This window comes from Cellulosimicrobium sp. So1_17 (assembly GCF_055181235.1).
On sequence record NZ_CM143702.1, the window covers coordinates 115,344 to 172,258 of the forward strand.

General features: G+C 73.1%; 52 protein-coding genes (2 of these 52 cut by a window edge). 27 read left to right on the forward strand and 25 right to left on the reverse strand.

Going from position 1 to position 56,915, the window contains the following annotated elements; genetic code table 11:
* Positions 1-445: the end of a dihydrolipoyl dehydrogenase gene (gene lpdA, locus ACZCLJ_RS00475; protein WP_251151730.1), read on the forward strand. The gene continues 962 nt to the left of window position 1, outside the view; the window shows 445 of its 1,407 coding nt (coding positions 963-1,407); the start codon falls outside the window, past its left edge; its stop codon occupies positions 443-445.
* Between the two features lie 115 nt (positions 446-560).
* Here lpdA and ACZCLJ_RS00480 read toward each other — a convergent pair whose 3' ends face one another.
* Genes ACZCLJ_RS00480 through ACZCLJ_RS00490 form a run of 3 tightly spaced genes read right to left on the reverse strand, consistent with a single transcriptional unit; the run spans position 561 to position 4,863 of the window.
* Positions 561-1,493: an NAD(P)-dependent oxidoreductase gene (locus tag ACZCLJ_RS00480; protein WP_463105094.1), complete on the reverse strand. Its 933-nt coding sequence runs from the start codon at positions 1,491-1,493 to the stop codon at positions 561-563.
* Positions 1,490-3,805: an alpha-xylosidase gene (yicI, locus tag ACZCLJ_RS00485; RefSeq protein ID WP_463105095.1), complete on the reverse strand. Its 2,316-nt coding sequence runs from the start codon at positions 3,803-3,805 to the stop codon at positions 1,490-1,492. The genes ACZCLJ_RS00480 and yicI overlap by 4 nt, the downstream gene beginning before the upstream one ends.
* A 56-nt stretch (positions 3,806-3,861) precedes the next feature.
* On the reverse strand, positions 3,862-4,863 hold the full coding sequence (locus ACZCLJ_RS00490; RefSeq protein WP_463106331.1) for a LacI family DNA-binding transcriptional regulator: 1,002 nt from the start codon (positions 4,861-4,863) through the stop codon (positions 3,862-3,864).
* Positions 4,864-5,010: 147 nt separating this feature from the next.
* Between ACZCLJ_RS00490 and ACZCLJ_RS00495 the strand changes: the two genes are divergently transcribed.
* The 3 genes from ACZCLJ_RS00495 (at position 5,011) to ACZCLJ_RS00505 (ending at position 8,049) form a co-directional block, all read left to right on the forward strand.
* Positions 5,011-6,216, forward strand: coding sequence for a sugar ABC transporter substrate-binding protein (locus tag ACZCLJ_RS00495; protein ID WP_463105096.1), 1,206 nt, complete (start codon positions 5,011-5,013; stop codon positions 6,214-6,216).
* Positions 6,217-6,262: 46 nt separating this feature from the next.
* Positions 6,263-7,222, forward strand: coding sequence for a carbohydrate ABC transporter permease (locus ACZCLJ_RS00500; protein WP_463105097.1), 960 nt, complete (start codon positions 6,263-6,265; stop codon positions 7,220-7,222).
* 74 nt (positions 7,223-7,296) lie between these two features.
* Entirely contained in the window at positions 7,297-8,049 is a 753-nt protein-coding gene (locus tag ACZCLJ_RS00505; protein WP_463106332.1) for a carbohydrate ABC transporter permease, read from the forward strand.
* Between the two features lie 168 nt (positions 8,050-8,217).
* On the opposite strand, the gene ACZCLJ_RS00510 is transcribed toward ACZCLJ_RS00505, so the two are convergent.
* From ACZCLJ_RS00510 to ACZCLJ_RS00520, 3 genes are all read right to left on the reverse strand, one after another.
* The gene (locus tag ACZCLJ_RS00510; RefSeq protein ID WP_463105098.1) at positions 8,218-9,258 is read right to left on the reverse strand and encodes an NAD(P)-dependent alcohol dehydrogenase; all 1,041 of its coding nucleotides are present in this window, start codon (positions 9,256-9,258) and stop codon (positions 8,218-8,220) included.
* Between the two features lie 100 nt (positions 9,259-9,358).
* A complete protein-coding gene (locus ACZCLJ_RS00515; RefSeq protein WP_463105099.1) occupies positions 9,359-10,009 on the reverse strand; it encodes an NUDIX domain-containing protein in 651 nt (216 codons plus the stop codon).
* The gene (locus ACZCLJ_RS00520; protein WP_463105100.1) at positions 10,006-10,383 is read right to left on the reverse strand and encodes a DUF4406 domain-containing protein; all 378 of its coding nucleotides are present in this window, start codon (positions 10,381-10,383) and stop codon (positions 10,006-10,008) included. Before ACZCLJ_RS00520 ends, ACZCLJ_RS00515 begins: the two co-directional genes overlap by 4 nt.
* A 51-nt stretch (positions 10,384-10,434) precedes the next feature.
* Between ACZCLJ_RS00520 and ACZCLJ_RS00525 the strand changes: the two genes are divergently transcribed.
* Positions 10,435-11,193 (forward strand): DeoR/GlpR family DNA-binding transcription regulator, encoded by a 759-nt coding sequence (locus ACZCLJ_RS00525; protein ID WP_251151726.1) that lies wholly within the window; start codon positions 10,435-10,437, stop codon positions 11,191-11,193.
* A 119-nt stretch (positions 11,194-11,312) separates the two neighbouring features.
* On the opposite strand, the gene ACZCLJ_RS00530 is transcribed toward ACZCLJ_RS00525, so the two are convergent.
* Positions 11,313-12,674 (reverse strand): lytic polysaccharide monooxygenase, encoded by a 1,362-nt coding sequence (locus tag ACZCLJ_RS00530; protein ID WP_251151725.1) that lies wholly within the window; start codon positions 12,672-12,674, stop codon positions 11,313-11,315.
* 233 nt (positions 12,675-12,907) lie between these two features.
* Between ACZCLJ_RS00530 and ACZCLJ_RS00535 the strand changes: the two genes are divergently transcribed.
* Positions 12,908-13,948 carry an adenosine deaminase gene (locus ACZCLJ_RS00535; protein WP_463105101.1) on the forward strand — a complete coding sequence of 347 codons (1,041 nt, stop codon included), beginning with the start codon at positions 12,908-12,910 and terminating at the stop codon, positions 13,946-13,948.
* 111 nt (positions 13,949-14,059) lie between these two features.
* Here the strand turns inward: ACZCLJ_RS00535 and ACZCLJ_RS00540 are convergent, their stop codons facing one another.
* Positions 14,060-15,409: an MFS transporter gene (locus tag ACZCLJ_RS00540; RefSeq protein ID WP_463105102.1), complete on the reverse strand. Its 1,350-nt coding sequence runs from the start codon at positions 15,407-15,409 to the stop codon at positions 14,060-14,062.
* A 347-nt stretch (positions 15,410-15,756) separates the two neighbouring features.
* On the opposite strand from ACZCLJ_RS00540, the gene murA reads away from it, so the two are divergent.
* The 5 genes from murA to ACZCLJ_RS00565 all read left to right on the forward strand — a co-directional run bounded on the left by murA (position 15,757) and on the right by ACZCLJ_RS00565 (position 20,947).
* Positions 15,757-17,073, forward strand: coding sequence for a UDP-N-acetylglucosamine 1-carboxyvinyltransferase (gene murA, locus ACZCLJ_RS00545; protein ID WP_251151722.1), 1,317 nt, complete (start codon positions 15,757-15,759; stop codon positions 17,071-17,073).
* A 115-nt stretch (positions 17,074-17,188) separates the two neighbouring features.
* Positions 17,189-18,484, forward strand: coding sequence for a sensor histidine kinase (locus ACZCLJ_RS00550; protein ID WP_463105103.1), 1,296 nt, complete (start codon positions 17,189-17,191; stop codon positions 18,482-18,484).
* Positions 18,481-19,086, forward strand: coding sequence for a response regulator (locus ACZCLJ_RS00555; protein ID WP_463105104.1), 606 nt, complete (start codon positions 18,481-18,483; stop codon positions 19,084-19,086). The genes ACZCLJ_RS00550 and ACZCLJ_RS00555 overlap by 4 nt, the downstream gene beginning before the upstream one ends.
* Before the next feature lie 89 nt (positions 19,087-19,175).
* A complete protein-coding gene (locus ACZCLJ_RS00560) occupies positions 19,176-19,901 on the forward strand; it encodes a lysophospholipid acyltransferase family protein (RefSeq protein ID WP_251151719.1) in 726 nt (241 codons plus the stop codon).
* Entirely contained in the window at positions 19,898-20,947 is a 1,050-nt protein-coding gene (locus ACZCLJ_RS00565; protein WP_251151718.1) for an NAD(P)H-dependent glycerol-3-phosphate dehydrogenase, read from the forward strand. Before ACZCLJ_RS00560 ends, ACZCLJ_RS00565 begins: the two co-directional genes overlap by 4 nt.
* 11 nt (positions 20,948-20,958) lie before the next feature.
* On the opposite strand, the gene ACZCLJ_RS00570 is transcribed toward ACZCLJ_RS00565, so the two are convergent.
* Entirely contained in the window at positions 20,959-21,645 is a 687-nt protein-coding gene (locus ACZCLJ_RS00570) for an AMIN-like domain-containing (lipo)protein (protein WP_463105105.1), read from the reverse strand.
* A gap of 96 nt (positions 21,646-21,741) precedes the next feature.
* Between ACZCLJ_RS00570 and ACZCLJ_RS00575 the strand changes: the two genes are divergently transcribed.
* The gene (locus ACZCLJ_RS00575; RefSeq protein WP_463105106.1) at positions 21,742-21,951 is read left to right on the forward strand and encodes a hypothetical protein; all 210 of its coding nucleotides are present in this window, start codon (positions 21,742-21,744) and stop codon (positions 21,949-21,951) included.
* Here the strand turns inward: ACZCLJ_RS00575 and ACZCLJ_RS00580 are convergent.
* From ACZCLJ_RS00580 to ACZCLJ_RS00610, 7 genes are all read right to left on the reverse strand, one after another.
* Positions 21,937-23,115 (reverse strand): trans-sulfuration enzyme family protein, encoded by a 1,179-nt coding sequence (locus ACZCLJ_RS00580; RefSeq protein ID WP_463105107.1) that lies wholly within the window; start codon positions 23,113-23,115, stop codon positions 21,937-21,939. The two genes, ACZCLJ_RS00575 and ACZCLJ_RS00580, sit on opposite strands and share 15 nt — an antisense overlap.
* 104 nt (positions 23,116-23,219) lie before the next feature.
* Positions 23,220-24,395 carry an acyl-CoA dehydrogenase family protein gene (locus ACZCLJ_RS00585; RefSeq protein WP_463105108.1) on the reverse strand — a complete coding sequence of 392 codons (1,176 nt, stop codon included), beginning with the start codon at positions 24,393-24,395 and terminating at the stop codon, positions 23,220-23,222.
* 93 nt (positions 24,396-24,488) lie between these two features.
* Positions 24,489-25,271: an ABC transporter ATP-binding protein gene (locus ACZCLJ_RS00590; RefSeq protein WP_251151713.1), complete on the reverse strand. Its 783-nt coding sequence runs from the start codon at positions 25,269-25,271 to the stop codon at positions 24,489-24,491.
* Positions 25,264-26,022 carry an ABC transporter ATP-binding protein gene (locus ACZCLJ_RS00595; protein ID WP_251151712.1) on the reverse strand — a complete coding sequence of 253 codons (759 nt, stop codon included), beginning with the start codon at positions 26,020-26,022 and terminating at the stop codon, positions 25,264-25,266. The genes ACZCLJ_RS00590 and ACZCLJ_RS00595 overlap by 8 nt, the downstream gene beginning before the upstream one ends.
* On the reverse strand, positions 26,019-27,392 hold the full coding sequence (locus ACZCLJ_RS00600; protein ID WP_463105109.1) for a branched-chain amino acid ABC transporter permease: 1,374 nt from the start codon (positions 27,390-27,392) through the stop codon (positions 26,019-26,021). Before ACZCLJ_RS00600 ends, ACZCLJ_RS00595 begins: the two co-directional genes overlap by 4 nt.
* Complete coding sequence (locus ACZCLJ_RS00605; RefSeq protein ID WP_251151710.1) at positions 27,376-28,260, reverse strand: branched-chain amino acid ABC transporter permease; 885 nt, start codon at positions 28,258-28,260, stop codon at positions 27,376-27,378. Before ACZCLJ_RS00605 ends, ACZCLJ_RS00600 begins: the two co-directional genes overlap by 17 nt.
* Positions 28,261-28,267: 7 nt before the next feature.
* On the reverse strand, positions 28,268-29,518 hold the full coding sequence (locus ACZCLJ_RS00610) for an amino acid ABC transporter substrate-binding protein (RefSeq protein ID WP_463105110.1): 1,251 nt from the start codon (positions 29,516-29,518) through the stop codon (positions 28,268-28,270).
* 170 nt (positions 29,519-29,688) lie between these two features.
* Between ACZCLJ_RS00610 and ACZCLJ_RS00615 the strand changes: the two genes are divergently transcribed.
* Positions 29,689-30,750: a LacI family DNA-binding transcriptional regulator gene (locus tag ACZCLJ_RS00615; protein WP_463105111.1), complete on the forward strand. Its 1,062-nt coding sequence runs from the start codon at positions 29,689-29,691 to the stop codon at positions 30,748-30,750.
* A 98-nt stretch (positions 30,751-30,848) separates the two neighbouring features.
* Here the strand turns inward: ACZCLJ_RS00615 and ACZCLJ_RS00620 are convergent, their stop codons facing one another.
* The 3 genes from ACZCLJ_RS00620 to ACZCLJ_RS00630 form a co-directional block, all read right to left on the reverse strand.
* Entirely contained in the window at positions 30,849-34,748 is a 3,900-nt protein-coding gene (locus ACZCLJ_RS00620) for a PQQ-dependent sugar dehydrogenase (RefSeq protein ID WP_463105112.1), read from the reverse strand.
* A 251-nt stretch (positions 34,749-34,999) separates the two neighbouring features.
* Entirely contained in the window at positions 35,000-36,028 is a 1,029-nt protein-coding gene (locus tag ACZCLJ_RS00625) for a CNNM domain-containing protein (RefSeq protein WP_251151699.1), read from the reverse strand.
* Positions 36,025-37,440: a hemolysin family protein gene (locus ACZCLJ_RS00630; protein ID WP_463105113.1), complete on the reverse strand. Its 1,416-nt coding sequence runs from the start codon at positions 37,438-37,440 to the stop codon at positions 36,025-36,027. The genes ACZCLJ_RS00625 and ACZCLJ_RS00630 overlap by 4 nt, the downstream gene beginning before the upstream one ends.
* A gap of 233 nt (positions 37,441-37,673) precedes the next feature.
* On the opposite strand from ACZCLJ_RS00630, the gene ACZCLJ_RS00635 reads away from it, so the two are divergent.
* Entirely contained in the window at positions 37,674-38,852 is a 1,179-nt protein-coding gene (locus ACZCLJ_RS00635; protein WP_463105114.1) for a D-alanine--D-alanine ligase family protein, read from the forward strand.
* A 63-nt stretch (positions 38,853-38,915) separates the two neighbouring features.
* Here ACZCLJ_RS00635 and ACZCLJ_RS00640 read toward each other — a convergent pair whose 3' ends face one another.
* On the reverse strand, positions 38,916-39,461 hold the full coding sequence (locus ACZCLJ_RS00640; protein WP_353050445.1) for a DUF3515 family protein: 546 nt from the start codon (positions 39,459-39,461) through the stop codon (positions 38,916-38,918).
* Between the two features lie 114 nt (positions 39,462-39,575).
* Here ACZCLJ_RS00640 and ACZCLJ_RS00645 point away from each other — a divergent pair, with 114 nt between their 5' ends.
* A complete protein-coding gene (locus ACZCLJ_RS00645; protein ID WP_463105115.1) occupies positions 39,576-40,595 on the forward strand; it encodes a thiamine-phosphate kinase in 1,020 nt (339 codons plus the stop codon).
* A 63-nt stretch (positions 40,596-40,658) separates the two neighbouring features.
* Here ACZCLJ_RS00645 and ACZCLJ_RS00650 read toward each other — a convergent pair whose 3' ends face one another.
* Positions 40,659-41,174: a GNAT family N-acetyltransferase gene (locus ACZCLJ_RS00650; RefSeq protein WP_251151695.1), complete on the reverse strand. Its 516-nt coding sequence runs from the start codon at positions 41,172-41,174 to the stop codon at positions 40,659-40,661.
* Positions 41,175-41,338: 164 nt separating this feature from the next.
* Complete coding sequence (gene rpmB, locus ACZCLJ_RS00655) at positions 41,339-41,530, reverse strand: 50S ribosomal protein L28 (protein WP_251151694.1); 192 nt, start codon at positions 41,528-41,530, stop codon at positions 41,339-41,341.
* A 275-nt stretch (positions 41,531-41,805) separates the two neighbouring features.
* On the opposite strand from rpmB, the gene ACZCLJ_RS00660 reads away from it, so the two are divergent.
* Genes ACZCLJ_RS00660 through rsmD form a run of 3 tightly spaced genes read left to right on the forward strand, consistent with a single transcriptional unit; the run spans position 41,806 to position 46,718 of the window.
* Positions 41,806-43,809 carry a DAK2 domain-containing protein gene (locus tag ACZCLJ_RS00660; protein WP_463105116.1) on the forward strand — a complete coding sequence of 668 codons (2,004 nt, stop codon included), beginning with the start codon at positions 41,806-41,808 and terminating at the stop codon, positions 43,807-43,809.
* Complete coding sequence (locus ACZCLJ_RS00665) at positions 43,806-46,064, forward strand: ATP-dependent DNA helicase RecG (RefSeq protein WP_463105117.1); 2,259 nt, start codon at positions 43,806-43,808, stop codon at positions 46,062-46,064. Before ACZCLJ_RS00660 ends, ACZCLJ_RS00665 begins: the two co-directional genes overlap by 4 nt.
* A gap of 48 nt (positions 46,065-46,112) precedes the next feature.
* Positions 46,113-46,718, forward strand: a complete 606-nt coding sequence (gene rsmD, locus ACZCLJ_RS00670; RefSeq protein WP_463105118.1) for a 16S rRNA (guanine(966)-N(2))-methyltransferase RsmD — start codon at positions 46,113-46,115, stop codon at positions 46,716-46,718.
* A gap of 51 nt (positions 46,719-46,769) precedes the next feature.
* Here rsmD and ACZCLJ_RS00675 read toward each other — a convergent pair whose 3' ends face one another.
* The gene (locus ACZCLJ_RS00675) at positions 46,770-47,576 is read right to left on the reverse strand and encodes a GNAT family N-acetyltransferase (RefSeq protein WP_463105119.1); all 807 of its coding nucleotides are present in this window, start codon (positions 47,574-47,576) and stop codon (positions 46,770-46,772) included.
* 126 nt (positions 47,577-47,702) lie between these two features.
* Between ACZCLJ_RS00675 and coaD the strand changes: the two genes are divergently transcribed.
* From coaD to mutM, 6 genes are all read left to right on the forward strand, one after another.
* A complete protein-coding gene (gene coaD, locus ACZCLJ_RS00680) occupies positions 47,703-48,200 on the forward strand; it encodes a pantetheine-phosphate adenylyltransferase (protein ID WP_251151689.1) in 498 nt (165 codons plus the stop codon).
* Positions 48,201-48,223: 23 nt separating this feature from the next.
* The gene (locus ACZCLJ_RS00685; protein ID WP_463105120.1) at positions 48,224-48,829 is read left to right on the forward strand and encodes a hypothetical protein; all 606 of its coding nucleotides are present in this window, start codon (positions 48,224-48,226) and stop codon (positions 48,827-48,829) included.
* A gap of 238 nt (positions 48,830-49,067) precedes the next feature.
* On the forward strand, positions 49,068-49,634 hold the full coding sequence (locus tag ACZCLJ_RS00690; RefSeq protein ID WP_463105121.1) for a YceD family protein: 567 nt from the start codon (positions 49,068-49,070) through the stop codon (positions 49,632-49,634).
* Between the two features lie 2 nt (positions 49,635-49,636).
* Positions 49,637-49,831 (forward strand): 50S ribosomal protein L32, encoded by a 195-nt coding sequence (gene rpmF / locus ACZCLJ_RS00695; RefSeq protein WP_251151686.1) that lies wholly within the window; start codon positions 49,637-49,639, stop codon positions 49,829-49,831.
* A 5-nt stretch (positions 49,832-49,836) separates the two neighbouring features.
* Positions 49,837-50,592, forward strand: coding sequence for a ribonuclease III (gene rnc, locus ACZCLJ_RS00700; RefSeq protein ID WP_251151685.1), 756 nt, complete (start codon positions 49,837-49,839; stop codon positions 50,590-50,592).
* Entirely contained in the window at positions 50,585-51,550 is a 966-nt protein-coding gene (gene mutM / locus ACZCLJ_RS00705) for a bifunctional DNA-formamidopyrimidine glycosylase/DNA-(apurinic or apyrimidinic site) lyase (protein WP_463105122.1), read from the forward strand. The genes rnc and mutM overlap by 8 nt, the downstream gene beginning before the upstream one ends.
* Before the next feature lie 29 nt (positions 51,551-51,579).
* Here mutM and ACZCLJ_RS00710 read toward each other — a convergent pair whose 3' ends face one another.
* Complete coding sequence (locus ACZCLJ_RS00710) at positions 51,580-52,521, reverse strand: phosphoglycerate dehydrogenase (RefSeq protein ID WP_463105123.1); 942 nt, start codon at positions 52,519-52,521, stop codon at positions 51,580-51,582.
* A 240-nt stretch (positions 52,522-52,761) separates the two neighbouring features.
* On the opposite strand from ACZCLJ_RS00710, the gene ACZCLJ_RS00715 reads away from it, so the two are divergent.
* The 3 genes from ACZCLJ_RS00715 to ACZCLJ_RS00725 are packed head-to-tail and all read left to right on the forward strand — an operon-like array spanning position 52,762 to position 56,262.
* Positions 52,762-54,333, forward strand: a complete 1,572-nt coding sequence (locus ACZCLJ_RS00715) for an APC family permease (protein ID WP_463105124.1) — start codon at positions 52,762-52,764, stop codon at positions 54,331-54,333.
* A 1-nt stretch (position 54,334) separates the two neighbouring features.
* Complete coding sequence (locus ACZCLJ_RS00720; protein ID WP_251151681.1) at positions 54,335-54,856, forward strand: hypothetical protein; 522 nt, start codon at positions 54,335-54,337, stop codon at positions 54,854-54,856.
* On the forward strand, positions 54,853-56,262 hold the full coding sequence (locus ACZCLJ_RS00725) for a M20/M25/M40 family metallo-hydrolase (RefSeq protein ID WP_463105125.1): 1,410 nt from the start codon (positions 54,853-54,855) through the stop codon (positions 56,260-56,262). The genes ACZCLJ_RS00720 and ACZCLJ_RS00725 overlap by 4 nt, the downstream gene beginning before the upstream one ends.
* Before the next feature lie 16 nt (positions 56,263-56,278).
* On the opposite strand, the gene cydC is transcribed toward ACZCLJ_RS00725, so the two are convergent.
* A protein-coding gene (cydC, locus tag ACZCLJ_RS00730; RefSeq protein ID WP_463105126.1) for a thiol reductant ABC exporter subunit CydC crosses the window boundary here: on the reverse strand, positions 56,279-56,915 show its 3' end. 1,265 nt of this gene lie beyond the right edge of the window; only the last 637 of its 1,902 coding nucleotides appear in the window; its start codon lies off the right edge, out of view; it ends in the stop codon at positions 56,279-56,281.

Below are 56,915 nucleotides of genomic sequence, written 5' to 3' on the forward strand. Positions count from 1 at the left end.
GCACGTCGCGGAGGCGCAGGGCGTCGTCGCGTCCGAGACCATCGCCGGCGCGGAGACCCTCACGCTCGGCGACTACCGCATGATGCCGCGCGCGACGTTCTGCCAGCCGCAGGTCGCGAGCTTCGGCCTCACCGAGCAGCAGGCGCGCGACGAGGGGTACAAGGTCAAGGTCGCGACGTTCCCCTTCATGGCGAACGGCAAGGCCCACGGCCTCGGTGACCCGGTCGGCTTCGTCAAGCTCATCTCCGACGAGACCTACGGCGAGCTGCTCGGCGGGCACCTCATCGGCCCGGACGTCTCCGAGATGCTGCCCGAGCTCACGCTCGCGCAGAAGTGGGACCTCACGGTCAACGAGCTGTCGCGCAACGTGCACACGCACCCGACGCTGTCCGAGGCCGTCCAGGAGTCGATCCACGGTCTCGCGGGGCACATGATCAACTTCTAGTCACCGGACGTTGCGGCCAGACGTCGATCGCCTGGCCAGAGGCCCGGACCCGCGAGCTGTCGCAGGTCCGGGCCTCTTCTCCGTGCCGGGCAGGCGCGTGTCCGCACCGACCCCGTCAGTATCCCGCGATCGGGTCGACGACGCCCTCGAGCGGTTCGCCGGCGACGAACCGACGAAGGTTCTCCTCGACCCGCGCCCGGAGCAGCGGCTCGATCATCTCCCGGGTGTCGGCGGTGTGCGGGGTCACCAGCGCTGTCGGCAGGTCCCACAGGGGGTGCCCGTCGATCAGGGGCTCCGGGTCCGTGACGTCGAGCGCCGCGCCTCCCAGGTGGCCCGAGACGAGCGCCGCGACGAGGGCGTCGGTGTCGACGAGCCCGCCACGCGCGATGTTGACGAGCACTGCGCCGGGCTTCATGGTGGCCAGCTCCGCGGCGCCCAGCAGCGCTCGGGTCTGCGTCGTGAGTGCTGCGGCGACCACGACGACGTCTGCCAGGGCCAGCTCGGCGTGCAGGTGATCCGTGGTGACCGTCCGTTCCGCTCCCGGTACCGGTTCGGCGCGACGGCGCACCACGGTGTTGCGCGTACCGAACGGCGCGAGCAGGTCGAGGAAGGTCCGGGCGATGCCCCCGGCGCCGAGCACCAGCACGTCCGCGCCGAACAGCGACGTCCCGGCGGGCCTGCCCCACGACCGCGCACGGGCACGCTCCGGCAGGTGCCGGAGCGTGGCCAGCGTCAGGGCGAGCGCGTGCTCGGCCACCGGGCGGGAGAAGGCGCCCTTGGCCGACGTCCACGTGATGCCGGGCGTCTCGAGCAGTCCACCCTCGGCGTAGGCGTCGACTCCGGCCGACGGGAGCTGGACCCAGCGTGTGCGCGGTGCGGAGGCCAGGGCTGCCCGCAGGTCGGAGTGGTCGCCGCCGAACCAGAGCAGGGCTTCTGTCTCCGGACCTGGCGGGACCGCTCGAGCACCGACGGCAGCCACGGCGTCCGCAAGCCATGCGGGACCCGGCCGGACGACGCTCACCGCAGCGCCCGGTGCCGAGGCGCTCACGCGGGCACCCGGACGGCGCCGTCCGCAGCCTGCGCACGGGCTCCGCCCACGACCTCGAGCGACCAGCCCGCAGCGAGCGGCGACCCGGCGACGACGTCGTCCCCGTCGCGCCGGACGGTGAACGCGACCGCCGCACCGTCGGTGCTGCGCACCTCGACGGTTCGTGACCAGCCGTCGGCGCCGGGGTTCACGAGCAGCGTGAGGCCGTCCAGGTGGTCGACGTCGGGGCGCTCCTCGTGGACGCTCAGCGGGACGACCCCTCCGGGCCGCACGTAGACGGGCAGGGAGTCGAAGTCGTGGCTCTCCCGCACCCAGCGGCCGCCAGCGGCGCGCTCACCGGTGAGCAGGCCGGCCCACTCGCCCTCGGGCAGGTAGAGGTCGACGTCCCCCTCGGCGTTGAACACCGGCGCCACGAGCAGGTCGGGACCGAGCATGTACTGGCGGTCCAGGTGCGGCACCGCCGGGTCGTGCGGGAACTCCAGCAGCATGGGCCGCATCATCGGCGTGCCCGACCGGTGTGCCTCGTGCCCGGTAGCGACCAGGTAGGGCGCGAGCCGGTTCTTGAACCGGGCGAACTTGCGGGTCACCGCGACGGCGCTCGTCGGGTCGGACTCGTCCTCGCCGAACATCCACGGAACGCGGTAGGACCCGCTGCCGTGCATGCGGCTGTGGCTGGAGAACAGGCCGAACGCCGTCCAGCGCTTGAACACGCCGGCGTCGGGCGTCATCTCGAAGCCGCCGATGTCGTGGCTCCAGTAGCCGAACCCGCTGTACGCGAGCGACAGGCCACCGCGCAGCGACTCGGCCATCGACACGTACGACGCGGTGGAGTCGCCGCCCCAGTGCACCGGGAACTGCTGGCCGCCGGCGGTGGCCGACCGCGCGAAGAGGACTGCCTCGCCGACGCCGCGCTCCTCGGCGAGCACCTCGTGGACCGCCTTGTTGTAAAGATGCGTGTAGTAGTTGTGCATGCGTTCCGGGTCGGAGCCGTCGAAGTACTCGACGTCCACCGGGATGCGCTCGCCGAAGTCCGTCTTGAACGCGTCGACACCCTGGCGCACGAGCACCCGGAGCTTGTCCTTGAACCAGGCGGTCGCGTCCGGGCTCGTGAAGTCCACGAGGGCCATCCCGCCCTGCCAGCGGTCCCACTGCCAGACCGACCCGTCACGGCGCTTGACGAGATGGCCGGCGGCCATGCCCTCGTCGAACAGCGGCGACTGCTGGGCGATGTACGGGTTGATCCACACGCACACGCGCAGCTCGCGGTCGTGGAGCCGAGCCATCATGCCCTCGGGGTCGGGGAACGTGCGCGCGTCCCACTCGAAGTCGCACCAGTTGAACTCGCGCATCCAGAAGCAGTCGAAGTGGAACAGGCTCAGCGGGATGTCCCGCTCCGCCATCCCGTCGATGAACGAGCTGACGGTCGCCTCGTCGTAGTCCGTGGTGAAGCTCGTCGACAGCCACAGTCCGTAGGTCCAGGCGGGGATCTCCGCGGGGCGGCCCGTGAGCGCGGTGTAGCGCTCGAGGATCGTCTTGGGGTCGGGGCCGTAGACGAGGAAGTAGTCGAGCGCCTCGCCGAGCACCGAGAACTGCACCCGTTCGACGGCCTCGGAGCCGACCTCGAAGGAGACGTGCCCGGGGTCGTTGACGAACACGCCGTAACCGCCGGTGGTCAGGTAGAACGGCACGTTCTTGTACGCCTGCTCGCTGGAGGTGCCGCCGTCGTAGTTCCAGATGTCGACCGTCTGGCCGTTCTTGACCACCGGGCCGAACCGCTCGCCCAGGCCGTAGACGAGCTCACCGACGCCGAGGTCGAGCTGGTCGAAAACGTAGCTGGTGCGACCGTCGCGGCGCAGCTCGATCGGGCCGTGGTCGACCGCGGCGTCGTGGGCGACGTCTGCCCACGCGGCCGACTTGCCGCTCGACCCGGTGAGGCGTCGGCCGTCGGCGTGGAACGACAGCTCCCAGGACGCGCCGACCGACAGCCGGACGCAGAGGTCGCCCGTCTCGAGGGTGCCGTCGCCGTCGACCACGGTCGCGCGGCCGATCCCGTCGGCGAGGTCGAGCTCGAACCGACGCGGCTCCGGCCGGCCTCGGTGGTGCACGTGCTGTACCCGCACCACGTTCTCCATCGGTGACGACACCGTCGTGGTGATGACCGGGTTGTTGAGCGTGTCACCCCGGTGCCGCACGGCCTTCGTCGGCGCGACGGAGCGCAGGCTCGAGCCGTCCGCCGTGACCCGGTCCACCTCGCGGGCGTAGTGGATCGCGACGCCAGGACGGGCGTGCCAGAAACCGTCGGTGAACTTCATGGGGCGGGGCCTTCCGGTGGTCGTGGAGCGGGTGGAGCGGGGGAGCGGGTGGATCCTCAGCGCCGGGCGGCGGTGGAGCCGACGAGCTCGAGGGTGCCGGGCAGGAGGTCGTGCGCGGGCGGAGCGGCGGGATCGGCCAACCGGTCGACGAGCCCCTGGACGCTGCGCACCCCGAGCTCCGCGCCCGGCGCCACGACCGCGCTGACGGCGGGGTCGGCAGTCACGAGGTCGGCCGCCGAGGTCGCGAGCGCGAGGACGGAGACGTCCTCCGGGACGGCGCGCCCTGCCGCGACGAGCCCGTTCACGAACCCCGACAGCCCCGCCTCGTTGAGGACGAGGACGGCCGTGACGTCCGGGTGCTCCGCGACCAGCGCGGTCGCGGCGTACCTGCCCGAGCGCGGGTCCTGGCCGCCGCGGACGACGAGGGGGTCGAGGTCGTGGCGGGCCGATTCGGTCAGGTAGGCCTCCTCGGTACGCACGACAGGCCCGTACCCCGACCAGGCGGGGCCGTCGGGGTCGCCGAGGAACAGGGCGACGCGGCGGTGCCCGAGGTCCGTGAGGTGGTCGAGCCCGGTGGCGACCATCCCGGCGAAGTCCATGTCGACGTACGACAGCCCGGTCGTGTCGTCCGTGCGGCCGATGAGGCCGAAGGGCACGTCCCGCTCCGTGAGCAGTGCGACGCGCGCGTCGTCGGCCGTGACCTCCATGAGCAGGACCCCGTCGACGAGGCCGCCGGACAGATAGTCGTCGAGCTGCGCCGCGTCGTCGACCGGCCAGAGCACGACGTTGAAGCCTCGCTCGGTGGCGGCGCTCGCGGCCGCGGTGACGATGCTCAGGGCGGTGCTGCCCAGACGGTGCTGCAGGGCCGGGAACACCAACGCCACGATGTGGCTGCGGCGGCTGGCAAGCGCCCGGGCGAGCACGTTCCGCCGGTAGCCCAGGTCGGCCATCGCCGCTTCGACCCGGGCCCGCGTCGTCGGGGCGACGCGCTTCGTCCCGTTGACGACGAACGACACGGTCGTCAGGGAGACGCCGGCGCTGTCGGCCACGTCCTGCATGGTCACCACAGGGCACTCCTCGGGCTCGGGAACGGTGCTGCGGATCGATGATCACACACCCCACGACGGTTGGTAAAGCGCTTTGACAAGGTCCCGAGGACGTGCCTAACCTCGCCGTCACGTGAACCGAGCGAAGGAGCTTCGACTGTGCGACGAACCCACACCGTCGTCGGTGCGGCGTCGGCCGCCGCCGTCGTCCTGTGCCTGTCCGCCTGCAGCGGCGGCGCCCGTGCGGACGAGGGCACGCTGGTCGTGACCGACACGTTGTCGGACACCAGTGCGCCGGTCTACCAGGAGGTCTACGACACCTGCGCCGCGGAGGTCGGCATGGCCGTGCAGGCCAACCATGTGGCCGGCTCCGGTCTCATCGCGACGGTCCTGCAGCAGGCGTCGTCCGACACCCTCCCCGACGTCCTCATGCTCGACAACCCCGACGTCCAGCAGATCGCGTCCTCCGGTGCACTGAGTCCCTTGACCGACTACGGCATCTCGGGCGAGGGCTTCCCGCAGGGCGTCGTCGACGCCGGTACCTACGACGACGCCCTCTACGGGGTTGCGCCGGTCGTCAACACGGTCGGGCTCTTCTATGACGTCGACGCTCTCGCCGACGCGGGGATCGAACCGCCCACCACCTGGGACGAGCTCCGCGCCGCCGCCGAGGCGCTGACCACCGACGACCGCTACGGCATCGCGTTCAGCGCTGCCAACACCTTCGAGGGAACGTGGCAGTTCCTGCCCTACCTGTGGTCCAACGGGGCGGACGAGGACGACCTCACGTCTCCCGAGGCCGTCGAGGCGCTGAGCTTCGTCGAGGGCCTCGTCCGCGACGGTCTCGCGTCGTCCGGCGTCGTCAACTGGTCGCAGAACGACGTCAACGACCAGTTCATCGCGGGGAACGCGGCGATGATGGTCAACGGGCCGTGGAACATGCCGGCGCTCGAGGCCGCGGAGGGTCTCGACTACGCCGCCGTACCGCTTCCCGTCCCGCACGGGGGCGACACGCTCCAGGCGCCGCTCGGCGGCGAGGCGTTCACCGTCCCGCGCACCGGAAACCCGGACAAGATGGCGAAGGCCGGCGAGTTCGTCGCCTGCGTGACCCGCGGTGAGCACCAGCTCGCCATGGCCACCGGGCGCGGCGCCGTGCCGTCGGACACGCAGGTCGCCGCCGAAGCCGCGGAAGCGAACCCGGTCGTCGCGACCTTCGTCGACACCGTGCAGACCGCACGGTCCCGGACCGCCCTGCTCGGACCCGACTGGCCTCGCGCCGCCACCCAGATCTACACCGCCCAGCAGCTCGCGCTGACCGGCAGCGAGCCCCCCGCGGCCGCCCTCGAGCGGGCGGCGGAGAACTGATGCGCTCGCCGACGTCGCGCACGTCGTCACCGAGGAAGGACGGACGATGACCACCACCCTCGCCGCCGGAACGGCGCCCGTCGACGCAGCCGGTCCCGCGACCGGACCGCGGCGCCGTCGCGCCCGGACGCGGGAACGGACCGCCCAGTGGATGTTCCTCGTCCCGGCGATCGCCTACGTGCTCGTGTTCTTCGGGTACCCGATCGTCAAGAACCTCGTCATGGGGTCCCAGGACTACACGGTGCGGACGTTCGTGTCGGGCGAGGCGCCGTGGGTCGGACTGGACAACTACGCCGAGGTCGTCTCCAGCGGCCTCTTCCGCACCACGGTGCTCAACACGGCGCTGTTCACCGTGGGCTCGATCCTCGGCCAGTTCGTCATCGGCCTGCTGTTCGCCCTGTTCTTCAAGCGCCGGTTCCCGCTGGGGAACGTGCTGCGCTCGCTGCTCCTGCTGCCGTGGCTGCTGCCGATGATCGCGGGCACCGCGGTGTGGAAGTGGATCTTGGACCAGGACGGCGGTGTCCTCAACGAGACGCTCCGGGCTGTCGGGGTCATCGAGGCACCGATCCACTGGCTGACGAGCCCTGACGTCGCGCTGGTCGCCGTGGTCCTGGTGAACGTGTGGGTCGGCATCCCCTTCAACATGACGCTGCTGTACTCCGGGCTGCAGAACATCCCCGACGAGCTCTACGAGGCGGGCGCGCTCGACGGCGCCACCGGTGTGAAGGCGTTCTGGCACATCACGTGGCCCAACCTGCGCCCCGTGGTCAGCGTCGTCCTCGTGCTCGGCGTGATCTACACGCTCAAGGTGCTCGACATCATCCTGGGCCTGACCGGTGGCGGCCCGGCCAACGCCACCCAGACCTTGGCCACCGACTCCTACCGGCGATCGTTCCAGGAGTTCTCCTTCGGCACCGGGGCGGCGGTCAGCAACATCCTCATCGTGGTGTCGCTGCTGTTCGCCGTCGTGTACCTGCGCGTCAACCGACGCGCCGTGGATGAGTGAGGTTCATCGTGAAGCAGACGACCGACGCCCGACAGCTGCGGTACACGATCGTCGGGATCGTGCTCCTCGCGCTCATGCTGTTCCCCGTCTACTGGATGGTCAACGTCTCTCTCCAGGGAGGTGGTACCGCGGCCAACAGCACGTTCTTCCCGACCGCCATCACGTTCGAGGGCTACCAGCGGGCGTTGGAGGACCAGACCGGCAACCTCGTCACCAGCATGATCGTGGCCCTCGGCGCCGTGGTGGTGTCGCTCGTGGTCGCCACGCCCGCCGCGTACGCGCTGTCCCGGTTCCGCCTGCGCGGCGTGGGGATCTTCCTCTTCGTGCTGCTCCTGGCGCAGATGATCCCGGGCATCGTCATCGCCAACTCGCTGTACACGCTGTTCAACGACGTGGGGCTCCTCAACACCTACGCGGGCCTGATCCTCGCCAACGCGACCCACGGCATCCCCTTCGCCATCCTCATCATGAGCGCGTTCATGCGCTCCATCCCGCCGGCGCTCACCGAGGCGGCGAGGGTCGACGGTGCCGGGCACCTGCGGGCGTTCTGGTCGATCGTCGTGCCCGTGAGCAAGAACTCGCTGATCACCGCCGGCCTGTTCAGCTTCCTGTTCGCCTGGAGCGACTTCATGTTCGGCCTCACCCTGACAACCGGGGCCGACATCAAGCCCATCACCCTCGGCATCTACGACTATCTCCAGGGCAACGTGCAGAGCTGGGGGCCGGTCATGGCGAGCGCCGTGATCTCCTCCGTCCCGGCGATCGTGCTGCTCGTCCTCGCGCAGCGGTACATCGCCGCCGGCGCGCTCGGCGGCGCGGTGAAGTGACGGGGCCGCAGATCCCACCGCTCGCCCAGGGGCGACCGTGGCCAGTCGCTGCCGCCGGCGCACCACTCCCGCGTTGTCGATCAGGAGGTGGATCGGCTGCCCCTCGTCAAGCAGGGTGTCCCCGAGGCCGGAAGCACCGACGCGCGCGATCCACCGTCCTGCGGTTCGCTACAGGGTCGCGGTGTCGATGACGAACCGGTAGCGCACGTCGCTGGAGAGCACGCGCTCGTAGGCGTCGTTGATCTGCTCGGCGGCGATCAGCTCGGTCTCCGGGGCGATGCCGTGCTCGGCGCAGAAGTCGAGCATCTCCTGGGTCTCGGCGATGGAGCCGATGCCGGACCCGGCGAACGACCGGCGGTTGCCGAACAGCGTGAACACGGTGACGGGCAGCGGCTCCGGGGGAGCGCCGACGTTGACCATCGTGCCGTCGAGGCGCAGCAGCCGCAGGTAGCGGTCGAGGTCGAGCGGCGCGCTGACGGTGTTGAGGATGAGGTCGAACCGGTTGGCGAGGGCCTCGAACGTGGCGTCGTCCTCGGTCGCGAAGTAGTCGGTCGCGCCGAAGGCCAGGCCGTCGTCCTTCTTCGCCAGCGTGCGCGAGAGCACGGTGACCTCCGCGCCCATCGCCGCGGCGATCTTCACGGCCACGTGGCCGAGGCCGCCCATGCCGACGACGGCGACCCGCTTGCCGGGGCCCGCGTTCCAGTGCGCGAGCGGCGAGTAGGTGGTGATGCCCGCGCACAGCAGCGGGGCGGCGGCCTCGTAGGGGATGGCGTCGGGGACGCGGAGGACGAAGTCCTCGTCGACGACGACGTGGGTCGAGTAGCCGCCCTGGGTGATGGTGCCGTCGACGTCGCGTCCGGCGTAGGTCTGGATGTTGCCCTCGAGGCAGTAGTTCTCCATGCCCGCGCGGCAGTTCTCGCACTCGCGGCACGAGTTGACCATGCAGCCGACGCCGACCCGGTCGCCCACGGCGTGCCGGGTCACGTCGGGGCCGACCTCGACGACCTCGCCGACGATCTCGTGGCCGACGACCTGCGGGTAGGCGATCCGGCCCCAGTCGCCGCGCACGGTGTGGATGTCGCTGTGGCAGATGCCGGCGTAGCGGATGGCGATGAGGACGTCCTTCGGGCCGACGTCGCGACGCTCGATGGTCGTGGGGACCAGGGGCTCGGTCGCGGACGGGGCGGCGTAGGCGTTGACGGTGCGCAAAGAGTTCTCCTTCGTCGGTGGTGCGGCGTCCACGGTATGCGCCACCGGGCGCGCCGGGGAGGCCCTCTCAGGGCACCCCACACCGGGAATGCCGCGGGAGTCAGCGGTGGAGCGCCCACCACTGGAGCAGCATGATCGTCTTGCCGTCGACGATGCGACCGTCCTGGACCATCGCCAGGGCCTCGTCGAGGAGGAGCTCGACGACCTCGATGTCCTCGCCCTCGGCGGCCACCCCGCCACCCGGCCCGGTGCGGTCGAGCGGTGTGTACGGCGCCGCGTAGAAGTAGACCTTCTCCGTGACGGACCCGGGGCTCATGTACGCGGTGAAGACGTGCGCGACCGGCCCGACCGTGACGCCCAGCTCCTCCGCGGCCTCTCGCCGGATCGCCGTCTCCGGGTCGTCGTCGTCCAGCAGGCCCGCGGCCGTCTCGAGGAGCATCCCGTCCGGGTGGTCGTTGACGTAGGCGGGGAAGCGGAACTGGCGCGTGAGCAGCACGGTGGACCGCGCGTCGTCGTGGAGCAGGATGGTCGCGCCGTCCCCACGGTCGTAGGTCTCGCGCTGCACGGTGTGCCAGGTCCCGTCCCGTCGCCGGTGGTCGAGCGTCGTGCGGCGCAGCACGTGCCACCCCTCGGAGGTGAGCTCGACGTCACGGACGACGACGTCGGGGTTGCGGCGCAGCGTCCGGCCGGCCTGGTCGAGGCCGGTCCGACCCCGGTGGTCGGGGACGTCCACTCCGGGCTGCCCGGTCATCGGGCGAGCTCCGCGAGTCGTGGCACGTCGGCGACGTCGTGGTAGACGGGAAGGCCGCGTTCCGTGGCGATCGCGACGTCCAGGTCGGCACCGGTCGACTCGCCGGGCAGCCGGAGCACGGCGTCGCAGTGCTCCAGGAGCCGTCGCGCGGTCGGGTAGAGGACGTCGGTCGCCAGGTCGTCGTCCACGGTGGCGCCGGCGGAGCGCAGGACCGGCAGCGCCACCCACTCGCCGATCACGGGGACGTGTCCCGCGGCGAAGAGGGGCCACGCGGCCTCCTCCAGGCGGCGCAGGTTGGCCTCCATCGCGGCCGGGTCGCCGCCAGTGCCGGAACGGTACGGGCCGGCGATGAGGATGAGCAGAGGTCGAGTCATGGAGGTAGAGTACGCATAAACGTGCAGAACTACGAAGAAACGAGAAACGTGATGCTTGCTTCGGAGCGACGCGAACACCTCCTCGAGACCCTTCGGCGCGACGGCAAGATCGTGGCGAAGGCCGCCGCCGCCGAGCTCGGGCTCTCCGAGGACAGCATCCGGCGCGACCTGCGCGACCTGGCCGCGGAGGGACTGTGCCAGCGGGTCTACGGAGGGGCGTTGCCGGTCTCGCCGGCGGTGGTCGACTACGCAAGCCGCCACCAGGTCGGGACGGTCGGCAAGCGGCTCGTCGCTGCGGCCGCGGTGCAGCTGATCAGCCCGGGCGCCACCGTCATCCTGGACGGCGGGACCACCGCGCTCGCTGTCGCGTCCGCGTTGCCGCCGACCCTGCGGTGCACCGTGATCACGCACAGCCCGACCGTCGCGGCGGCGCTCGTCGAGCACCCTGGCGTCGAGGTGTTCATCCTCGGCGGCAGGCTCTTCAAGCACTCCGCCGTGGCGAGCGGGGCTGCGACGGTCGAGGCGGCACAGAGGATCTCGGCGGACGTGTTCCTCCTGGGCGTCACCGGCATCCATCCGGAGACCGGCCTGACCACGGGGGACGGTGACGAGGCGGCCATGAAGCGGGTCCTGGCCGGGCGCGCCGCCGAGACCTACGTCCTGGGTTCGTCGGAGAAGATCGGCGCCGCGTCCCCGTACCGCGTGATCGGGTTCGGGGACGTCGCCGGCATCGTCACGGACGCGGACCCGGGCTCCGACGTCGTGCGCCGGCTCGGTGAGCAGGTCCGCATCGTCGAGGCCCACGCCTGACCGCCCGCCGCTGCGCGGCCCGACGCCCTCACGGCACGCGGACCACCCCGTTCCCGGAGCTCGGCACGACGGTGCGCCGGCGGAGACGTCCCGTCGGCGCACCGTCGTGCCGGAGCACGTCAGCCGCAGGCCGCCCCGTTGAGCGCGAACCCTGCCGGTTCGGGGTGCGTCCCGGCTGCGGCGGTCGCGCCGTTGAAGCCGAACGTGACGGACTCACCGGGAGCGATGCCGGTCTTCCACGCCGGGCGTGTCGCCGTGACCGTCGTCCCCATCTGGTCGAGCGTCGCGCTCCACCCGGGCTCGTCGACCTTCTGCCCGCCCGGGTAGGTGAACGACACCACCCAGTCGGAGACGGCCACGATGGACGTGTTCTTCACGGTGACCGAGGCCGTGAACCCGGTGCTGCTGCCGCCCCAGGAGGACGCGGTGTAGTCGACCTCGCAGGCACCGGTGGGTGTCGGCGTCTCGTCGTCGTCCAGCGTGGTGAACGTGACGGTCCGGGTGCTCGAGACCGCGCCCGTGTGGTCGTTCCGCGACCGGACCGCCACCGTGTGCTCGGTGCCGGGTTCCAGCCCGGTCAGGTCGACCATCGGTGAGCCGTCGGTGCTGGCGAGCACCGCGCCGGTCCCGGGGTCGAGCACGTCGTACCCGGTGACGCACCCGGTCTGCGCGGCACCCCACATCACGTGCGCGCTGTTCGTCGTGATGCTCATGGCCATCGGCGCGCCCGGGGAACCGGGTGCCTCGTCCGGGCAGACGGGGTCCGTCGGCTCGCCGCCGTCGTCCCCGATGCCCGTGACCTCGCCGTCGCCGCCGTCGAACGCGACGTCCGAACAGCTGTAGAAGTTCTCGTTGCTGTCCGACCGAACCCAGTGGGTGAAGATCATGTGGTCGCCGCTGCGGTCCGCAGGGAGGGTGACGTCCCAGTAGTAGTAGTTCAGGGCGCCGGGCCCGCCGGTGTCGGGCGGGTTGGTCACCGAGTCGATGAGCTCGAGGTCGCTCCACGCGAGCGGGCCCGACGCGTCCCAGCCCTCCTCGGTGACGTACACGTCGAAGCGCCCGGGGTGCTCGGCCCAGTTGTTGTGCTGGAACTGGTACGTCTCGCCGGCGGTCAGGTGCGTCGTCGGCCAGTCGTCGCGCACGGCGTTGAACCCGGAGAAGTCGTACGGGCCGCGGCCTCCGCCGTCGCAGATCTGGCCGTCGGGGATGTAGCCCGACGTCCGGCCCGCGCCGTTCGAGTCGAGGTTGCCGAACCAGTTGTAGAACGCCGAGCTCCCGCTGACGGCGTACGCGTTCGCGCATGCCGGGTTCGACGGGTCGACCTGGCCGTTCTGCGTCTGGCCGTCGACCCAGCACAGGTACTGGCGGCTGCCGGGGAACACCTCGGCGCCGTGCGCCTCGGCGGGCGCGGGTGGAGCGACCGCCACGAGGCCGGCCGCTCCGAGGACCGCCGCGGCGGCCCACGCTGCTATGCGTCGCATCTCAAGCTCCTTCGCTCACGGATGTCGGACACTGGGACGATCCTGGACGGCGAGCCGCCGTGCTACCGCCTAATCGGTTCAGCGGCGCGCGCCACGGCGCGCGCGTCGCCGGTCGTGCGGCGACCCCGCGTCCCTGCCCGACGGCGATCCGCACCCGACGGACCCGGGTGACCTGCGCCGTCGGGCAGGAGAGGATGAGAGGCGGGGGACGACCCGACCCGAGAAGGAGACCCATGGCCCTGCCTGCCACGCCCACGCGCGAGTTCATCACCGGCCTGCCGAAGGCCGAGCTGCACCTGCACCTCGAGGGGACGCTCGAGCCCGACCTCAAGCTGCGCCTCGCGCAGCGCAACGGCGTCGACATCGGCCAGTCGACGGTCGAGGAGGTCCGCGCGACGTACGCGTTCGACTCCCTGACGAGCTTCCTCGCCGTGTACTACCCGGCGATGGAGGTGCTGCAGACCGCGGACGACTTCTTCGAGCTCGCCGATGCGTACCTCGCGCGCGCCGCGGCCGACGGCGTGAAGCACGTCGAGATGTTCTTCGACCCGCAGGCGCACACGTCGCGCGGCGTGCCGTTCGAGACCGTCGTGACCGGCTACCACCGGGCGGCCGCCGGGGCGTCGGAGAAGCACGGCGTCGACGCGCACCTCATCCTGTGCTTCCTGCGCGACATGTCGGCCGAGAGCGCCGCCGAGACGCTCGAGGCGTCGGTGCCGTTCCGGGACCGGATCCTCGGCGTCGGGCTCGACTCCGACGAGCGCGGCAACCCGCCGGAGAAGTTCGCCGACGTCTTCGCGCGGGCCCGCGAGCTCGGCTACCGCCTGACGATGCACTGCGACATCGACCAGCCGGGGAGCATCGACAACATCCGCACGGTCCTCGAGGACATCGGCGTGGACCGCGTCGACCACGGGACGAACGTCGTGGAGGACCCGGCGCTCGTCGCCGTCGTGCGCGAGCGCGGCCTCGGGCTGACGTGCTGCCCGGTGTCGAACTCGTTCGTCACGGACGACATGAAGGCGGCGGAGATCGCCGGGCTCCTGCGCGACGGCGTCCGGGTCACCGTGAACTCCGACGACCCCGCGTACTTCGGCGGCTACGTCGCGGACAACTACGTGGCGCTCGCGGAGTCCGCCGGCCTCACGACGGCGGAGGTCGTCACGCTCGCGAGGAACTCGTTCGAGGCGTCGTGGCTGGGCGACTCCCAGCGCGCCGCGTACCTCGCTCAGGTCGACGGCTATGTCGCGGCCTACGCCGCGTCGTCGGACTGACCACCGCCGACGAGGTGAACGCCGCGAGATAGAACGCCAGGTCGCGAGGTCGAACCCACCGGGTTCTACCTCGCGACCTGCACCTCTACCTGGCGGCGGTGGGCCGCAGCGTCAGGAGACGTTGTCCGTGTACGCGACGTCCCTCGTCTCCTTCGACAGGAGCAGCGCCACGAGGGTGATGACACCCATGACCGACAGGTAGACGCCCACGAGGACCGTCGATCCGCCGGCCAGGGTCCAGAGCCAGACCGCGATGAACGGTGCGACGGCAGCACCAAGGATCGACGACACGTTGTACGCCACCGCCGACCCGGTGTAGCGGACGTTCGCCGGGAAGAGCTCGGGCAGGACCGCGGCCATCGGGCCGAACGTGAGCCCCATGAGCGAGAACCCGAGGACGAGCAGGGCCATGACGCCGACGGTCCCGCCGGAGAACAGCGGCACGAAGAGGAGGCCGAACACGATGATGCCGGTCGTCGTCCACAGCAGGTGCTTGCGGCGCCCGAACCGCTCCGCCAGCGGCCCCGACGCGAGCGTGAGCACCCCGAAGAACACGACGCCGACGATGAGCATGATGAGGAAGTCGGTGCGCTCGTACCCGAGGCCCGCGGGCGACGCGTCGTCGTCGGCGGTCCCGTAGGTCAGCGTGAACGTCGTCATGAGGTAGAACAGCACGTACGTCGCGAGCATGATGAACGTGCCGGAGACGATCTGGCGCCACGACGTGCGGAACACGCGCGCGACCGGGACCTTGGCGACGGCCTCCGCCTCGACGACCTTCTGGAACGCGGGCGTCTCGATGAGCCGCAGCCGGACCCACAGCCCGACGATCACGAGCAGGGCGCTCGCGAGGAACGGCACGCGCCAGCCCCACGCGAGGAACTGCGCCTCCGAGAGCGTCTCGGCGAGGACGAGGAAGACCGTGTTGGCGAGGATGAACCCGATGGGCGCGCCCAGCTGCGGGAACGTGCCCCACACCGCACGGCGGCCCTCGGGGGCGTTCTCGGTCGCGAGGAGCGCCGCCCCGCTCCACTCGCCACCGAGGCCGAGTCCCTGGCAGAAACGCATGAGCACGAGCAGGGCGGGGGAGAGGATCGCCCAGCCGGGCGTGCTCGACGGCGGCAGCACGCCGATGAGGAACGTCGCCACGCCCATGGTGAGCAGGGACGCGACGAGCGTCCCCTTGCGCCCGACCCGGTCGCCGAAGTGCCCGAACAGCACCGACCCGACGGGGCGCGCCACGAACGCGACGCCGAACACGGCGAAGGACTGGAGCAGCGCGTACGTGGGGTCCTCGCTCGCGAAGAAGACCGAGGGGAACACGAGCACCGCGGCCGTCGCGTAGACGTAGAAGTCGTAGAACTCGATCGACGTGCCGATGAGGCTCGCGAAGATGACGCGTCCCTTTGAATTGCCTGAGGCAACTGGTGTGGGCCGGGCGTCGGTCGTCGTGGGGTGCACGGGGTTCTCCTGCGAAGGGTGGGGCTGGTGGTCCGGGCGTACTCGTGGGTAACCTGCTCCGACGGTAGGCAGCGTTCTCGCATACCGGTCACCTTGTCTCAGCATGCGGGCGCGGCGGCTCGGTCTCGCGCCGCCTCGCGACCTCGCCGACGCGCCGACCGGGAGCGCGTGGCCTGCGGGGACACCCGGTCGACGAACTCGTGGGCGCAACCTCCACGGGAACTCCACCGCGGTGGCGGTCTCGCGGGCGCGCGGGGTGAATAATCTCCGGGTGCCCTGCGTTGGCGCACCTGGGTCCGTCCTCGGGCCCACGGAACACCCGGCTGTCGAGAGGGCGAACTGAGCTGATGAACGACGTGCTGTACGTGAACGGTGGCACCCCCCTGGACGGGACCATCACCGTCCGCGGCGCGAAGAACTTCGTGTCGAAGGCGATGGTGGCGTCGCTCCTGGGCGAGTCGCCGAGCGTGCTGCGCAACGTGCCGCAGATCCGCGACGTCGGCGTCGTCACGGGGCTGCTCGAGCTGCACGGCGTCGCCGTCAAGGCCGACCCGGACGGCGGGATCCTCGATCTGGACCCCTCGAACGTCGAGTCGGCGCACGTCGCGGACATCGACGCCCACGCCGGGTCGAGCCGTATCCCGATCCTGTTCTGCGGCCCGCTGCTGCACCGTCTCGGGGAGGCCTTCATCCCCGACCTCGGCGGCTGCCGGATCGGCGACCGGCCGATCAACTATCACCTCGACATCCTGCGCCAGTTCGGCGCGGTCGTGGACAAGCGCGAGAACGGCATCCACATCCGCGCGCCGCGCCGTCTCCAGGGCACGAAGATCGCGCTGCCCTACCCGTCGGTCGGCGCGACCGAGCAGACCCTCCTCACGGCCGTGCGCGCCGAGGGCATCACCGAGCTCGCCAACGCCGCGATCGAGCCCGAGATCATGGACCTCATCGCCGTCCTGCAGAAGATGGGCGCGATCATCTCGGTCGACACCGACCGCGTGATCCGCATCGAGGGCGTCGACCGCCTCGAGGGCTACACGCACACCGCGCTCGGCGACCGGATCGAGGCGGCCTCGTGGGCGTCCGCGGCCCTCGCGACGGGCGGCGACATCACCGTCAAGGGTGCGACGCAGCCCGAGATGATGACGTTCCTCAACACGTTCCGGAAGGTCGGCGGGCGCTTCGACGTCCAGGACGACGGCATCCGCTTCTGGCACCCCGGCGGCGACCTCAGCCCCATCGTGCTCGAGACCGACGTCCACCCCGGCTTCATGACCGACTGGCAGCAGCCGCTCGTCGTCGCGCTCACGCAGGCCAAGGGCCTGTCGATCGTGCACGAGACGGTCTACGAGAACCGGTTCGGGTTCACCGACGCGCTGCGCGGCATGGGCGCGACGATCCAGGTGTACAAGGAGTGCCTCGGCGGCCGCGACTGCCGGTTCGGGCAGCGCAACTTCCACCACTCGGCCGTCGTCTCCGGCCCGACGCCGCTCGCGGCCGCCGACATCGAGGTCCCCGACCTGCGCGGCGGCTTCTCGCACCTCATCGCGGCGCTCGCCGCGAAGGGGACGTCGACCGTCCGCGGCATCAGCCTCATCGACCGCGGGTACGAGAACTTCCAGGACAAGCTCACCGCCCTGGGCGCGGACGTGGCGCGCGGCTGACCGCCCGCGCGTCCCGCGCTGCCCGGCACACCCCGCGACCTCACGCCGGGGCGTCCCCGCACCTCATGACGCCTGTCACGGCGTGCGCGCCGCGCGCCGTGACAGGCTGGTCACCGTGAGAACCCGACCCCGGACCTTCCTCGAGGTGTGGTCCCGGAGGACCGCCCCCGAGCGGTTCGACACGTACACGCGCTGGACCCTGTACCTGCTCTCGGCGTCCGAGCCTCTCCTCGCCCTCGCCCTCGTCGGCATCGACCCGACGTTCACCGTCGACGGCATGCGCGTCTGGCTGCTCCTCGTCCTGCTGCACACGGTCGTGTGCATCGTGACCCTGCGCGCCGGCCTGACCCACTTCCTCGGCGGTGCTCCTGTCCGGCCTGCGCTCCTCGGCGCGCTCGGCGTGCTCTCGGTCGCGGTCAGCGTCGTCGCGATCTGGACGTTTCCGGTCGACGGGCCCGACGACGTCGCGGGCAGCGCGCGGTACTACGCGATGCTCGTCGGCATCGCGTTCGGTGTCCTCGCACTGGTCCCGTCCCTCACGTTCCGCCGGCTCGTCGTGCTCGCGCTCGGCCTCGCCGCGGTCACCGGCTGCTCGGTCTGGATCGGCACGGGGCCGATCACCCCGACGACCGTGGGGATGGCGGTGGGGCTGGCCCTGTCCGCGGCCATCATGCTCGTCGCGATGTTCGGCTCGTACCGCGCGTCGGTGTGGATGCTCGGCGTCGTGTGGGAGCAGGAGCGCAACCGCGTCCTGCACGCGCGGCTCGCCGTCGCGGAGGAGCGCCTCCGCTTCTCGCGCGACCTGCACGACGTCTTCGGCCGCACGCTCTCGGTCGTCGCGGTGAAGAGCGAGCTCGCCGCCGAGCTCGCCGCGCGCGGCCGACCGGGCGCCGAGGAGCAGATGCTCGAGGTGCGCCGCATCGCCCAGGACGCGCTCCGCGAGGTGCGCGCCGTCGTCGCCGGCTACCGGTCCGCGGACCTCGCGGCCGAGATGGCCGGGGCGCGGTCCGTCCTGCGGTCCGCCGGGGTGGAGACCGTCGTCCACGGCGAGGAGACCGTGATCGGCGAGCGCGCGCAGGAGGCGCTGGCCTGGGCCGTGCGGGAAGGGGTGACGAACGTCGTGCGGCACTCGTCCGCGGGGACCTGCACGATCACGCTGCACCGCACGGACCGCCACGGCGTCGTCGAGATCGTCAACGACGGCGTCCCGCCCGGCGCCGTGCGGCGCAGCGGTTCGGGGCTCGCCGGTCTGGGCGAGCGGCTCGCGGCCGCGGGCGGAGAGCTCCAGACGTGGAGCGAGGAAGGCCGGTTCGGCCTCGTGGCCCGCGTGCCCGACGACGGCGGCCCAGCCCCGGGCGCCACTTCCGCACCCCGCACGCTCCCCGCTACCGAGAGGGCTCCACGCTCGTGATCCGCATCCTGCTCGCCGACGACGAGAACCTCATCCGCGACGCCGTCGCGTCGCTGCTCGCTCTCGAGGACGATCTCGAGGTCGTGGCCCTGGCGGCGTCGGGACCCGAGGCGGTCGCGACCGCGCTCAGGCACGCGCCCGACGTCGCCGTGCTCGACCTGCAGATGCCCGGCCTCGACGGCGTCGAGGTCGCCGAGCGGCTCGCCACCGAGCTGCCGGGGTGCGGCGTCGTGATCGTCACGAGCCACGGGCGGCCCGGCTACCTCAAGCGCGCGCTCGAGGCGGGCGCGCGCGGGTTCCTGCCGAAGACGGTCTCCTCGCGCGTCCTGGCGGACGTCGTGCGCCAGGTGCACGACGGCGGTCGGTACGTCGACCCCGAGCTCGCCGCCGAGGCCATCGCCGCGGGCGAGAGCCCGCTGACCCCCCGCGAGGCGGACGTCCTCGAGCTCGCGGCGGACGGCGCCCCCGTCGAGGAGATCGCGACGCGCGCCCACCTCGCACCGGGCACCGTGCGGAACTACCTCTCGTCCGCCGCCGCCAAGCTCGGTGCCGCGAACCGCCACGAGGCCGTCCACGTCGCGCGCCGGCACGGGTGGATCTGAGCCGGGGCGCGCGCCCGCACGGCGGATCTGAGGAGGGTCGCACCCGGTCGGGGCGGGCGGCGTCGCCCGCCCCGGTAGGCTCGGTGCTCGTGCCGAGCCTGCCACCCACCCCGCGCGCGTACCGCGTCGTCGCGTTCTTCCTGCGCCCGCTGCTCATCGCGATCACCCGACGCGACTGGCAGGGGACCCAGAACCTGCCCGACCGCGGCTTCATCGCCGTCGCGAACCACGTCACCGAGATCGACCCGGTGACCCTCGCGCACTTCCTCTACGACCAGGGGAGGGCGCCCAAGATCACGGCGAAGGCGTCGCTGTGGAAGGTGCCCGTGCTCGGCGGCGTCCTCACCCGGACCGGGATGATCCCCGTCCACCGCGGCACCGCCGGCGCCGCGCAGTCGCTCGTCGACTCGACCACGCAGCTCGAGCGCGGCGAGTGCGTCGTCTTCTTCCCCGAGGGCACGCTCACGCGCGACCCCGACGGCTGGCCGATGGTCGGCAAGACCGGCGTCGCCCGCCTCGCCCTGACCAGCCGCGCGCCCGTCGTCCCGATCGGCCAGTGGGGCGCGGAGCAGCTCCTCGCCCCGTACGGCAAGGTCTTCAAGCCGATCCCGCGCAAGCGGGTCTCCGTGCACGCGGGGACGCCCGTCGACCTCTCCGACCTGTACGACCGCCCGCACGACACCGCGACCCTGCGCGAGGCCACGGAGCGCATCATGGCCGCGATCACCGCGCAGGTCGAGCAGATCCGCGGCGAGAAGGCACCCGCGGAACGGTTCGACATGCGCAAGAACCCCGGGTCGGAGAAGCGCCCGTGAGCGCCGTCGAGCCCGTCGAGCCCTCCGCTGGGCCCGTGGTCGCCGCCGTCCTCGGGTCGGGCAGCTGGGGCACCACGTTCGCCGCGGTCCTGGCCGACGCCGGGTGCGAGGTCCGCCTGTGGGGTCGCGACCCCGACGTCGTCGAGCAGGTGAACACCGCACGGCGCAACGAGAAGCGGCTGCCCGGGATCGACCTGCCCGCGGGCATCGCCGCGACCACGGACGCCGCGCAGGCGCTCGCGGGCGCGGGGCTCGTCGTCGTCGCGATCCCGTCGCAGGTCGCGCGCGCCACGCTCCAGGAGCTGGCTCCCCACGTCGCTCCCGGCGCCGTCGCGGTGTCGCTCATGAAGGGCGTCGAGCTGAGCACCGACCAGCGCATGAGCGAGGTCGTCGCGCAGTCGCTCGGCCTCCCGGCAGAGCGCGTCGCGGTCGTCTCCGGGCCGAACCTCGCCCGGGAGATCGCGCACCGGCAGCCGACGGCGACGGTCGTCTCGTGCGTCGACGAGGACGTCGCCCGGTTCGTGGCGCGCGCGTGCTCGTCGTCGTACTTCCGCCCGTACACCAACCGCGACGTCGTCGGCGTCGAGCTGTGCGGCGCGGTGAAGAACGTCATCGCGCTCGCGGTCGGCATCGCCCAGGGCCGCGGCTTCGGGTACAACACGACGGCGACCGTCATCACGCGCGGCCTCGTCGAGATCACGCGTCTCGGCCTCGCGCTCGGAGCGGACGCCGCGACCTTCCCCGGCCTCGCCGGCCTCGGCGACCTCGTGGCGACCTGCTCGTCGCCGTTGTCGCGCAACCACACGCTCGGCAAGCACATCGGCCAGGGCATGTCGCTGGACGAGGCGGTCGCCGCGACCGGGGGCACCGCCGAGGGCGTCAAGTCGTGCCGTTCCGTGCTCGAGCTCGCGCAGAAGGTCGGCGTCGACATGCCGATCACGGCGGGCGTCGTCGCCGTGCTGCACGAGGGCATGCCGGTCGACGAGATGGCGCGGGGGCTGCTGTCGCGTCCCCAGAAGGCCGAGGGGGTCTCCGCGGAGCGCTGAGCCGCGGGAGGTCAGCCGTCGTCGCGCACGTCGACGACGACGCGGGTCGGGTTCTCGAGCGCGAACACGCGGAACGGCCGCTGCTCGCCGTCGACCCCGACGAAGGCCTGCGTGTAGCCCTCGAAGACGCCCAGGAGCCGCACCTCCTCGATCACGCCGTCGTCGCCGCCCTCGACCGGGTTCGGCTCGGCGTACTCCTCGACGCCGGTGTCCATGGGGTAGCCGGAGCCGGAGATCATGACCTGCAGGTAGGCGTCCCCGTCCACCTCCACGACGTCGCCCTTCCCGTCGCCCACAGGCCGGTCGACGTACTCCACCCGCCAGCCGGGCGTGCCCGTGCCGCCGAGCTCGAGCACGGCGCGGTCGTACCCGTCGTGCTGCCCGACGCGGATGTCGGTCACGGTGAGCAGCGCCCCGTCGGACGGGTCGGCGAGGTCCGGCTCGGTGTTCGCGGGGAACGGCACCGGCGCGTCGGACGACTCGTCGGCGGGCGCGGTCGAGTCGTCGGTGGAGGTCTCCGCCGGGGGCTCGGAGGACTCTGTCGGACTCGGAGCGTCGCTCGTCGCGGTGCCCGTCGGGGTGGGGTCCTCGTCCGTCCCGCCGTCGGTCGAGCACGCGGCGAGCGTGAGGGCGAGCATCGCGGCCGCCGCCGCCACGGTCGGGGTGAACCTCGTCCTGCTCGCGGGTCTCGTCGTCATCCCTCGATCCTAGGAAGGGCTGGTCACGCCCGCGCGACGGTCCGGACACGCTTCGGCGACGTTCCGACGGCGATCCGGCCTCGCCAGGGTGCCGGGATGATCGCGGAGCTCGGGACGCAGGCCGCGGGGGTCCTGGTGAAACGGCAGCGCCTGGACGTCGTGCAGCGGCCCGCGGAGGGACGGCCGTTCGACGTCGACCTGGAGGAGGGCTTCTTCTCCGTGCCCGTGGAAGGTCGAGCGGACGGCTCGTCGGACGCGCCGCCCGGTGGGTCGCCGGCCGAGGAAGGACCGTCAGCCGCGCGCTGAGCGCAACGCGCCGTCCAGGTCGCGCCACAGGTCCTCGACGTCCTCGATGCCGACCGAGAGGCGCAGCAGGTCCTCGGGGACCGTGACCGACTCCGTGGCGAACCGCCGCCGCCGCTCGAGGCTCGACTCGACGCCGCCGAGGCTCGTCGCCGGGACCCAGAGGCGCACGGCCGCGACGACGGCGTCCGCCCCGTCGGCGCCGCCGACCGGCCGGACCCCGAGGATCGAGCCGAAGCCCGTCATGAGCCGCGCGGCGCGCTCGTGGCCCGGGTCGTCGGGCAGGCTCGGGTGCCGGACCTCCGCGACGTCGGGGTGGCGGGCGAGGCGGCGCGCGAGCTCGGCCGCGCTCGCCTGCGAGCGCTCGACGCGCAGGGCGAGGGTCCGCAGGCCGCGCAGCGCGAGCCACACCTCGAACGGACCGGGGATCGCGCCGTGCAGCGTGCGGTACGCGCGCACCCGGCTCGCGAGGTCGTCCGTTGCCGCGACCACGGCGCCGAGGACGACGTCGGAGTGACCGGCGAGGTACTTCGTCACGGAGTGCACGACGAGGTCCGCGCCGTGGTCGAGCGGTCGCTGCCCGAGCGGTGTCGCGAAGGTGTTGTCGACCGCGGTCAGCACGCCACGCTCGCGGGCGGCGGCGAGGAGGACGGGCAGGTCGGCGACCTCGAGCATGGGGTTGGTCGGCGACTCGACCAGGAGGAGCGACGCTCCGTCCAGCGCCGCGACGACCTGGTCCGTGTCCGCGACGTCGACCCGGCGGATCTCGACCGCCGCGCGCTGCGCGAGGTCGTCGGCGAACCCGAGCGTCACCTGGTAGGCGTGCCGCGGGAGGACGACGACGCCGCCCGCCGGGACGAACGAGAAGACCGCGGCGATCGCGGCCATGCCCGACGAGAAGGCGACCGCGGGACGGTCGGCGCCCTCCAGCGCGGCGAGCGTCTCCTCGAACGGGTGCCAGGTCTCGGTGTCCATGCGCGCGTACAGCATCTCGCCCGGCTGCTGCACGCCCTGCGAGACGTAGGTCGACGAGAGCACGACGGGAGGGTTGACGGGTGCACCCTGCACCCTTTCCGGACGCCCCGCCGCGACGACCACGGTCGCGGGGGAGAGGCCCGTGTCGTGCGGGACGGGCGGGACGGCGTCGGGCTGGTCGTGCGAGGTCATGGCGGCAGGCTACGCCGCGTCCGGCACCGCGTGCCCCGGGCGACCGTTCGGTGAGCCATCGCTTCTCGGCCTCGTCGTCCCGGGCCGTCGACCACGTGGCCGCGTCAGCCGAGGGGCCCCAGCAGCGACTGGGCGACCGTCGAGTGGGCGGACTCGTCGTCGGACGGGTGGAACAGCCCGGCGAGCACGTCGCGGTAGAGGCGACCCAGCTCGTCGCCCGAGAAGTAGCTCGATCCGCCGGAAACCCGGACCGCCTGCTCGACCACCTGCTTCGCCGTCTCCGTCGCGCGCACCTTGAGACCCGCCGTCGCGCGGAACCAGCCCGCGCCGCGGTCGACGAGGGCGTCGAGCTCGCCCGCGACCGTGTCGATCTGCGGCCACACGCCGTCGAGGGCGAGGGCCGCGTCGGCCAGGCGCCACCGGATGTCCGGGTCCTGCGCGAGCGGGGCGCAGTCGTTCTTCATCGACGTCCGGCGACGGGACGCGGCGACGGCGAGCTCGAGCGCGCGGTCCGCGATCCCCGTGTAGACGGCCGCGAGCAGTGTCTCGAACGTCGTGAAGATCCCCACGACGAGCGGGTCGAGCGTCGGGCCGGGCGCGAGGCGCCGCACGACGCGTGCGGCGGGCGCGTGCGCGCCGTCGAGCACCGTCGAGCGCGACTGCGACGCGCGCATGCCCATCGTGTCCCAGTCGTCGAGGATCTCGAACCCGCCGGCGTCCCGGTCGAGGAACGCGTGCACGAGGTGCGGGCCGTCGTCGGACACCGAGTCGAGCCCCAGGACACCGAGGCGCGTCCAGCCGGGGGAGTTGGACGTGAAGATCTTCCGCCCGTGGAACGTGTAGCCGCCCGCGCCGTCGGGCCGGGCCTCCGTGCGCGACCCGAGCAGGACGAGGTCGTTGCCCGCCTCGGAGTACCCGAAGCCGAACACCTCGCCGCGCCCGGCCTCCTCGAGCAGCCAGTCGAGCGACGAGTCCCCGCGGTCGTGGAGGTACCGGGCGACGCCCGTCCACACGTGGTGCATGTTCACCGCGAGGGCCGTCGCGGGAGCCGCGCCCGCGAGCCGCGCCTGCTCTCGCGCCGTCTCGCGCAGGCCGAGCCCCGCGCCGCCGAACGACTCGGGGACGAGGGCGCGCAGGTAGCCCGAGGAGACCAGGTCCACCATGTCGTCGGCGAAGTACGCGTTGTCGTGGTCGTACCCGGCGGCGCGGGAGCGGACCGCCTCGAGGAGGTCGTCGTCGAGCAGGCGGCGGGCGGGTGCGAACGGGACGGGGCTCGGCATCGTGGTCCTCGGGTCGGTACTACGGCGGTGGGCGCGGCCGGGGATGACCCGGCCACGCCCACCGTACGTCGGCCCGCCGTCAGGCCGCCGTGCTCACCCGTTCGCCGACGCCGCGCGCTCGCCCGGACGTCCGCCGAGGTAGAGCTCGGAGAGCTGGGGGTCGGCGAGGAGCTCGGGCGCCGGGCCCGTGATGTGGACGCGCCCCAGGTCGAGGACGCACCCGATGTCGGCGGTCTCGAGCGCCCGGCGCGCGTTCTGCTCGACGAGCAGCACGGCCACGCCGGCGTCGCGCATCCGCACGACCTGCTCGAACACCGTGGCAGTGGTCTTCGGGTCGAGACCCATCGACGGCTCGTCGAGCAGCACGACCCGCGGGCTCACCATGAGCGAGCGCGCGAACTCGACCTGCTTCTGCTGGCCTCCGGAGAGCAGGCCGGCGAGCTGCTTCCACCGCTCGCCGACGATCGGGAAGAGGTTCTGCACGAACGCCACCCGCTCCGCGACCTGCTGCTTGTCGCGCAGCGTGTAGGCGCCGAGCAGCACGTTCTCCGCCACCGTCATCTCGCGGAACACGCTGTGCCCCTGGAGCACGTGCGCGAGCCCGGACGAGAGCATCTCCTGCGGCCCTTGTCCGGTGACGTCCTCCCCACCCACGAGGATGCGGCCCGACCGGGGCTTGAGCAGCCCGCTCGCGACCTTGAGCACGGTCGACTTCCCGGCCCCGTTCGGGCCGACCAGGCACACGACCGTCGACGCCGGGACCTTGATCGTCAGCCCGCGCAGGACCATCGCCGCACGGCCGTAGCCGGCCTGGATGTCGTCCAGCTCGAGGAGGTACTCCTGCTGCGCCCCCGCTGCGGGGGTCGGCTCAGACACCAAGGTAGGCCTCCAGGACTCGCGGGTCGGACTGCACGACGGCGGGAGTCCCCTCGGCGATGGGCCGGCCCCGGTCGAACACAATGACGTGGTGGGACAGGCTCATGACCATGTCCATGTTGTGCTCGACGACGAGGAACGTCCTGCCCTCGGCGTTGAGCTCCTGCACGAGCGTCCCGATCCGTCCGATGAGCGCCGGGTTCACGCCGCCGGCGGGCTCGTCGAGCATGATCGTGTCGGGGTCGCCCATGAGGACGCCCGCGAGCTCGAGCAGCTTCTGCTGCCCGTAGGACAGGTTGCGCGCCTCGGCGTTCTCCAGGTGGTCGATGCCCACGCGCACGAGCAGCGCGCGCGCCTTGTCGATCTCCTCCGCGTTGCGCGCGCCCGCGAGGAGCTCGCGCACGCGCGTCCGGCGGACCGCGACGAGCATGTTCTCGAGCACCGTCATGCGCGGGAAGATCCGGCACAGCTGGAAGCTGCGCCCGATCCCCGCCCGCGCGATCTTGTGCGGCGCCTTGCGTGTGATGTCCTCGCCCCGGAACGTCACCGTGCCGGAGTCCGGCTTGATCATGCCCGTCACGCAGTTGAAGAACGTCGTCTTCCCCGAGCCGTTCGGGCCGATCAGCGCGTTGATCTTCCCGTGCTGGAACGTCACCGTCGCGTCGCGCACGGCGTGGACTCCGCCGAACGACTTGGTGAGCCCGACGGTCTCCAGGTTCCGGACCTCGGGTGGCGCTGTCGTGGTGGTCATCGGTCGTCCTCCTCGTCACCTGTGGCGGGCGGGGTGGTCGCGTCCGGGCCCGTCCGAGGACGAGGGGCCGCGTCTACCATCCGCTCGCTCGTTCCTCGCTCGCTCCCGCCAGACCCACCACGACGCGGCCCCTCGTCCTCTCCCGGGCCCTCGGTGGGCGCGGCACCTTCCGCGTGCCGGGGCTGGTGCCCGACGGCGTCCGGTGCGTCTACGGCGTCCGGGCCGCCCTCGGAAGCGGTCGCTGCGGCCGCGCGGTTGTGCTCGAGGAGGTCGGCCGCGGTCATCTCGCGGATCGAGGAGTCCTGGGGGCCGAGGCGCTTGAGGAGCGCCTGGGCCGCCGGGATGATCCCGTCCGGCATGAACAGGACGACGATGCCGAGGAGCAGGGCGGTGGCGACGAGGTGGAACTGGGTGTCGCCGAACTCGAGCTTGAAGTACTCGAGGCCGAACCCGACGACGACCGCGCCGAGCAGGGGGCCGTAGAGGTGCCGGACCCCGCCGAAGAGCGCCATGAGCACCATGTAGGACCCGAGCATGATGGAGAACTGGAAGATCGGGTCGAGGTCGCCGAACCACAGCGCGTACATGCCGCCGGCGAGGCCGGTGAAGGTGGCCGAGACGACGTACGCGACGAGTTTGTAGTTGCGCGTCGGGACGCCGAGGGCCTGCGCCTTGTCCTCGTCCTCGCGCACCGCCTTGAGCCCGGTGCCGAAGCGTGAGCGGTCGATCGCCCACCAGCAGACCAGCATGACCGCGAGGAGCCCGGCGAACAGGAAGAAGAACACGCGGTGGTGCTCGGGCCGGAGCAGGTCGGGGAAGGGGCGCGGGACGACGAGGCCGTCCGAGCCGCCCGTGAACGACCCCCAGGCCTGGAAGACGAGCAGCAGGATGAGCACGAACGAGATCGACACGATGACGAACGACGCGCCGCGCACCCGCAGGGCGGCGATGCCGAGCGGGATCGTGATGAGCAGGACGATCACGCCCGCGAGGAGCCAGGCCACGAAGCTCGGCAGCCCCAGGTCGCGGATCAGGATGCCCGTGCCGTACGCGCCGAGCCCGAAGAACGCGGCGTGGCCGAGCGAGACGTAGCCCGTGAAGCCGCCCATGAAGTTCCAGGCGGTCGCCGTGCAGGCGTAGCACGCCACGACGATGCCGGCCGAGAGGATGTACGCGTTGGGCGCCATCGTCGGGAAGGCGAGGACGAGCGCGACGCCCACGGCGAGGACGGCGAGGCGGACGACGCGACCCCACGGTCGCCGCGCCGTCGGCGGGGCGGCAGCGGTGGCCGGGCCGGCGCCGTCGGGCAGCGGGCCGCGCGCGCCGGGGGCGGACGGGCTCGCGGGACGGGTGTCAGAAGCGTTGCGCAAGGCGACCTCCGAAGAATCCCTGGGGCCGCAGCATCAGCGTCGCGAAGAGCGCGACGTAGAAGATGGTCTGCGCCCACGTCGTGCCGAGGGGCACCTGGAGCAGGCTCTGGCCGATGCCGAGGACCATCGCGGCGACGGCGGCCCCCGGGATCGAGCCCAGGCCGCCGACGACGATGATCGCCATGAGCGGTCCGATCCAGTGCCAGTGGAGCGACGGGTAGATGGTCGCGTCGAGCGACAGCGCGGTCCCGCCGATCGCCGCGGTGGCGAGGCCGAGACCGAAGCCGAAGCCCGCGACGCGGTCCGTCTTGATGCCGACGAGCTGCGCGGCCTCGCGGTGCTGGATCGTGGCGCGCAGCGCCTGGCCGAACCGGCTGTGCTTCATGAGGACGTACAGCAGGGCGAGCGAGAGGGCGGCCAGGGCGAACGCGACGAGCTTCACGACGGCGATCCGCGCGCCGAAGAACTCGATGCTCGCCCCGGAGTAGGGGAGCTGGATGCGTCGCTGGGTGCCGCTCCAGACGAACCCGATCATGCCCTCGATGAACAGCGCGACGGCGAACGTCAGGAGGACCGACATCATCGTGAGCGTCGCGGGCCGCAAGCGGGTGATGAGCAGGCGCTGCATGCCCACGCCCATGAGGAAGAAGAGCGGGACCGTGACGACCAGGGACAGGAGGGGGTCCATCCCCGTCTGCTGGTTGAAGAACCAGGCGAGGTAGGCGGCGAGGATGAGGAACGCCGAGTGGGCGATCATCACGACGCGCATCACGCCGAAGTAGAGGGTCAGGCCCGCTGCCAGGAGGGCGTAGAGCCCTCCCAGCAGCACGCCGAGCACGAGGCTCTGGAAGAGGAGTGTGAGCGTCACGAGGGGATCACCAGGCCGGCTTCGGGTAGATGAAGTCGGCCTCCTTGGTGTCCTCGGGGAGGACGATCTGGATCTCGCCGTCGACGTACTGCTGGATGAGGTGGGCGCCCTGCGGCTTGCCGGTCTCGTCCCACGTGAGCGGGCCGACGACGGTCTCGACCTCGTTGTCCCGCAGCCAGTCGATCAGCTCCTGCTGGCAGTCGCCCTGCTCGGCGCAGCCGACCGCCTCGACGGCCGCGGCGACGACCTGGCCGGTCGTGTAGGCGTTGGCCTCGTCCTCGCCGGGCGGGTTGCCGTGCAGCTCCGTGTACCGCTCGACGAAGTCGACGTTGGAGGGCCAGCTCGCCGTCTCGGTGTACCCCGTGGGCGAGAGGATGCCCTCCGTCTTGGACCCGATGGCGGAGGCGAACTCGGGGTTCGTGGGGGCCGTCGAGAACGCCGCGAGGTCGGGCTGGTAGCCGAGCTGCTGCAGCGCCACGATGAGGTTGACCGCGTCCTGGTACTGCGTGCCGCCGATGACCATGTCCGCGTCGGAGTCGCTGATCTTCGCGGCGATGGAGGAGAAGTCGGTCGTGTTCGGCGGGTAGACCTCGTCGACCACGACGTCGAGGCCCGCGTCGGCGAGCTTGTCGCGCAGGCCGTACGCGGTGCCCTGGGCGAACGGGTCGTCCATGGCGGCGACGGCGACGGTCTGCGGGCGCTCGTCCTCGGGCATGGCGAGGATGTGGTCCGCGAGATAGTTGTAGTGGTCGTCGGCGATGGCCGGGGCGGCGTAGAACAGGTTCTCGAAGCCCTGCTCGAACACCTCGTTGGCCGCGCCCGCCGGCTCGACGAAGAGCATCCCGTACTCCTCGGCGACACGGGCGCTCGGCACCACGAGCCGCGTGGAGAACGGGCCGAAGACGAGGTCGACCTCGTCCTGGGCGATGAGCGCCTCGTAGTCCTGCACGACGCGGTCGGCGTTCGACTGGTCGTCGAGGATCTTCAGCTCGACCTGGCGACCGAGCAGCCCGCCGTCCTCGTTGACGAACTCGGCCCAGGCCTCGTACCCGCGCTGCACGCCCTTGCCCGGTTCGGAGAAGTCACCGGTGAGCGGGAGCGAGATGCCGACGACGATGGGGTCGTCCTCCGACCCACCGCCTCCGTCTCCGCCGCCGCCGCCGGAGCAGGCGGTCAGGACCAGGGCCGTGGTGGACAGGCCGGCGGCGACGGCGATCGCGCGGCGGCGGGCGGTGCGTGAGGGCAACCGTGAAGACATGGACTGGATCTCCCTACCTCGTCGTAGTGAGGAACTCACCCGTACCTCTGTGTACGGAAGCGCTTTCGTAAGCGCTTTCGTCACAGTACGCTGTCGGCAGCGCTTGTGGCAAGCGTCACAACGAGGTGTCGGCCGCAGCGGGTCGGGCGGTCGGCCCACGAACGATCGGAGTGGCTGTGCGGGGAGAGGGTCGTCCGGTCCGGGACCGGAGCGCGCCGCGGCTCGTCGACGTGGCGCAGCGCGCCGGCGTCTCCCTGGCGACCGCGTCGCGCTCGCTCTCGGGCAGCGTGGGCGTGTCGGAGGAGGTCGCGGCGCACGTCCGCACCGTCGCGACGCAGCTCGGCTACGTCGCGAACCTCCACGCGCGCACGCTCGCCGGCGGCAGGACGTCGGTCGCGGGCCTCATCGTGTACGAGATCGGCGACCCGTACTTCGCCGAGATCGCCAGCGGCGTCGTGGGCGTCGCGGCCGAGCACGGGTGGAGCGTGCAGATCAGCCACACGGAGCGCGAGCCCGCCGCCGAGGTGGCGCAGATCCGCCTGCTGCGCGCGCACCGGGTCGGGGCCATCGTCCTCGCCGGGTCCGGCTACGTGGACCCGACGATGGAGGACGAGTCCGGCCGCGAGCTCGCCGCGTTCGAGGAGTCGGGCGGTCGCGTCGTGGTCGTCGGGCGGCACCGCCTGCGCTGCGACGCCGTGCTCCCCGACAACGAGGCCGCCGGGGAGAGCATCGCGGAGCACGTCCTCGGGCTCGGGCACCGCCGGCTCGCGGTCGCGGCCGGCCCGGCCCACCTCACCACGATGGCCGATCGGCTCGCGGGCATCCGGACGGCCGTCGCGCGCCGCGGTCTGGACCCCGACGCGCTCGCCGTCGCGCACGCCCCGTTCACCCGCGAGGGCGGCCGCGACGCGACGCGGCAGCTCCTCGACGAGCATCCCGGCACCACGGCGATCCTCGCGCTCAACGACGCGATGGCGACGGGGGTGCTCTCGGTCCTGCGCGAACGAGGGACCGCCGTGCCGCGCGAGATGTCCGTGACGGGCTTCGACGACATCCAGGTGGCCCAGGACCTCGCACCCGCGCTCACCACGGTGCGCCTGCCCATGAGCGAGATCGGCGCCGCAGCCCTCGAGCTGGCGCTGCGACCGCCGTCGGCCCGGCCCCGGCGCCGGTCGACGGGTCACGCGCTCGTCGTGCGGGACTCGACGGCGCCCCCCGCCGAGCGCGGCTGACGGCGCCGACGCCCGCGGCCGAGCGGCGTCGAGGACGGACCCCACGGCGAGGGGGTGTGCGCGGGCACCCGCGCACACCCCCTCACGTCAGGCGGGGCTCACCCGCAGGTGTGCGCGCCGTGCTCCACGACCACCTCCGACGACACCTCCTCACCGTCGACGGTCGCCTCGGCCGAGACCGTGACGGACCCGGCCGCGAGGGACTGCGCGCGCACCGCGAAGGCCTGGTACGCCGATGCTCCCGGTGCGACGTCCGCGACCGTCCGGCTGCCGAACGCCGTCGAGAGCGTCACGTCCGCCGGCACGTCGCTCGCGTTCGTCGCGGCGACCGCGAGGTACACCCGTCCGGCGAGGCAGCGCGGCGAGACCTCGACGTCCAGCTCGACCTCGGCCGGGTCCTCCGCCGCGGTGACCGTGAGGTCGCGCAGGCGGCCGGTGTTGTCGAACGAGCCGAACCCGACCCGGCCCTCGGTGAACGTCGTGTCGTTCGCGGTGAGGAGCGGCGTGTCGAGCCCGTCGACGTAGACGGCGATGTCTCCGCTGTCCGCGCAGCGCACGACGCGCACGTCGTGCCACTCCTCGTCGGTGACCGCCGGCGGCGCGCCGACCGCCCCGTCCCACTGGTCGTCGATCCGCTCCCGGTCCTTGCCGTCGACCTTGAAGATGCCGTTGTGGGCGTAGATCGTGTTGTCCTGCGAGAGGTGGGCGTAGTAGTACTCGGTGTCCGACTTCCACCCGAACACGACGATGACGTCCCGGTTGTTGACCGACGCCGGCGCGTCGAGCCGGACCTCGGCGTCGAGCGCGAACGAGCCCAGCTCGGGCCCCTCGGTGAGCACCGCGTACTCGAACGGCCGGCGGATGCCGTCGTTCGGGTTGTCCCCGACCTCGGCGAGCACGATCTCCTCGCCCGGGAACTGCCACTTGGCCGGCGTCCGGGGAGCCCAGCTCTCCGCACCCATGACGTCGGTGACCTGCTCGCCCGCCGGCGCGCACGACGGCGGTGCGGGCGGTTCCACGGGCACGGCGCCGAACAGCGCGTACTGCGCGGCGACCTGCTCGGGCGTCGGGACGGTGTCGAGGAACATGAGGTCGTCCATCCGCCCGTGGAACGGGTTGGCCTCCCGCGTGTCCTGCGGGAAGCTGCCCCCGATCTTGAGGCCCGCCGGGTCGGTCGGGGACGTGGCCCCCGCCCCCCAGGGGTTGGCGGCCGTGTACCGGCCGGCGAGCTCCTCGCCGTTCATGTACAGCTTCATCTCGCCGCCCGCGAAGTCGAACGTCGCCGCGAGGTGGACCCACGTGTTCCGCTCGAGGATCTGGTCCCACGGCAGGTCGGCCGCGAAGGTCCACGACCCCGCACCGTCGACGCGCCGCCCGAGGGCGACCAGCTTGAGCTCGCCGTCGACGGTGATGACCTCGAGCAGCGCGCGCACCGCGTGGCCGTCGGAGGTCCCCGTCAGCACACCGGCCAGGCCGATGGCGTTGTACCGGTCGTCGGGGTTCGCCGTGCCGGAGTTCAGCGCAGGGTGCTCGCCGGTGGGCTTGAACCAGCCCATGACCGAGATCTCCTCGGTACCGGCGAAGGCCCCGAGCGAGTCGACGCCCGCGGCGTCGTAGACCCCGGCCTTCCAGTCGTCGTTCGAGGACGTGAGCGGGCTCATCTGCTGGGTCTGCAGCGCCTCGCCCGCGCCCGGGTAGGCGCGGTCCGCGACGCGCATCTCGACGCCGCCGTTGACGAGCTCGATGTCGGTGCCCGACCACCCCTGGTCGGCCTCCCACGTCGGGGCGCCCTCGGCCGGGTGGTCGAAGTCGTAGTGCGCGACGAGGTTCGGCGCGAGCTCCGGCAGCGCGACCGGCGACGACGCGCCGGCGTGCCGGGCACCGGTGACCTTCCAGATCTTCCCGTTCGCCTTGGAGATCAGGTACAGCTCGCCGTCGGCGTCGGACCCGAACCGCAGGTCGACGCGCTGGTCGCCGACGAGCTCCTGGAAGGTCGTCTCCTCGCCGTCCTGGAACACCCGCAGGTGCTCGATCTCCGCGAGGTCCTCGAGGTCGCCGTCGTTGCGCACCATCTCGTCGGCCTCGGTCGCGAGCACCCAGCCGCGCACGAGGTCCGTGAACAGGTACCGGCCCTGCAGCTCGGGGATGTCGCCGCGGTAGACGAAACCGCCGTTGAGCGCGACGCCCGCGTCACCGGTCTGACCGGGGTCGCGGTTGTGGTCGTAGGCCGCGACCGGATAGGTGAAGTCGAACCGCTCGGCGTCGTCCGCCGGCAGCGGGTAGATCTGCCGGTTGTCCGCGACGAAGGACCCTTCGCGCACGGACCAGCCGAAGTTGTCCCCGGGCTCGACCGCGTAGACGGACTCGACCTGCCACTCGCCGATGTGGCCCAGGTACATCGTGTGGTCGCCCTCGGGGTCCCAGCTGATGCGGTGCGGGTCGCGCAGGCCCACGGCGTAGATCTCGGGCAGCGCGCCCGGCTCGTCGAGGAACGGGTTGTCGTCGGGGATGCCGTACCGCCCGTTGGCGCTGTCGTCACCCAGGGGGTCGATGCGGAAGACCTTGCCCTGCGGGGTCCCGAGGTTCTGGGGGTTGCCGTTGCCCACGCCGTTGCCGCCGTCGCCGACGAGGACGTAGAGGTTGCCGTAGTCGGCGTCGCCCGGCGCGACGGTCGGGTTGAACGCGATCTGCTGCACGGTGTGCACGCGCCCGGCGAACGGCACGCGCAGGACCTCGCGGCTCGTGCCCTCGAAGACCTCGGCGGACGGGTCCGTCGCGGTCCACTCGGTGACGACGCTGTGGAACGCCGTGTTGCCGTAGCCCGGGAAGTCCGGGGTGTCCTGCGTCAGCGCGGTGCCTGCCTCGGTGTGGACCGTGTAGAACTTCCCGTTCTCGGCGAACTCCGGGTGGAACTCGGCCGAGCCGAGGCCCGTGCCGAGGCCGGCGCTGTTGTGGAAGTTGTCGAGGAACGCCTGCCGGACGTCCAGGTACGGCACGTGCTCGCCCGAGTCCTTGTCGACCGTGTAGAGCACGGCGTTGTTGTCCGGCACCATCAGCCGCCCCGACCCGTCGGGGATCTCGTCGAGGTGCGTGATGCGGTTGTGCCGCACCAGGCGCTGGTCCTGGGTCGCGGGCGTCGTCGTCGACTCCGGCAGCTGGGCGAGCTCGGTGACCTCGATGCCCAGCGCCGAGGGTGCGGGGTCGGGCAGCGGGTTGAGCAGCGGCTCGCTCGGCGTGGTGCCGCCCGCGGCGCAGTCGGCGGGGTTCCCCGTCGGGATCGCCAGGTTCTCGCCCGCGGTGTCGACGGCGACGTCGTCGAGCATGAGCCGTCCCGCGCTGCTGGCCCCGTTGATCCAGAAGAACCGGTCGAGGGCCCCGGTGACGGCCTGGCGGAACCCGAACTGCTGCTCGGTGCCCTCGGGGAGCCGCGTGATCTCGTCGTACGGCCCGCCCTGGCTGTAGACGGCGACCTTGTCCGTCGCGTTGTCGGCGACGATCCACACGCACTGCCACGTGTCGCGCGACCACACGCCGGCGGGCTTGAAGCCCCCGCCGTCGCGGACGAGCATGACGTCGTTGTTCTGGTTGTTGACGTAGGCGCGGCTGTTCACGTAGTCGGACGGCGCGTCGACGTCGGTGATGCCGAACGACGTGTCGACGCTCCCGGTCCGCATGAAGCGGAAGAACACGGTGCCGGTGCCGCCCTCGGCGATCCCCGGGACGGCGCGATGGGCCCGCTGGCCCCCGCCGACCATCTCGAGGACCTGGTTGTTCGCGTTGAGCGGGTCGGCGACGACCTGGGCCGCCGTGGAGGCCGACCACCCGTCCTGGCCCGTCAGCGCCCTGCGCTCGTAGGTCTCGAAGCTGAGGATCTCCGTGAACTCCTCGTCGGCCACCACCGCGGCTGCCGGTGGCACGAGGAGGGTCGCTCCCAGGACCGTCGCGAGGGAGAGCGAGAGGACCGCTCTTCCTCGGCGACTCGACTGCGTAGACGTCATCGTCTGCTCCACTTCGTCGGAGGGTGCGCACCGCCGCGCCACGGTCGTCCGGGTCGCGTGCGCGTCGCCACGTCCGCCACGGGGTCGCCGAGGTCCGCTTCTCCTGTCGGGTCGTGCACGTCGGTGTGCACGACTCCTCGCAGGCTAAGGAAAGGGTTTTCCCTCGTCAAGAGGAACGGTGCGTGTCGGGAGCACGACGAAGGGCCCCGGCGGTCCGACCGCCGAGGCCCCTCGTCACACCCTCCGTGGCGTCAGGAGAGCACCGCGACCGGCTCCTCGGGGTGCGGGAGGATCCGGCGCAGCACGTCGGCGAGGGTCACGACCCCGACGAACCGGTCGCCGTCCATGACCATCGCGAGCTGCTCGCTCGACTCGCGCATGCGCGCGAGCGCGGCGTACACCGTCGTGCCGGACTCGAGCACGAAGCCCGGCCGGGTGAGCTCGCGCGCGGGACGGTCGTCCGGCTCGACCAGCGTGTCGCGCACGTGCACGACGCGCGGGACCGCGCTGCCGTTCTGCAGGAGGATCCGCAGATGGCCGGAGCGGGCCGACGCGGCGCGCACGTCGGACGCCGTGGCGTCCGACGGGACGGACGTCGGTCCGGCGCCCTCCGGGACGAGCGCGTCCACCGTGAGCGTCTCGAGCTCGAGCGCACCGGAGATCTGCACCCGGTACGACGCCTCGAGCGCGCCCACGTTCGCCGAGTGCTCCACCAGGTGGCGCAGCGTGGCCGGATCCTGGCCACCGCCCTCGACGTTCTCCACCGGCTCGACGCCGACGGCACGGACGCACCGGTTCGCGAGCGCGTTGAGCCAGCGCAGCAGCGGGCGGAACGCCCACATGAACCCGCGCATCGGGAGCGCGAGCAGCGTCGCCGACCGCTCCGGGTGGGCGATCGCCCAGGACTTCGGTGCCATCTCGCCGATCACGAGGTGCAGGAACGTCACGATGATCAGCGCGAGCACGAAGCCCGCGACGTCGGCGACCCACAGCGGGGCGCCCCACGTCTCGAACACGGGGGTGAGCCAGTGGTGGACGGCGGGCTTGGTGATCGCGCCGAGCGCGAGCGTGCACGCCGTGATGCCGAGCTGCGCGCCCGCCATGAGGAGCGTCAGCTCGTTCGAGCTGCGCAGCGCCGCCCGGGCCGCGCGGCTGGTTGCCGCGGCGTCCTCGAGACGGTGCCGCTTGGCGCCGAGGAGCGCGAACTCCACGGCGACGAAGAACGCGCTGAGCGCGATGATCGCGACGGTCGCCGCGACGACGACCCCGGGGTTGCTCATCGGGTCTCCTCCTCGGCGGTCGCCCGCGAGTCCGCGGCGGTCGTGGGTCTCTCGGCGGGCTCGTCGCCGCGGTGCTCCTCGAGCCGCACCCGCACGAGGTGCGGGACGTGGCGCTCGACCGACAGGACGTCGACGACGAGCGTGCGCGTGACCGGCTCGTCGTGGACGAGGTCGGCCGGGTCGAGGGGGAGCGGTACCTCGATGGTCTCGCCGGCCCGCGGCAGCGCACCGTGCTGCGCGATGAGGAGCCCGGAGACGGTCTCGTGGTCGCCGCGCGGCAGGTCGTGCCCGATGGCGCGCTCCGCCTCGTCGAGGTGGACGTCGCCGCCCATGATCCACACGTCGTCGTCCTCGGCGGTCACCGTGACGGGCTGCTCGGGGTCGTGCTCGTCGGTGATCTCCCCGACGACCTCCTCGGCCAGGTCCTCGAGCGTCAGGACGCCCGTGAACCCGCCGTACTCGTCGATGACGCACGCAAGCTGGTTGCGCGTGCTCGTGAGCTGCGCGAGCGCGTCGGGCAGCATCATCACGGTGGGCAGGACCACGGCGGGACGCATCAGGTCGGTGACCGGGGCGTCGTCGGGCAGCGACGTGGCGAGCAGGTCGGCGAGCTGGACGACGCCCAGCGGCTGGTCCGTCTCGTCGACCACGGGGTAGCGCGTGTGCGCGTGCGCCATGAGCTCGCGCACCTCGGCCACCGTGGCCTCCGGCCGGACCGTCCCGACGCGCGAGCGCGGGATCATCGCGTGCTCGACGTCCTGCTGGGGGAAGTCGAGGATCCGGTCGAGGAGCACGGACAGCTCGTCGGGCAGGTCGCCGCTCTCGCGCGACTCCGCGACGATGTGCTCGAGGTCGCGCGCCGTGGCGGTGCTGTCGACGTCGTGCACGGGCTCGATCTTCAGCAGGCGCAGGAGCGCGTTGGACGCCTTGTCGAACACGGCGATGAGCCAGCCGAACACCGTCAGGTAGGCGGTCGTCGAGCGGGCGAGCCCGCGCGCGAGCGGCTCGGGCCGTGCGATGGCCAGGTTCTTCGGGAACAGCTCGCCGAAGAGCATCTGGATGATGGTCGACAGCACGAGGGCGAGCACGGTGCCCACGGCGACGCCGACCCCGCTCGGGACGCCGACGCCGCCGAGCATGGTGCCGAGGGACTCGCCGATCAGGGGTTCGGCGACGTAGCCGACGAGCAGCCCGGTCACCGTGATACCGAGCTGCGCGCCGGACAGGACGAACGAGGTGCGCCGGGTCACGGCGAGCGCGCGTCGCGCGGACTCGTCGCCCGCGGCGGCCTTCGCGCCGAGCCGCGACCGGTCGACGGTCATGTAGGCGAACTCCTGGGCGACGAAGTACGCCGTCGCGGCGGTGATCGCGAGGACCACGAGGAGTCCGAGGAGGAGGGACAGGAAAGTCATCACCGGGCCCGCACCGTCCTTCGGTCGTCGAGGACGCGGTGTCGCGTCCGGTCGCCGGGGCCGGTGCGGCCGGGACTATGGTCGGGGTCGTCGGCCGCTGGGGCCTCGAGAGTCATCTCTTCCACGAACGACCCCAACGCGGCAGCCTCTCGATTCGTTCCCGCTCCCGACGGGAGACCTCGTCGGGGAGGGCGCGGGGGCCGGAGGACGCGGGTCCGGTAGGGTCGTCCGCGATGTCCAGCCAGCAGCCCACCCAGCACAGCGCCGAGCCCGAGCGGGCTCCGGCCGCGGCCACCTCCACGCCCCGCAAGGTGCGTGTCCTGCTCCTCTTCGGCGGCCGCTCCGGCGAGCACGCCATCTCCGCAGCGACCGCCGCGGGGGTGCTCCGCGCGATCGACCGCTCGCGGTACGACGTCGTCCCGGTCGGCATCACGCCCGACGGCGGGTGGGTCCTGGCCGCGGACGAGCCCGAGCGCTGGGAGATCGCGGACGGCCGCCTGCCGCGGGTCGAGGCGACGGGCGAGGACGTCGTGCTCCCGCTCGCGACCGATCGCCGCGGCGTGCGCGTTCTCGCGCCGGGCGAGATCCCGCGCGAGCTCGGCGAGGTGGACGTCGTCTTCCCGCTGCTCCACGGGCCGTACGGCGAGGACGGGACCGTGCAGGGCCTCCTCGAGCTCGCCGACGTGCGCTACGTCGGCGCCGGCGTCCTCGCGTCCGCCGTCGGCATGGACAAGCACTTCATGAAGCTCGTCCTCGCCGGCCAGGGCCTGCCCGTCGCCCCGTACACCGTGATCCGGCCGGGCGAGTTCGAGCGCAACCCCGACGCGTGGACGCAGACCGTCGCCGGACTCGGACTGCCCGTCTTCGTCAAGCCTGCCCGCGCGGGATCGAGCCTCGGCATCTCGAAGGTCGAGGACCTCGCCGACCTGCCGGCGGCGATCGCCGAGGCGCAGCGGCACGACCCGAAGGTGCTCGTCGAGGCCGGCGTCGTCGGGCGGGAGATCGAGTGCGCCGTGCTCGGCGGACGGGACGGCGGGCGCCCGCGCGCGTCGCTCCCCGGCGAGATCGTCGTCACGGGCGCGGAGCACGCGTTCTACGACTTCGAGGCCAAGTACCTCGACGAGGCAGGCGTCGAGCTCTCCTGCCCGGCCGACCTGCCCCCGCACGTCGTCGCCGAGGTCCAGGACGTCGCCGTGCGCACGTTCGAGGCCGTCGGGGCCGAGGGGCTCTCGCGCGTCGACGTCTTCGTGACCGCCGACGAGCAGGTCGTCGTCAACGAGATCAACACGATGCCGGGCTTCACGCCGTTCTCGATGTACCCGCGCATGTGGGAGAGGTCGGGCCTGTCCTACCCCGACCTCATCGACGAGCTCATCGCGCTCGCCCTCGAACGGCCCACGGGCCTGCGCTGATCCTGTCGCCGACCCTCGGAGGAGGGACGGCGCCGCCCCGCCCCCAGGCCGTCCGACGGAGCGTCAGCCGGCGTCGGCGGCGCCGACGCACGCGCGCGTCTGCGGCACCTCGAGGACGGCGGGCGTGAGGTCGGCGACGAACGACGTCGAGTGGTTCGCGGCGACGGCCGGCGGCACGACGACCTGGACCGCCGGGTCGCGGCCGTAGGTGGTGAAGGTCCACGTGCCCTCGCCGTCCTCGACCACGAGCCAGTCGACGGTCCCCGAGGTCGACTCGACGCTCTGGCACGCGGTCGTCGTCGGGCCGGGGACCTCGACGCCGCAGCGCAGCGTCACCGCCGCGCCCGGCTCGCCCCAGGCCGCGGTCGCCTGGCTCGTCGTGCCGACCTTCGGCAGGTCCTCGGCGAGCGCCTCCGGCACGGCGAGGACGACGTCCGCGCACAGGGGGTTCGCGGCGTCGTCGGCCACGGGGACCCCGATGCGGGGCGCGCACGCGCTCGCGGTGAGCACGACGGCCGCGACCACCGGGAGCAGGACGGCACGGCGCGGACGGCGGCGGTGCCCGGCGCGTGGGCGCGGGGCAGGTCGGGCGGGGGTGGTTCCGAGCACGCGACCACGGTAGTCGCCCGGGCGAGGTCCGCGTGAACGGCCGGCGCCGGGGACCGGTGGTCCGGGCGGAGCCGGCCGTGCGGCCCGTGGGCTCTCGACGGCTAGGGTGGCCGCGTGAGCGAGACGCCCCTGCTGGTCCGCGACGTGGCCGAGGAGGCCCTCCTCGCCCGGATCTTCCCCCTCCTGCCCGCCGCGCCGACGACGATCGTCGGTCCGGGTGACGACTGCGCCGTCGTCGCCGCTCCCGACGGCCGCTACGTCGTGTCGACCGACGTGCTCGTCGAGGACCGGCACTTCCGCCGCCGGTGGTCGAGCGGGTACGACGTCGGGTGGCGCGCTGCGGTGCAGAACCTCGCCGACATCGCGTCCATGGGCGCGCGGCCCGCGGCGCTCGTCGTCTCGCTCGTCATGCCGGGCGACCTCCCCGTCGAGTGGGTGACGGGGCTGGCGCGCGGCCTCGCCGCGGCGTGCACACCCGTCGGTGCGGCCGTCGTCGGCGGGGACCTGTCGGGTGGTGACCAGGTCGTGGTGGCGGTGACGGTGCACGGCGACCTCGAGGGACGGGCGCCGGTGCTGCGCTCCGGCGCCCGACCGGGCGACGTCGTCGCCCTCGCGGGCACGCTGGGGCGCGCGGCTGCGGGCCTGGACCTGCTGGAGATCGGTCGGCCGGAGACCCTGCTCACGGAGGCCTACCTCCGGCCCGACCCGCCGCTGGCGGCCGGGCCGCGCGCCGCAGACGCCGGTGCGACCGCGATGATGGACGTGTCCGACGGCCTGCTGCGCGACGCCGGACGCATCGCCCGTGCGAGCGGCGTGCGGATCGATCTCACGGGGGCGGCGCTCGACCCGCACCGCGCCGAGCTGCGCCGGTCCGCGCTGGTCGCCGCCGCAAAGGGCGTCAGCCAGCAGGCGGTCGCGGCGGGCGTGGACGGGTGGCGCGTCGTCGTCGAGGACTGGGTGCTCGCAGGGGGCGAGGACCACGCGCTGCTCGCGACGTTCCCGGCGGGCACGGCGCTGCCGGAGCCGTTCCGGGCCATCGGGACCGTGCAGGGAGCGGACGACGAGGGGCCGCGCGTCACGATCGACGGCGCAGGGGCGGACCGCGCGACGGGGTGGGACCACTTCGGCGCGTGAACGCGTGGCGTCGTCCGCCGACAACGCGGCCTGCGGCGAGCCGCGACGGGACGCAGGGGTGCGTCAGCTCCGGCGGTAGCGCACCGCGGTGAGGTCCTTGCCGCCGATGTCGTCGCGGCGCTCGACGCCGTCGGGCGTGAAGCCGTGGCGGCGGTAGAAGCGGCGGGCGCGCTCCGCGTCCTCGAGGACCCAGAGCGTCACCACGACGCCCGGGGGCACGTCGGCGAGCAGCGTGCGCATGAGGTCGCGCGCGACCCCGCGACCCCAGGACTCGGGGTCGAGGTAGATGGCGTAGATCTCGAGGTCGCCGACGTCGGCGTCCTCGTCGCGGCTCGGCCCGAGCGTCGCGAAGCCGATGGTCCGCCCGTCGGCGTCCGCGAGCCACGTCCGTGCGCCCGGCGTGGAGAGGCTCTCGACCCAGTGCTTCTCGCGCTGGTCGACGTCGAGCGAGGCCAGGTACTCGTCGGGCACGATCCCGGCGTACGCGCCGCGCCACGACGCGATGTGCACCGCGGCGATCGCGCTCGCGTCCCCGGGGCCGGCGGGGCGGATGGTTACCTCGCTCAGTTCCGTCACCATGGACAAAGCCTGCCATCGGGCAGCGGTTCCGCCAAACCGGTTTGTCCCGACCTTCAGGAGATCTCCGCAACCGGCGGCCCTGGGCGGGCGCGGGATCCGGGGCCGGGGACGACGAAGCGCCCGCCGGCGGGGCCGACGGGCGCTTCGTGGAGGCGTTCTCGCGATCAGGCGGGACGCGTGACCTTGCCGGCCTTGAGGCACGAGGTGCACACGTTGAGGCGCTTGGGCGTACCCGACACCACGGCGCGGACGCGCTGGATGTTCGGGTTCCAGCGGCGCTTCGTGCGGATGTGGGAGTGCGAGATGCTGTGCCCGAAGCCCGGGCCCTTGCCGCAGACGTCGCAGTTGGCAGCCACGGTTTCTCCTGATCGTCGTGCACGTCGCGCGCAGGCAGCCGCGACGTAGTGAATGGTCTGTGGGTTCTGCCCGGTCGTTCGCACGGCGTGAGGCGCGTACGGCGGATCGTCGTACGGCTTGTGGCGCGCGAAGCACCCGGGCAACCTCCTCAGGGTAGCCGATCGGGTGGCGTCTGCTCAAATGAGCGCCCGCGGCCAGGCCCCTGCGGCCGGGTTCGGGAGCAGAGACTACGGTGTTGCCGAGCATCGACCGACCAGCGAGGAGCCCGACCGACGTGAGCCGCCGTACCGACGTGATGGACGCCGCCGACGTCCTCGCGTGGGCCCGGGACGGCGTGGAGGCGCTCGGCGCGGCGCGTTCGGCGCTCGACCGGGTCAACGTCGTCCCCGTCGCCGACGCCGACACGGGGACGAACCTGTACCTCACCTTCCTCGACGCGACGCGTTCCCTCGGCACCTCGGTGGCGTCCGCGCCCTCGGGGGAGGCGCACGGGGGCAACCTGGCGGAGGCGCACGCGGGTGACCTGCTGGTCCGGCTCGCGCGGGGGGCGCTCGTGGGCGCGCGCGGCAACTCCGGCGTCATCCTCAGCGAGTACCTGCGCGGGCTCGCGGTCGCGCTCGCCCCGCACCGGACGGTGACGGGGACGGCGCTCGCCGCGGCCCTCGCCGCCGCCGCGCGCACGGCGCGGGGAGCGGTCGCCGAGCCGCTGCCGGGCACGATCCTCACGGCGGCTGACGACGCGGCCCGGGCCGCCGCGCACGCCGCGACTCCGTGGGCCGCGCACGCCGCGGACGCGCGGGCAAGTTCCGTACGGGTCGCAGGTCCTGCCGTCGTCGCGGGCGCCGCGCACGACGGTGCCCGGGCGGCCGCGCTGCGCTCGAGCACCGAGCTGGACGTCCTCGCGCGGGCGCGCGTGCTCGACGCGGGCGCGCTCGGGCTGACCCTGCTGCTCGGCGCGCTGCGGGTCGCGCTCGGCCGGGCGGCCTCCCCGCCGCCGGGAGACGCCCGCGCGCGCAGCGACCGCGGCCCGCGCACCGTCGAGGGCCCCGTACGGGACGTCGTGTCGGAGGTGCTCGACATGATGTCCGGCACGGCGCCGGTCCGAGGCGCCGACGACGGGCTCGGCGCGGAGGGTGCCGCGTCGAGCGAGGGAGGCGAGCTCGAGGTGATGTTCGTCGTCGAGGCGACCCGCCCGGTGCTGTCGTCCCCGGACGCCCGGACGGGCCCCGTCGACGTCGCGGGTCGCCTGCGTGCCGCGCTCGGAGGCATCGGCGACTCGGTCGTCGTGGTCGGGGGGCGGACCGTCGGCGGTCCAGGTCCAGGTCCAGGTCCAGGTCCAGGTCCAGATCTCGGTCCCGACGGCGTGGGACGGGCCGGAGGTCTGTGGCAGGCGCACGTCCACACCGACGACCCCGTCGCGGCGGTGACTGCCGGGCGCGCGGCGCTGCAGGCCTTCCCGCCCGGCGGCGCGTCCCTGCGGCAGGTGCGGGTGCGGCACCTGGCCGGCACGGGGCACGAGGCCGCGTCCCGCTCCGCGCTCGACCCTGCGAGTGGAGAGGGCGCCCTCGCGAGAGGAGAGTCCGTCCAGGACGACGGCGCCCCGGGAGACGCCGGCACGGCGCGGGGCGGCAAGGTCGGGCTCGTCGCCGTGACGACGGCACCGGGGCTCGTCGCCGACCTCGCGCGGGCGGGCGCCGTCGTGCTCCTGCGTGACCCGGGCTCGGAGATTGACGCTGCCGCGCTGCACCGCGTCGTCGTCGACACGGGTGCGTCGCACGTCGCCGTCCTGCCCGGCACCGACCTCGGGGGCGACCTCGTCGCCGCGACGCGCGCGGCGGTGCGGGCCGACGGCGTCGAGCGGCTCGAGGTGCTCGACGCCCCGTCGGACCTCCACGTCGTCGTCGCGCTCGCCGCGGCGCAGCTCGTGGACCACGGCGCGACGGGGGACGGGGACGGGACCGGCCTCGACGCGGCGCGCCGCGCGACCGTCTCGGTGCGCGTCGCCGTCGTCGAGACCTCCGGCGGGACGTCGGACGACGACCTGCCTGCGGCTCTGGACGACGAGCTCGGCGAGGTCCTGGCCGGCCCCACCGAGATCCTCACGGTCCTCGCCGACGACGACGTCGCGCAGGCGGTGCTCGACGCGCTGGTCGGACGGGCGTCCGCCGGGGGAGCGGAGACCGTCGTCCTGCGGTCGGGGCGCGCGGGCGGGACGGTGACGCTCGGGGCGGAGCCGCCCGGCGGCGTCGGGCACGACGAGGGAGGTGTGACCGGATGACGGACCGCATGACCGAGCCGCTCGCCAAGGCGCTCGGGACGCGCAGCGCCGGGCCGCTCGCGAAGCTCGGGGTGCACACCGTCGGCGACCTCCTGGGCCACTACCCCCGCCGCTACGGCGACCCGGGCAAGCTCACCGACCTCGGCGGGCTCGCGCTCGGCGAGCACGTGACGATCGTCGCGCAGGTGCGCTCGGCGACCGTGCGGCGCATGCGCAACCGCGCCGGGGCGATCCTCGAGGCCGTCGTCACGGACGGCCCGCAGCAGCTCTCCCTGACGTTCTTCGCCAAGGGACCGGGGGCCCTGCGGTACCACGAGCAGCGCCTGGCCCCGGGGAGGCTCGGTCTCTTCACGGGCGTGGTCGGTGTCTACCGGGGCGCGCGTCAGCTCGCGCACCCCGACTACCGCATCATCGGCATGGACGACGACGCCGAGGACACCGAGAGCGCCGTCCTCGAGGCCAGCCGCCCCATCCCGATCTACCCCGCGAGCGGGAGCATCCCGAGCTGGAAGATCCAGCCCGCGGTGCGCACCGTCCTGGACCCGCTGCGCGAGGAGGACGTGCCCGACCCGCTGCCGGACGCGGTGCGCGAACGGCACGGCCTGGGCACGCGGCTCGAGGCGCTGCGCGACGTGCACGAGCCGTACGACGAGAAGCAGTGGCAGCGCGGGCGCGACCGCCTGCGCTACGAGGAGGCGTTCGTCCTCCAGGCGGCGCTCGCGGAGCGGCGTGCGCGGGCCGAGGCGGAGCCCGCGACGGCGCGGCCGCTGCGCGCGCCGGGGGAGCCCGGCATCCTCGCCGACCTCGACGCCGCCCTGCCCTTCGAGCTCACGCGGGGCCAGCGCGAGATCGGCGAGCAGGTCGCGCAGGACCTCGCCCGCTCGCGCCCGATGCAGAGGCTCCTGCAGGGCGAGGTGGGCTCCGGCAAGACGGTCGTGGCGCTGCGCGCGATGCTCCAGGTGGTCGACGCCGGCGGCCAGGCGGCGCTCCTCGCGCCGACCGAGGTGCTCGCGGCGCAGCACGCGCGCACGCTGCGCACCCTCCTCGGGCCGCTCGCGGAGGGCGGCTTCCTCGGCGGCGCGGAGCACGGGACGCGCGTCGCGCTCCTCACCGGGTCGCTCGGCGCGGCGGCGCGCAAGGAGGCGCTGCTCGACGCCGCGAGCGGGGCCGCCGGAATCGTCGTCGGCACGCACGCGCTGCTGTCCGAGAACGTGCAGTTCGCGGACCTCGGTCTCGTGGTCGTCGACGAGCAGCACCGGTTCGGGGTCGAGCAGCGCGACGCGCTGCGCGCCAAGGCCCGTACGAGCCCGCACCTGCTCGTCATGACCGCGACGCCCATCCCGCGCACCGTCGCGATGACGGTGTTCGGCGACCTGGAGACGTCCGCGCTGACGGAGATCCCCGCGGGCCGCGCCGGCATCACGACGCACGTCGTCCCGGCCGACAACCCGGCCTGGATGGACCGCACGTGGGCGCGTGTGCGCGAGGAGGTCGACGCCGGGCACCGCGCGTACGTGGTGTGCGCGCGAATCCACCCCGACGAGCCCGGAGACGACGCGCCGCGCGCCGGTGCGGAGGGGGACGACTTCGACGAGCTGCCGGACTTCCTGCTCGAGGACGGCACGGCGGACGAGCGGGCCCCTCTGCGCGCGGTGCTCGAGGTCGCCGACGAGCTGCGGGCGCACCCGCGCCTCGCGGGCGTCGCGGTCGGGATCCTGCACGGCCAGATGCCGCCGGCGGAGAAGGACGCCGCGATGGCGGCGTTCGCGAGCGGCGAGGTCCAGGTGCTCGTGTCGACGACGGTCGTCGAGGTCGGCGTGGACGTCCGCGAGGCCACCGTCATGGTCGTGCACGACGCGGACCGGTTCGGCATCTCGCAGCTCCACCAGCTCCGGGGCCGCGTCGGCCGCGGGTCGGCGCCCGGGCTGTGCCTCCTCGTCTCGACCGCGCAGCCCGGGACGCCCGCGGCGACGCGCGTCGAGACCCTCGCGCGCACGAACGACGGCTTCGAGCTCGCGACGGTCGACCTCGAGCTGCGCAGCGAGGGCGACGTGCTCGGGGCCGCGCAGTCGGGGCGCGCGAGCTCGCTGCGGCTCCTGCGCGTCGTGAAGGACGCCGACGTCATCGCGACGGCGCGCGAGGACGCCGCGGCGGTCGTCGCCGAGGACCCGGGGCTCGAGCGCCATCCCGCGCTGCGTGCCGCGATCGCGGACCAGCTCGACCCCGAGCGCGAGGAGTTCCTCGAGCGCGCGTGACCGTCGGCCGCACGGAGCGCCGCGCGGGCTCCTGGCTAGGCTGTGCGCGTGACGAGGATCGTGGCGGGGACCGTGGGCGGACGCACCATCCAGGTCCCGCCGCGAGGGACCCGCCCCACGAGCGACCGGGTCCGGGAGGCGATCTTCTCGCGCCTCGACCACTACGGCGTGGTCGACGACGCCCGCGTCCTCGACCTCTACGCGGGCTCGGGCGCACTCGGGATCGAGGCGGCGAGCCGCGGGGCGCGCGAGGTCACGCTCGTCGACTCGGCGCGCGTCGCGGTCGACGTCGCCCGGCGCAACGTCGCGGCCCTGGGCCTGAGCGACGTCCGGGTCGTCGCCCAGTCCGCCGAGACGTTCGCCGCGACGGCGGCCGCAGGCCCGGGCGCCACCGGGGCACCCTTCCACCTCGTGTTCCTCGACCCGCCGTACGACCTCGCGTCGGACGCGCTGGCCCGCGTGCTCGAGAACCTGGCGGCGCCCGGGGTGCTCGACCCGGCGGCCGTCGTCGTCGTGGAGCGCTCGACCCGCACCGCCGAGCCGGCCTGGCCCACCGGGTGGGAGCTCCTCGCGCGCAAGGACTACGGCGAGACGGCCGTCTTCTTCACCGGACCGGTCGTCCCGGACGGCGAGGAGACGGCGACCCCGGGCTGAGGCGCCCCGTCCCGGACCGTCGAGCGAGACCGTGCGGCTCGGCGCCGTGCCTCAGGCTCCGGGCGCGTGGCGCTCGTCGTCGGACAGGAGACCCACGGCGACCCCGGCGAGCGCGTCGGCGTCGGTGGGGTCGACGAGCGCGACGCTCCCGTCCGCGGCGTCGAGCAGTGCACGGGTCGCGCCGTCGTCGGCGACCCGGCCCTCGCTCTCCCTCAGGTTCTCCGCGAGGAACGCGCGCAGCGGACCGGCCGGGACCTCGTCGAGCAGGTCCGCGGCGTCCCGTGCGACGCCGTGGGGGAGCGCGACGAGCAGCAGGGCCGGCACGCGCTCCGCGCCCGGCCCGTCGCCCGGCTGGAAGTAGGGCACGTCCAGCGCCCGGGCGCCGAGCCGCGCGTAGAAGCGGAGCCGTGCGGTGGGATCGCCGTGCGCGGCGCTCGCCGCGTGGTGGTCGGGGTGCTCGACCTCGGCGAGTACGAGCACCGGGTCGAGCGCGCGCGCCCACGCGTCGAGCGCCGCGGCGAGCAGCCGGCCACCGATGCCGCCTCCTCGGCGGCCGGGCGCGATCGCGAGGTACTGGACGAGGAGGACCCGGGTGGCGGGTGACCACGCGCCGACCACGCCCGCGACGACGCGGGCGTCCTCGACGACGCCGAGGCTCCGCAGCCGCCCCGACGCGTGCTCGGCGAGGAACGCGTCGACGCCGACCAGCTCCGCCGGAGGGAACGAGGGTTCGAGGACGTCGCGGTGGAGTGCCGCCACGAGAGCGGGCGAGGCGAGCGGGACGACGTCCGGACCGGCGCCGGCAGCTCTCGACGTCTCGGGGATCGCACTCTCGGGGGTCGTGCTGTCCGGGCTCATGCGGACATCGTCCTGCGCCGGGTGCGGACGTGCAGCCCAGGTCGCCGCGAGCACGCCGGGCGGGCAGCCCCGCCGGTACGGTGCGTCGGTCCAGGCATCCGGGAGCCCGTGTACTACCGTGACGAGGTGACCGCAGCCGTCTGTCCCGGGTCGTTCGACCCGATCACCCTGGGCCACCTCGACATCGTGCGTCGCGCCCGCGCCCTCTTCGACGAGGTCGTCGTCGGCGTCGCGCGCAACGCGTCGAAGAACGCGCTCCTGAGCGCCGACGAGCGCGTCGCGCTCGCCCGGCGTGCCGTCGAGCAGGCGGGTCTGGACGGGGTGCGCGTCGAGGTCGTCCCGGGGCTTCTCGTCGACTTCTGCCGCGAGATCGGTGCGTCGGCCGTCGTGAAGGGCCTCCGCGGGGGCGCGGACTTCGACGCCGAGCTCCCCATGGCGCTCATGAACCGGCACCTGGCCGGCGTCGAGACGGTGTTCGTCGCCGGCGAGGCGTCGCTCATGCACGTCGCGTCGTCGCTCGTGAAGGACGTGGCCCGGCACGGCGGTCCGGTGGACGACCTCGTGCCCCCGGGTGTCGGGGACGCGGTACGGCAGGCGCTGGCGCGGGAGCGGGCGAGCAGGTGAGCACGACGGAGAGGACCGGACGGATGAGCGAGCACGACGTGGCGCGGACGCAGGACGGATCGACGGGTGTGCCGACCGGCGACGAGGTGCAGGCCGGCCTGCACACGATCCTCGACGACCTCGGTCACCTCGTCGAGAACGCGCGGACGATGCCGATGTCGGCGTCGGTCCTCGTGCACAAGGCGGACGCCCTCGCGCTCGTCGACGAGCTCCGTGCGGCGCTGCCCGAGCAGCTCGCCCACGCCGACGAGGTGCTCGCCGAGGCGGACGCCGTCCTCGAGGACGCCCACCGCCAGGCGGAGGAGATCCTCACGACGGCGCGTGCGCGGGCGATCGAGCTCGTCCAGGCGGAGCAGGTCGTCGTCCAGGCGCAGTCGCGGGCGCACGAGATCGTGGCCGAGGCGGAGAGCGCGGCCGAAGGGCTCCGCCGCGACGCCGACGACTACTGCGACCAGCGCCTCGCGGACTTCGAGGTCGACCTCGGCAAGGTGCTCGCGCAGGTCCAGGCGGGTCGCGCGAAGCTCGCGGGGCGCCTGGACGGTGCCGGCCGGGTCCCGGAACCGTCGCCCTTCCCGAGCACGATGGCTCCGCGGCCGGCCGAACGGCCCGCCGCGCGGCCGGCGGGATAGCCGCCCCCGGATCTCGTTGGCCTCACCTCTCGCGGTGCCGTAAGATCGTCCTTTGGTTCGGTGAACTCGTCCTGCCGACCGTCGTGAGGCCCCCGCCGTGCTCCCGCACGGCACCGTCCCGCGTCGGTGACGGCACGACGTCGGCCCGACCGTCCCCGACACCGTCCGTTGCCTCCTCCTGCCCGGCAGGAGACCGATCCTGGAGCGCGCCATCGCCGCCGAGAAGACGTCGCCGCTCGTGCTCGACACGCACGAGCTCGGTCGGCGACCCGGAAGCATGCTCGACGTCCGGCGCACGGTCGCGGCGCCCGCGGACCTCGGCACGGCGGTCATCGGGATCCCCGAGGGCAGCGAGCTCGAGCTCGACCTGAGCCTCTCCGCCGTGATGGAGGGCGTGCTGGTCTCCGGCACCGTCTCCGGGCGGGCCGTGGGCGAGTGCGTCCGGTGCCTCGACGAGGTGACCGAGCCCGTGCGGGTCCAGCTCACCGAGCTGTTCGCCTACCCCGAGCGGGCGCAGGCCGGGCGAGAGGGCGGAGACGGCCACGGTGAGTCCGAGGACGCCGAGGACGTCTACGAGCTCGACGGCGATCTCGCCGACATCGAGCCCGCGCTACGGGATTCCGTGGTGACTGCACTACCATTCAGTCCGGTGTGCCGTCCGGACTGCCCGGGCCTGTGCTCCGAGTGCGGAGCACGCCTCGCCGAGGACCCGGGGCACACGCACGAACTTGTCGACCCTCGGTGGTCGGCGCTGGAGAGCATGTTCGACACCTCGAACGTGTCCGACGAGACGAAAGAGAGCTAGCCGTGGCTGTTCCGAAGCGCAAGATGTCGCGCAGCAACACCCGTGCGCGTCGTTCGCAGTGGAAGACGACCGCCGCGAACCTCACGACCTGCCCGCAGTGCAAGGGCGACAAGCTGTCGCACGCAGCCTGCCCGACGTGCGGCACCTACAAGGCCCGCCAGTACGCCGAGGCGCTGCGCACCGAGCACGCAGGCTGAGGCGCGTGGCACCGGCTGCACCGGCAACCGGTCTGCTCGAGAAGCTCGGGGTCCAGCTGGACCCCGAGCTTCTCGTCCTTGCGCTCACGCACCGGTCGTTCGCGCACGAGAACGGCGGCATCCCGACGAACGAGCGCCTCGAGTTCCTCGGGGACACCGTGCTCGGGCTCGTCGTCACCGAGACGCTCTACCGCCGCCACCCCGATCTCTCGGAGGGTGAGCTCGCCAAGATGCGGGCCGCGACGGTGTCGCAGAAGTCCCTCGCGATCATCGCGCGCGCCCTCGACCTCGGACGCTACGTCCTGCTCGGCAAGGGCGAGATCCGCACGCGCGGCAACGACAAGGACTCGATCCTGTCGGACACGGTCGAGGCCCTCATCGGTGCCGTCTACCTGAGCCACGGCCTCGAGCCCGCGCGCGGTCTCGTGCTGCGGCTCGTCGAGCCGCGGCTCGCTGCCGCGGCCGACCTCGGCGCCGGGCTCGACTGGAAGACGTCGCTGCAGGAGGCGGCCGCGGAGGCGGGGATGAGCCCGCCCGCCTACTCGAGCGACGCCGTCGGGCCGGACCACGCCCGCGTCTTCACCTCGTACGTGCACCTGGACGGCCGGCTGTACGGGACGGGCAGCGGCACGGCGAAGAAGTACGCCGAGCAGGAGGCCGCGGAGCGCGCCTACCGGACGATCGCCGTCGAGCGCGCACAGGCCCTGGCCGGGCGGGCGGAGACGGACGGCGAGACGGCTACCGAGGGCGCGGGTGCCTGAGCTCCCCGAGGTCGAGACCGTCCGCGACGGTCTCGCACGGCACGTGCTCGGCAGCGTCGTGACCGACGTCGAGGTGCTGCGCGACTACAGCGTGCGCCGGCACGACGGCGGCCCGGCGGGCTTTCGCGACCAGCTCCTCGGGCTGCGCCTCGTCGCCGCCGTGCGGCGCGGCAAGTTCCTCTGGCTCCCGCTGGGGTCACCGGCGTCGGCCCTGTCCGGCGGCGGCCGGACCTCTGCCGACACCCGGCCCGCGGCCGCGCTGCTCGCGCACCTCGGCATGTCCGGCCAGCTCCTCGTGCGGTCGGGCGAGGGGCCGGACGTGCGGTCACCGCACCTGCGGGTCCGGGTCCTGCTCGAGCCCGAGGGTGGCGGGGACGCGCAGGCGCTCGACTTCGTCGACCAGCGCACGTTCGGCCACCTGTCGGTCCAGGACCTCGTCCCCACGCCCGACGGCGCCCCGGGCGGCCTCGGCTCGGACCTCGCCGCCGTCCCGGGTCCGGTCGAGCACATCGCGCGCGACCTCCTCGACCCCGCCCTGCGGCGCGAGGTCGTGGTCGACGCGGTCCGCCGTCGTCGGACCGGCGTGAAGCGCGCGCTCCTCGACCAGACGGTCGTGTCCGGGGTGGGGAACATCTACGCCGACGAGGCCCTGTGGCGCGCCCGTCTGCACTTCGCGCGCGCCACGGACACGCTGCGCCGCGCCGAGGCCCACCGCCTGCTCGACGCCGCGGCCGAGGTCATGTCCGAGGCTCTCACGCAGGGCGGGACGAGCTTCGACGCGCTCTACGTGAACGTCAACGGGCAGTCCGGCTACTTCTCGCGCTCTCTCGCGGTGTACGGGCAGGAGGGTGAGCCGTGCCCTCGGTGCGGGACGCCGGTGCGCCGCGACGAGTTCATGAACCGGTCGGCGTACACGTGCCCGCGCTGCCAGCCCAAGCCGCGCAACGGCCGCTGGTAAGTCGGTCGCCCGCCCCGCCCTCCGCGGCGTCAGCGGGGGACGACGTTGCGCAGCTCCTCGCCGGCGCGCAGGGCGTCGAGGTTGGCGTTGACGAGGTCGGACGCGCGCTGCGGACGGTTGCCCGCGACGTGCGGCGTGAGGATCAGACGCGGCGCGTCCCACAGCGGTGACCCCGCCGGCAGCGGCTCGGTCTCGGTGACGTCGAGGGCAGCACCCCCGAGCGTGCCGGCGCGCAGGGCGGCGACGAGCGCGCCCTCGTCCACCGTCGCGCCGCGGCCGACGTTGACGACGACCGCGTGGTCGGGGAGCTGGTCGATCCGCCGCGCGTCGAGCGCGTGCCGCGTCGTGGGCAGCGCGGGCAGGAGCGAGACGAGGACGTCGGCGGTCGGCAGGACGGCGGCGAGGTCGTCGTCGGTCACGACGGGGAACCCGTGGCGCTCCCCGGCGCTGCTCGCGACACCCGTGACCCGTGCGCCGAGCGCCTCCAGCAGGGGCGCGAGGCGTGCGGCGATCGAGCCGAACCCCCACACCACCACGTGCGCGCCGTCGAGCGTGTACCGCTGCGCGGTCGCCGGGGCGGCCTGGGCGGCGTTGACCGCGCGGTCCCACCGGTGCTCCCTCTGCGCGGCGCCGAGCTCGTCGAGGCGTCGCACCGCGGCGAGCACGAGGGCCAGCGCGTGCTCCGCGACGGGGCCGTCGTGGAGCGACCGCCCGGACGTGACCGTCACGTCGGGCCTGAAGCCCGCGGCGAGCACGGCGTCGGGACCGGCGGCGAGCGTCTGGACCCAGCGGAGCCCGGTGAGGTGGCGCGCGGCGTCGGCGAGGTTGTCGGGCGAGTTCGCCCACGCGACGAGCACCTGCGCGTCACGGTCCTCGACGGCGAGCGGAGCGGCCGCGTCGTAGACCACGACCTCGTCGCCGGGGGCGGCGCGCACGTCCAGGGGGATCGTGTCGGGCACGAGGATCTTCACCGTCGTCTCCAGGGCGTCGGGGGCTTGCGGCGCACGGCCCGGCCGACGTGCGGCACGCCCCGACCGGGCCTCCGCGACCGTAGCAGCCCACGAGCGACCCGCACGGCCGCGGCCCTGGTCACGGCCCCTTCCACGGGCGGTTCCCGTGGCACGGCGCTATGTTCGCCAGGACGCCGTCACGACGACGGCGCGCCGTCCTGGCCGGTCCCGTCGCGGACCTCGGAGCACGGGGGTGGAGCGGTGAGCGAGTCGTCAGCAGTGCCGTCCAGCGGGGCGCCGGCGGGGGGCGGGTCGCCACCGGGGGCGCCCGCCGACACGGCGGGGACCCCGACGCGCGAGCAGCTGCGGGCCGCGATCACCGCCCGCACGCCGCGCAACTACATCACGTGGATCACGCTCGCGTTCATGATCACGTCGTCGGTCGCGAGCCTGCGCGCCGCCCCGACGATGGCGGTCTACGGGCTCGCGGCGGTGTTCCTCTACGTGGTCCCGGCGATCGTCTTCCTGCTGCCGACGTCGCTCGTGTCCGCCGAGCTCGCGTCCGGCTGGTCGGGCGGCGTGTACCGCTGGGTCGCCGACGGCGTGTCGAAGCCGCTCGGGTTCCTGGCGGTCTGGTGCCAGTTCGCGATGACGATCTTCTACTACCCGAGCCTGCTCGGGTACGTGGCGAGCACGCTCGCGTACGTCATCAACCCGGCGCTCGCGAGCAACGGTCTGTACGTGGCGATCGTCATCGTCGTGCTGTTCTGGTCGGGCGTGTGGTTGTCCTCCCAGGGCACCAAGACCGTCGCGGGGCTGTCGAGCATGGGCCTGATCATCGGCACGCTCATCCCCGCGGCGATCCTCGTGGTGCTGGGGATCGTGTTCCTCGGGCAGGGCAACCCGTCGGCGGCGCCCATGGACGCGCAGCACCTGCTGCCCGCGTGGACCGGCCTCGCGTCCCTCGTGCTCATCGTCAACAACTTCCTGTCCTACGCGGGCATGGAGATGAACGCGGTGCACGTCACGAGCCTGCGTCGTCCGGGCCTCGAGTTCCCGCGGTCGATGTTCCTCGCGATCGGGCTCGTGCTCCTCATCTTCATCCTCCCCGCCGTCGCGATCAGCTGGGTCATCCCGGCGGACCAGCTCAGCCTCACCGCGGGCGTCATGCAGGCGTTCGACGCGTTCTTCGCGAACTTCGGGGTGAGCTGGCTGACGCCGATCCTCGGGCTCATGCTCATCGCCGCGTCGCTCGGCGGGATGCTCACGTGGCTCGCCGGCCCGTCGAAGGGCCTGCTCACCGTCGCGCGCGAGGAGGGCTACCTGCCGCCCTTCCTGCAGCGCCTCAACAAGCACGGGGTGCAGCAGAACATCCTCGTCGCGCAGGGTGTCGTGACCACGTTCATCGCGCTGCTCTACGCGTTCATCCCGGACGTGTCGAGCGCGTACTGGATCCTGTCCGTCATCACCACGCAGGTCTACCTGGTGATGTACCTCCTGCTGTTCGTCGCGGCCGTGCGCCTGCGGCGGATCAAGCCCGACCACCCGCGGGGGTACCGGGCGCCCGCTCTCACGCTCCTGTGCGTGGTCGGCTTCATCGCGTCGGTCGCCGCGATGGTGATCGGCTTCGTCCCGCCCGCGCAGTTCTCGAGCGGGAGCGTCGGGGTGTACGTGCTCATCGTCGGCGGCGGGCTCGGGATCATCGGTCTCCTCGTGCCCGCGCTCTTCTACCTGCTGCGCAAGCCGTCCTGGAAGAACCCCGTCACCGCCGCCGAGGCCGCGGAGCAGGACGGCGACCTGGACACCGCGACGACCGAGGGGACGGAGGCCTGAGATGTCGTCCACCACAGGGACCGCCACGCACGCGCCCCGGCACGAGCCCGAGGAACCGCGACCGCGTCGCTGGGTCGTCTACACGGCCGTCGCTCTCGTGCTGGTCGCGCTCGGCGTCGTGATGATCGTGCAGTTCTCGAACGTGCGCGCGAACCGCGACGCGCGCGAGGCCGAGCAGAAGGCCGCCGAGCTCCACGAGCAGCTCGTCGCCGTCGGCATCGTCGGTATCGACCAGGAGACCATCGAGCAGGTCCTCGGGAGCGACGGCGGCGCGTTCTGCACCGACCCCACCGCGCTCGTCGACGCGACCGCGAACCTCGGCGCGGCCAACGGTGCCGCGGGCCCCGGCCTGCGGCCCTCGGTCGTGGAGGAGCGGCGCCTCGCCGGCGACCGCCTCGTCATCGAGGTCTACTGCCCCGAGCAGCTCGACGCGTTCGACGAGTACGTCGACTCGCTCAACCTCACGACGGGGACGACCACGTCCGACGACACGTCCGACGACACATCACAGGAGGACTCGTGAGCGACGCCACGCCGACGGTCGACCCGGCACCTGCAGACAGCGGTCACGTCGAGGAGGTCCGAGGGGCCGTGGGGCGGCTGATGCCCCGCGCCCTGGCGGACCTGCGCACGCTCGTCGCGATCCCGTCCGTGGCGGACGACCGTCTGTTCCCCCGCGCCGAGTGCGAGCGGGCCGCCCGCTGGGTCGCGGACGCGTTCGCCGCCGAAGGGATCGACACGCGGCTCGAGACGACGCCCGACGGCTCGCAGGTGGTGCTCGGGCACCGTCCCGGGCCCGACGGCGCACCGACGGTCCTGCTCTACGCGCACTACGACGTGCAGCCCCCGCTGGACGACGCCGCGTGGACCAGCCCGCCGTTCGAGCTCACCGAGCGCGACGGCCGCCTGCACGGCCGCGGGGCGGCGGACTGCAAGGGCAACATCGTCACGCACCTCACGGCACTGCGGGCGCTGCGCGCGCTCGGCGGCGACGACCTCCCGGTGGGCGTCCGGCTCGTCGTCGAGGGGTCGGAGGAGCAGGGGACCGGTGGCCTCGAGCGCTGGGTCGAGGCGAACCCGGGGGCGCTTGCCGCCGACGCGATGCTCGTGCAGGACACGGGGAACGCCGAGCTCGGGCTGCCGACCCTCACCGTGACGCTGCGCGGCGCGGCCAACGTCGTCGTCCACGTCGAGGCGCTCGCGGGCGAGATCCACTCGGGCATGTTCGGCGGCGCGGCACCGGACGCGCTCGCGGCGCTCGTCGCGATCCTCGCGAGCCTGCGCGACGGACGTGGCGACACGACCATCGACGGGCTCCCCGACACCGTGGCGCTCGGCACGTGGCCCGGCGTCGCGTACGACGCCGACCAGTTCCGGCGCGACGCGGGTGTCCTCGACGGCGTCGGGCTCGTCGGGAGCGGCGAGGTCGCGGACGGGCTGTGGGCCCGTCCGGTCGTGACGATCCTGGGCATCGACGCACCGAGCGTCGTCGGGTCCGCGGCCGCGATCCAGCCGCGCGCGTCCGCGCGCCTCAACCTGCGCGTGCCGCCCGGCGCCGACGCGGTCGAGCTCCAGGACCTGCTCGTCGCGCACCTCGAGGCGCACGCACCGTGGGGGGTGCGCGTGACCGTCGAGCGCGACGCCGCGGGCCAGCCGTTCCAGGCGCGCACGAGCGGCCACGTGTTCGACACGCTGTCCGGTGCGCTCGCCGACGCGTACGGACGCGAGACCGTCACGGCGGGCCAGGGCGGCTCGATCCCGCTGTGCAACGTGCTGGCCGGGCAGTACCCGGACGCCGAGATCGTGCTGCTGGGCGTCGAGGAGCCGGCGTGCCTCATCCACGCGCCGAACGAGTCCGTGGCTCCGAGCGAGATCGAGCACCTCGCGGTCGGCGAGGCGCTGTTCCTCGCGCGCCTCGGCTCGCGCTGATGCGGCTCTCGGCGCGTCAGGCGGTCGCGGGGGCCTCCTGGTCGAGCGCCCAGCGGTAGTCCGGCCGCGCGAGGAGCTCGGCGTGCGTCCCGCGCGCCACGACGCGCGCCGGGCCGTCCGGGTCGTCGTCGGGGCGCGCGAGGAGCAGCACCTCGTCCACCGCCTCGAGCGCGCCGAGCCGGTGCGTCGCGACGACGAGGCCGCGGGGGACGACGTCGGACCCGCTGCCCGCCCGTTCGACCGACCGCGTCGTCGCCACCAGACGTCGCACCAGCGCGTCCGCGGTATCGGTGTCGAGGTGCTCGGCCGGCTCGTCCACGAGCAGGAGCGGTGCGGGGGCGAGCAGTGCCCGCGCGACGAGGAGACGACGTCGTTCACCGCCCGAGACGTCCGTCGCGTCCGGACCGAGCGTCGTGGCGACGCCCTCCGGCAGGCCGGAGAGCCACGCGCCGAGCCCGACGTCGTGCAGCACGGCCTCGGCCTCGGCGGCGCTGACGTCCCCGCGCGCGACGCGCAGGTTCTCGAGCACCGTCGTGTCGAAGACGTGGCCGTCCTCGGCGACGAGCACGACCCGGCGCGCTGCCTCGTCGCGAGGGAGCGTGGCGACGTCGACGCCGTCGAGCGTCGCGCGCCCCGCGGTCGGGGCGAGCAGT

Coding starts and splice junctions, on each gene's coding strand:
- ACZCLJ_RS00520 (WP_463105100.1), bottom strand. CDS start 10,383: ATGACTCGACCTCTGCTCATCCTCATCGCCGGCCCGTACCGTTCCGGC.
- ACZCLJ_RS00595 (WP_251151712.1), bottom strand. CDS start 26,022: ATGACCACCACGACAGCGCCACCCGAGGTCCGGAACCTGGAGACCGTC.
- ACZCLJ_RS00625 (WP_251151699.1), bottom strand. CDS start 36,028: ATGAGCAACCCCGGGGTCGTCGTCGCGGCGACCGTCGCGATCATCGCG.
- ACZCLJ_RS00500 (WP_463105097.1), top strand. CDS start 6,263: ATGACCACCACCCTCGCCGCCGGAACGGCGCCCGTCGACGCAGCCGGT.
- yicI (WP_463105095.1), bottom strand. CDS start 3,805: ATGAAGTTCACCGACGGTTTCTGGCACGCCCGTCCTGGCGTCGCGATC.
- ACZCLJ_RS00505 (WP_463106332.1), top strand. CDS start 7,297: ATGCTGTTCCCCGTCTACTGGATGGTCAACGTCTCTCTCCAGGGAGGT.
- ACZCLJ_RS00530 (WP_251151725.1), bottom strand. CDS start 12,674: ATGCGACGCATAGCAGCGTGGGCCGCCGCGGCGGTCCTCGGAGCGGCC.
- ACZCLJ_RS00630 (WP_463105113.1), bottom strand. CDS start 37,440: ATGACTTTCCTGTCCCTCCTCCTCGGACTCCTCGTGGTCCTCGCGATC.
- ACZCLJ_RS00665 (WP_463105117.1), top strand. CDS start 43,806: ATGACGGACCGCATGACCGAGCCGCTCGCCAAGGCGCTCGGGACGCGC.
- ACZCLJ_RS00635 (WP_463105114.1), top strand. CDS start 37,674: ATGTCCAGCCAGCAGCCCACCCAGCACAGCGCCGAGCCCGAGCGGGCT.
- ACZCLJ_RS00610 (WP_463105110.1), bottom strand. CDS start 29,518: ATGTCTTCACGGTTGCCCTCACGCACCGCCCGCCGCCGCGCGATCGCC.
- ACZCLJ_RS00585 (WP_463105108.1), bottom strand. CDS start 24,395: ATGCCGAGCCCCGTCCCGTTCGCACCCGCCCGCCGCCTGCTCGACGAC.
- ACZCLJ_RS00570 (WP_463105105.1), bottom strand. CDS start 21,645: ATGACGACGAGACCCGCGAGCAGGACGAGGTTCACCCCGACCGTGGCG.
- ACZCLJ_RS00650 (WP_251151695.1), bottom strand. CDS start 41,174: ATGGTGACGGAACTGAGCGAGGTAACCATCCGCCCCGCCGGCCCCGGG.
- ACZCLJ_RS00490 (WP_463106331.1), bottom strand. CDS start 4,863: ATGCAGGACGTGGCCGACAGCGCCGGCGTCTCCCTGACGACCGTGTCG.
- ACZCLJ_RS00515 (WP_463105099.1), bottom strand. CDS start 10,009: ATGACCGGGCAGCCCGGAGTGGACGTCCCCGACCACCGGGGTCGGACC.
- ACZCLJ_RS00580 (WP_463105107.1), bottom strand. CDS start 23,115: ATGACCTCGCACGACCAGCCCGACGCCGTCCCGCCCGTCCCGCACGAC.
- ACZCLJ_RS00535 (WP_463105101.1), top strand. CDS start 12,908: ATGGCCCTGCCTGCCACGCCCACGCGCGAGTTCATCACCGGCCTGCCG.
- ACZCLJ_RS00620 (WP_463105112.1), bottom strand. CDS start 34,748: ATGACGTCTACGCAGTCGAGTCGCCGAGGAAGAGCGGTCCTCTCGCTC.
- ACZCLJ_RS00525 (WP_251151726.1), top strand. CDS start 10,435: ATGCTTGCTTCGGAGCGACGCGAACACCTCCTCGAGACCCTTCGGCGC.
- ACZCLJ_RS00685 (WP_463105120.1), top strand. CDS start 48,224: ATGAGCGAGCACGACGTGGCGCGGACGCAGGACGGATCGACGGGTGTG.
- murA (WP_251151722.1), top strand. CDS start 15,757: ATGAACGACGTGCTGTACGTGAACGGTGGCACCCCCCTGGACGGGACC.
- ACZCLJ_RS00575 (WP_463105106.1), top strand. CDS start 21,742: ATGATCGCGGAGCTCGGGACGCAGGCCGCGGGGGTCCTGGTGAAACGG.
- ACZCLJ_RS00720 (WP_251151681.1), top strand. CDS start 54,335: ATGTCGTCCACCACAGGGACCGCCACGCACGCGCCCCGGCACGAGCCC.
- ACZCLJ_RS00675 (WP_463105119.1), bottom strand. CDS start 47,576: ATGAGCCCGGACAGCACGACCCCCGAGAGTGCGATCCCCGAGACGTCG.